The organism is Bacillus cereus group sp. MYBK101-2, assembly GCF_051918845.1.
Classification (GTDB): domain Bacteria; phylum Bacillota; class Bacilli; order Bacillales; family Bacillaceae_G; genus Bacillus_A; species Bacillus_A paranthracis.
Genome location: NZ_JBQAIE010000009.1, coordinates 113,780 through 171,450, shown reverse-complemented (window position 1 = coordinate 171,450; position 57,671 = coordinate 113,780). Strand labels below are relative to the sequence as shown.

Sequence of the window (57,671 nt, the reverse complement as noted above, 5' to 3'; positions counted from 1 at the left end):
TGAAAATTATGATTGTTAACAATGAAAAACTATCTCCTCAAGAAGAACTTGTTCAGGATTTAATATCTATCATTCATATATTTAGCTGTAGAATATATCGGCTGAGAAAATACAAAAAGAAAATGTCGGGGGATGAAGATTTATGAAAAGAGCATATTTAATAGAAATCAAACCGACAACTGAACAAGTTAGTAAAATCCGTCAAACTATTGGGGTGTGTCGATATGTATATAACCTGTATATCTCTAAAAATAAAGAGGCATATGAGTCGGATGGGAAATTTCTTAGTGGCTATGACTTTTCTAAATGGTTAAACAACATTCATACAAAAGAGTGTGACCAGTGGATTAAAGAAGTGTCGAGCAAAGCGGTAAAACAAGCGATTATGAATGGAGATAAAACTTTTAAGCGATTTTTTAAAGGGTTATCCAAATTTCCACGATATAAGAAAAAGAAGAAGCAAGATGTGAAATGTTATTTTCCTAAAAACAATAAAACAGATTGGACAGTAGAAAGACATAGAGTAAAAATCCCCACAATTGGTTGGACAAGGTTAAAAGAATATGGATATATCCCTAAAAATGCAACTGTAAAAAGTGGCACAGTATATCAAAGAGCAGGAAGATACTATATTTCTATACTCTGTGAAGTGAAAGAGGTAAAACCAAATTCAATTCTCAATGCAGTAGGTATAGGAATTGATTTGGGAATTAAAGACTTCGCTGTACGTAGCGATGGAAAAACTCACAAAAATATAAATAAAACAGTACAAGTAAAAAAGATAGAAAAACGGTTAAAACGTGAACAACGCTCTTTATCACGCAAATTTGAAAATATAAGAAAGAGAGGTGAACAATCTGTTACTAATAAAAGAGCGAATATAGATAAAAATATTCTTAGGGTGCAACAACTACATGCTAGGCTAGCAAATATTCGATTAGCGTATGTAAAGTCTATTGTAAATGATGTGGTGAAAACCAAGCCAATGTTTATTACAGTAGAAGATTTGAATGTGAAAGGTATGATGAAGAACAAACATCTATCTAAAGCTGTAGCGCAACAATGTTTTTATGCTTTTAAAACATGGTTATCAACGAAATGTAGGGAATATGGAATTGAACTACGGCAAGTGGACAGATTCTATCCATCTTCTAAAATATGTTCATGTTGCGGTCAAAAAAAGTCGGATTTAAAGCTGTCTGACCGAGTATATACATGTGATTGTGGCAATGTAATGGATAGAGATTTGAATGCGTCAATCAACCTTTTACAAGCAAAAAATATACAATACTAACGTAAATAGATTGTATATATGTACGGTGGGCTACATCGGAATTTACGCCTGTGGAGTGTCACAGCAAACTGTAGTAGCAAGTGATTAGCGAGGCAGGGCACGTAGAAGCAGGAATACTCTAAGAATATACATTTGTCTATATTTTTAGTAGCAGCGGAGTTAACATGTTAATAAAACCAAAAAGATTACAGGCAGGAGATATTGTAGCAACAGTAAGTCCTTCATGGGGAGGCGCAGGTGATTCTGACATAAGATGGCGTTATGAACAAGGAATTAAAAGATTAGAAGAAGTTTTCGGTCTTACGGTTATCCCAATGCCAAATAGTTTAAAAGGTAGCGAATTCATTTATAACAACCCAAAGGCTCGTGCAGAAGACTTAATGACAGCATTTAAAGATTCCCGCGTGAAAGCAATTATTGCAAATATTGGCGGTGAAGATAGCATTCGCTTACTTCCTCATATAGACTTTAATGTAATACGTGAAAATCCGAAAATTTTTATGGGATACTCTGACGTTACCATTTCACATTTATTTTGTCATAAAGCAGGTCTTTCCTCTTTTTACGGTCCAGCAATTTTGACCGACTTTGCTGAAAATGTAGAGATGGATCCATATACGGTTGAAATGGTAAATCGAACTCTCTTTTCAAATGAAACAATTGGCGAGATTCAACCAGCTCATAAATGGACAAGTGAGCGTTTAGAATGGATTGAAATAAATAAGGATACAAGACGTACGATGCAGCAAAACAACGGATATGAGTTACTTCAAGGCTCTACTACTGTACAAGGGCGTTTAATTGGTGGGTGTATCGAAGTATTGGAATTTGCAAAAGAAACGGAACTTTGGCCTGAGAAAAAACATTGGAAGGATAGTATTCTCTTCTTTGAAACTTCTGAAGATCATCCAGAACCAAGTTATATAAAGTATTGGTTACGAAATTATGCAGCGCAAGGCATTCTGCAAAAAGCAAAAGGTATCATTTTCGGTAAACCGAAAGATGAACAATACTATGAAGAATATAAACATGAAATACTGAAAGTTATGAGAGAATATAACTTAGAAGATTTGCCGATTCTTTATAATTTAAATTTTGGCCATATCGAACCGAAGTTTATTTTACCTTACGGCGCAATGGCAGAAATTGATTGTGGAAATGGATCGTTCTCTATTTTAGAAAGTGGCGTGGAATGAATAAAATCACTCCTATGAGATATGAATGTGAATGGATACTTTTTAAAAGTATATAATTGGAGGGAGATTACGTGTATGGAAGTAACATTTACAGTAAGTAAATGGGATGAAAAACCAATTGATGATACTAAAAAAGATTTCCCTATTAATATTGCCCATGTTGAATATGATATTGATGGGGAATTAAAAGGAAAAGCTTTTGTTGAATACTTATTATATTATTTAGACTCAAATATAAATGATGGTCACTTAGCTACTGCTAAAATTTCTGGATTTTTACACTTTGAAGGGATTTATAAGGGACAACAAGGAACATTCACAGCTATAGAGCAAGGAATATTTGATAAAGGAAATTTAGATTCCCCAGGAACAATTATTAAAGCTACCGGTAACTTAGAAAGTCTAAGAGGATCCTATCATTATCAATTTACAGGTCAAACTAGTAAACTAATTTTAGAGTTTGAATGTTAGCAAAATACCTTATACTTTAGTGGAAAGGACATTTCTTGTAATACTAGGAATGTCCTTAAAATTCGTTCAAAGGTGATTTTTTCGCCTACCTATAATTTAATTTCATTGGTACCCCTCCTCAAAGCTCTTTTAAAATAAGAAAAACCGAAACTAAAATTATTTCGGTTTTTCAAAATAATGAAGTCTATCATTATTTTAAAGAATGTACAAATAACCCACTACGCAGTTTCGGTTCAAACCACGTTGATTTTGGCGGCATAACTTCTCCAGCGTCTGCGATTGCTAATAAAGATTCCATTGATGTCGGATATAGCGAGAACGCCGCTTTATATTCACCGCTATTTACAAGGCGTTCTAGTTCTTCTAATCCGCGGATTCCTCCGACAAAATCAATGCGTGAATCAGATCGCGGATCATGTATTTCAAGCACTTGGCTTAATAAATGATCTTGCAAAATAGATACATCTAAACCTTTCACAAGATCATTCGCATCAAACGTTTCCTCTTTTACTGTGAGCTTATACCACTTCTCGTTTACATACATACCAAATGTTTTTGGCTCATTTGGTTTATACGGAGAAACAGGTGCTTCTTCTACATAAAAGTATTGCGTGATTTGCTTTAAAAACTGTTCTTCTGATAAGCCGTTTAAATCTTTCACAACTCGGTTATAGTCCCAAATGGATAATTCATCATGAGGGAATAAAACTGATAGGAAGAAATTAAACTCTTCTTCTCCTGTATAATTCGGATATTGTTCTCTTCGCATGAGCCCAACTTTTGCTGCTGATGCGGAGCGGTGATGTCCATCTGCAATATAAAGATTAGGAATATCTTCAAATACGTTTACTAAATTTGCAATTACTTCTTCATCAGTTATTTTCCAAGCAACATGCCTAACGCCGTCTTCTGCTGTAAATGTATAGATTGGCGCATGTTCTTCTTTCCAGCTGGCAATGAAACGCTTTATCTCTTCTTTTGTACGATACGTTAAAAAGATAGGACCTGTATTTGCATCACACACATCTACGTGGCGAATACGATCTAATTCTTTTTCATGACGCGTTCTTTCATGTTTTTTAATTGTATCGTCTTCATACTCATCAATAGATGTACAAACGACAAGACCGGACTGCGTTCTTCCTTGCATCGTCAGTTCATAAATGTATAACGCTGGCTCTTCGTCTTGAATGAACACTTCTTCTCGTATCAATCGATTTAAATTTTCACCCGCTTTTTCATATACGCGATCATCGTACGGTGAAAGCGCTGGGTCTAAATCAATTTCTGCTTTATCAACGTGTAAGAAAGAATACGGATTCCCTTTTACAACCTCTCTTGCTTCTTCACTATTTAATACATCATACGGTAAAGCTGCCACTTCCGCTGCTTTTTCTTCTACTGGACGAATGGCCCGAAACGGTCGGATTTTTGCCAATTCCCTCTCTCCTTTACACAATCATTCGAACGGCTACAACACCTGTAATTTTGCTTATATTTTCCACAATGTTCTCTTTTATTATATCATCAATTCCGTTATCGATATCAATCATTGTGTACGCCCAAGAATGTTTACTTCGATTAATCATATCTGCAATATTAATATGATGCTCTGCTAAACACCCTGTAATTTGTCCTACCATGTTCGGTACGTTTTGATGCATGATTGTAATACGTTTCTTTCCGATATACGGCAGCTCAACATTTGGATAGTTGACTGAATTACGAATATTTCCTGTCTCTAAATATTCACGTAATTGGCGCGCTGCCATGACTGCACAATTTTCTTCTGATTCAGATGTAGATGCGCCAAGGTGAGGCGTCGCTGTTACATTTTTCATCTTTATCACATTTTCATTCGGGAAGTCCGTTACGTAATGTGCAATAATCTCTTCTTCTAACGCTTTTTGAAGAACCTTTTCATCTACAAGTTCTCCTCTAGAGAAATTGAATAGACGCATTCCTTTTTTCATTTTCTCTATAGCGTGTTCACCAATAATCCCCTTCGTTTGATTCGTAAGAGGAATATGAAGGGTAATATAATCACATGTTGCAAAAATTTCATCTAAACTAAATGCTCTTTGCACATGTGTAGAAAGGCGCCATGCTGTTTCAACTGAAATGTAAGGATCGTATCCGACAACGTCCATCCCTAACGCTAACGCATCGTTCGCAACTAAAGCACCAATTGCGCCAAGTCCGATAACTCCTAGACGTTTCCCTGCAATCTCTGATCCAACGAATTGTTTTTTTCCTGATTCAACAAGCTGCGGTACTCCTTCCCCTTCTAAATTTTTCGTCCAGCTTACTCCGTTAATAATGTTACGTGAAGACATAATAAGACTTGCGATAATGAGTTCCTTTACTGCATTGGCATTCGCTCCTGGCGTATTAAATACTACAATCCCTTTTTCTGTACATCGCTCGACAGGAATATTATTTACCCCTGCACCAGCTCTTGCAATCGCCTTTAAGTCTTTTGAAAACTCTTCTTGATGTAAAGAATAACTGCGAAGTAAAATACCGTCTGGGTGGTCCATTCTCTCCCCTACTTCATAACGCTCTCCGCCAAGTACTTGCAAACCTTTTTCTGCAATTTGATTTAACGTTTGAACACGAAACATATCCCCATCTCCCTATCTATTCTCAAGCTCAAATTCCTTCATATAATTTACTAATTGCTGTACGCCTTCTGCTGGCATCGCATTGTAAATACTTGCGCGCATACCACCGACCGATCGATGCCCTTTTAACGTAACAAGGCCTCGTTCTTTCGCTTTTTGTAAAAACTCATTGTTCAGCTCTTCTGACGGCGTTGTAAACGGAATGTTCATAAGTGATCGATACGTAGGATCAACTGGTGAAGTAAACATTTTTGATTCATCTAAGAAATTGTAAAGAAGTGAAGATTTCATTTTATTTTGTTCTTCAATCGCAGATACTCCGCCTTGCTCTTTCAGCCACTCTAGTACAAGTTTCGTTACGTAAATACTAAAGGACGGCGGTGTATTATATAAGGAGTTATTTTTACTGTAAGTTTCATAGTTTAACATCGTAGGACAAGAGCGATCTGCTCCTCCAATTAAATCCCTTTTTATAATCGTAATCGTTAAGCCCGCTGGCCCTAAATTCTTTTGCGCTCCCGCATATATAAGACCAAACTTCGAAACATCATATCGTTCTGATAAAATATTTGAGGACATATCCGCAACGAGCGGTACTTTATCTACATGTGGAATGTCCACATATTTCGTTCCCTCAATTGTATTGTTCGTTGTAATATGTACATAATCTAGTTTTTCATCGCCTAATAAACCATCCAGTTTAGGAATTGTCGTAAACTTCTCATTTTCAGAAGAAGCAATCACTTGCACTTCTCCTACTTTTTCAGCTTCTTGCATCGCCTTTTTAGACCATGAGCCAGTCAATATATATCCTGCTTTTTTATACGTATTCATTACATTCAGCGGTATCATAGAAAATTGTAATGACGCACCGCCTTGTAAAAACAATACTTCATACTCATCAGGAATGTTCATTAATTCACGAAGCAAGCTACTCGCTTCCTCTATAATACTTTGAAAATAAGAAGATCGATGACTCATTTCCATAATAGACATGCCTGTCCCGTTATAATTTACAAGCTCCTTTTGCACTTTCTCTAAAACTGGCAAAGGGAGTATTGATGGTCCTGCTGAAAAATTATACACTCTTTCCATCACCCAGATGACCTCCCTATTTCTCATTTTAATATTTTTAAACTTTCTGAATTATAACCCACAATACAAGACACGGTCAATTTCTTTTCTAGTATTACGGCGCAAGAAGCAATGGAATCGCTTGCAAGTGCCAATGTTTTTATAAACACACAAAAAAGTGTTAAGTACATAATCGTACTTAACACTCTAGTAATAAAGTATAATTGCTAATTGTCCGTGAAGAACCGATCAAAAATTTGATAAATTGCAGAAAGACCAATGAGCCAATAAATAGTGTCCACAAGCGCCGGCATAGAACCAAACCATTTCTCAACTACATTGTAATCTAACGCTACAAATAACCAATTCAAACCGCCAAGAATCACCAAAATTACTGTAAGGTAAGACAAAAATTTCATTATGATTGCCCCCTAGGTGATAAGATGGTGAAAGGCCTTTCACTAGAAATATATGTGGTAAACTTTAAAACTTACCTATTTTATAAAAATTATTTTCGGTACCAGCCATTAATAACTGCTGCCGTTTCTTGACTATGTATTTGATACGCATGCGTACTATTATGAGATCCAATAAACCAAATTGAAAAGCCTTTAAAATATGGCTTCGGTTCTAATACGTCACGGTAAGCGCGCCATCCGTTTAATTGTACGTCTTTTGAAAACACATTAGAAACATCTGGATTCCACGGATTTTGTAAGCCTAGTTCACGCGCTGGAACGTTAAATCCACCAAAGTAAACTGGCTTTCCTGTTGCTTTATGTAATTGTTCTAGTTGTTGAACGACATTTTGCCCACGGTTATATACTGTCGTCGCAAATAAACTTTGCTTCACTTCTTCATATGATGGATTTCTTTTTCCTGAAACTTCAAACCAACTATCGATACTAACAATGTCTACCTTCTTTAAATACGGACGATTTATTTTCTCAACAAACTTCGCTTCATATGAAGGATCCCAGCTTGCTGTTAACCACCAATTCATTTGATACAAAATATTTCCTTTATACTGCTGGCGAACAAAATCAATTGTATCGCTCCAATATCCTTCTGCATATTCCATATTCACGAAATTAGATGCAATCTTGAGTCCATACACATTATATTTACTTGTAATCGAGTTAAAGATGTCTTGCAAAATAACCGTTTTCCAATTCCAGAAGAAATCATTAATATTACTTGGATTCCATTCCGTTTCTCCAACATTTCCTTGCTGAATATATGGGAACGGTTCCACTATAACTTGAATATTACGCTTTAATAATTCTTGAATTAAAATAATAGCCTGTTGCTTTTGCGCTTGATTAATTACCATGTTCGTAGAAGTCACATTCGGAATATCTACCTGAATTGGTACATTTACTGTATTTAAATTTAAGCGCTCTACATCAGCTAACACTTTCGCTACATTTCCAACTTCCCATACCGTTACATTTCCTGATTTGATTTTTCCAGATTGAACAGTATTTACATCTGCCTGTACATTTCCTTGAAAACAAAAAGAAAACAGCATAATAAACACTCCTAAAAAACTTATTAAACTCTTATTTTTCTTCACAACTTTCCCCCTATAATTTTTGGCTTTCTTGATTATTTTATACAATGTTTCATATATATTCCACAAAAAATCCAATAAATTTTTATTGATAAAAATGCGATTCATCCTTTATTCACATCTTATTCATACTAAGCTCCTAAAAATAGTAAGATAAATAAAAAAGGAACGGATTTCCGCTCCTTTTTTATCTTTTTACGATTATCAATCCATTTCCCTTTTAGGCTCTACCAACATGATGTGGGATTCCTTTTCGGTGAAAGGTTTATGCTCAACGCCTCTCGGGACAATAAACATCTCGCCCTTAGAAATTTTCACCTGTCCATCACGGAAATCGATGAACATCTCCCCTTCAAGCACAATAAATAGCTTATCCGTATTAGGATGCTCATGCCATATAAAATCTCCATTAGCTTTAAAAAGCTGAATTTGATCGTCATTCATTTCACTAATCACTTGTGGATACCAATAATCGTTAATTTTAGATAACTCGTCATTTAGTTTAATAGGTTGGTAATGGATAATGATCCCTCCTCATTTTCAACTTCCACTATATTACAGTAATCTAAGTAAAAAAGTCGTTATTATGCTTAAAAAGAAAATGCTCAGGCCAGAACTTTTCATTCAGATAGTACAAAGGAGTGATTTCAATGAAAGTACTTTCAATCCAATGTTTCCTTTAACTCTCCATAAGTATAGAACAGTGATTTTCAAATAAGAATGGACCCCTGTTGACATTAGTATGGATTATTGATGAACTTCTCGCGATATTTAGTAGGCGAAATGCCAACTCGCTTCTTGAAAACTCTACTAAAATAAAAAGGGTCTGCGATTCCAACAGCCTGCGCAATTTGTTGTACAGGCACACCACTTGTACATAACATTTTTTGAGCCATCTTTATACGATAGTTCAATAAATATTCTGCTGGCCCCATACCTGCATGCTTTCTAAACACGTAAGAAAGACGATTTCGATTAACATTATTTTGTTCTGTAAGCGTATGTATTGTAATATCTTTATAATAGTATTTATGAACGTAACTAGATATTCGTTCGAATAAAGTATGCGATTCATAGTTGTTTTCTCTATTGACAACACTTAATAAAGCTTCATTCAACGCTTCACGAAATAGCATTTCCGTCTGAAACATCGAAATGCCTCCTCGCTGATTATACACATCCCAAAGACGCATAAGTAATTCGACAAGACGAGGAGATTGTCCTGTTAATAATTCAAAATGCTGATGAGTAAAGCCAGAATCTTCTCGTTCTGAATTGCTTATCCGATATAAAACAAGAATATATTCCCAGTTTATTTCACCAAGCATTTTATGGGCTAATGTCATTTTTGCACCCCCATGTATAACTTTTCCTGGGGAAAGGGTATACGGCGTACCATTAAATTGAAATTCCGTCTTCCCTGTAAGTGGAAATACAAATCCTGGGAAAGAATCTGTAGACTCAGCACAAGGCACACCTGGATTTTTAGCATAACGATATACTCCTTCTACTCGGAAAGGAGTATTGGCAAGATACTCTGCTAACTCATTCACGTCCAACTTCACAATGCAAGCCTCATTTCAATAATAGTTTTCTTGTAATTCGTGAGATTAATTGGTGTACATTCTAGGCAACGCTAAACTAAAAATAGTACATACGACTTAACAACATCTAGTTATTAACCTATAAATATATTGTTTTTCATTTATTGACAAAAGTATCCTCCCTATATTATTGATAATGATTTTCATTGTAGTTTGATAAAAAAACATTTGTCAAGTTGGATGGCCTAGAAAAATGATGAAACAAGGGGTACAGATAGACGGTTCTGTTGCAAATAATACCTGGCCTTTGTTAACTAAATCTCTCAAAACTGGAATGATCATGTTAATAGTTTTATTAGTTACAGCACTTGCAGCATGTAGAAATAATCGTAATCCTGAAGAGGTTGCTACAGCGTATTTCGAAGATGGAAACAGCCTACTATCAAATTAAATGATAGTAGGCTGGCTGTTAAAGTTATTTAAGAACTGGGTTATGTTCTAAATGATAAGCTTTCATTATCAAAAAGATTATTACTAGTCCTCTCCACAAACAAAAATACTCTATCACTTCGGCTCCAAGTTTAACACCTTCCCTTCTATCTCCTCCGTATTCAATGTAGTCGTATGATACGTGCCATTTACCCAATCATCTATTTGATCATGATACCAATCACTTCTAAAATGTCCTGATTGTCCTGGCCCTACAATATGATAACCGTTTGACATATCCTTCGTATCAATAACGAATCGCCAAGACGCTCCATGATTGACAATACCGTTATCGCCGGAACTCGCCGCTTGAACGGTAACTTGACTTCCGCCAATTGGAACTGGTTTCTCACGATTAAATGCAAGTAGTGCTAACACACTAGATGATTTTGAGATTGGATGTGTAAAAGCAAGTTGGTGATAATCGTCCCACTTCCACTCCGTAACATCTGGTCCATATTCCTTCTGTAATTTCTTCATTACATTTTCGTACGATGTATGCACAACTTTTGTGAATCCTCCGTACTTCGTAAACCAAGCGCTCTTTTCTCCTGCTACTTCTTTTCGAATCAATTCATCCACAACTTGTGACTTCCCTTCAAATAACTCCATCACATCTTTCGGAATTTCTTTTGAAAATAACGTATTTGAAATCTCCTTCATTAATAAATGGAATAGTAACGGTGCCGCGTCATCTTTACTATCGTAAAAATTCCACTTCGTTAATTGTTTTACGCCTTCTTTCTCCACTTCATCTAAAGGCGCTTTATTTAACTCTTTTAACAATATAGGAGTAAACTCTTTCCCGTATAAATTTTTTTGATCCATCTGTAACTCTTCTAAATCTTTCACTGTATATTTTTCCTTCTCTTGTAAAAACTCTTGAATACGCATTTGCCTATATGGCTGCGCCCACGTATTACTAATATGATACGGATAATTATCATCTACAATTTTATTATTCGCAGTTGAAATAAACCCTTGTTTTGGATTGATTACTTTTGGAAGCTGATCATACGGAATATACCCTTCCCATTCATATTCACCTGTCCATCCTGGAACAGGTAAACTACCATCACCTTTTTTACGCACTGGTATATTTCCATTTGCTTTATAAGCAATTGTGCCGTCATTTGATGCAAATACAAAGTTTTGAGTTGGTGTATGGAAATCTTGCAGTGCCGTTTCAAACTCATTCCAGTCTTTCGCCTTATTCATATTTAATACAGCCTTTAATTCAGCGGAAGGCTCCAAAGCAGTCCATTTCAAAGCAAATACTGTTTTCGTCTTCTCTTCCCCTTTATCCGCAAACTCTGAAATGACTGGACCGTGCCTCGTAACCGTAACATTATACGGTATTGTCTTTCCGCCTTTTACTTTAATAGATTCATCCACAACGGTCGCTTTTTCCCACTTATCGTTATATAGAAATTCGTTTTCATTATTAGGATTTCGCTTTTCAATATATAAATCTTGTACATCAGGGCCGGTATTCGTAACGCCCCATGCTATTTTGTCATTGTGACCTAATATAACACCTGGTACGCCAGCGAAAATAACGCCACTCACATTCAAATCTTTCATTTCAAGTGTTGATTGATACCAAATAGAAGGTGTCGCAAGAGATAAATGAGGATCATCCGCTAACATCGGCTTACCAGACGCACTCTTCTCACCACTTATAACCCAATTATTACTACCATTAAACTCTGGTGGAATGATTGTTTTTGCAAAACTTTGTGCTACGTCTACATTTGTATTTTTCAGTTCAGCTAGCAATCTAGGGGCATCTTTCGGATATGTAGGAAACAGCTCATTTGCTTGCTCTTTCGGTAGATTTTTTAGCGCCCAATACCGAAACGCCTGTCCGTGCCAATGTCCGCCTAAATCAAACGCCATATACTTTCCAATCGTTAACGTATCCACAATTGACCATTCAGCAGGTTCATAGCCTAATATAGTAAACTCAACTGGCAATTTCTTTTCCACTTTTGCCTCGCGTATAAAGGCATTCACCCCATCAGCAAATGACTGCAGAGCAAATTTCGCTTCTCCATCATATTGGCTAACAGACGCTTCGGCTGCTCGCCGTAAACCGAGCGTTCGAAACAACTTATCTCGATCAATAGCTGCTTCCCCTACAACTTCACTTAACATCCCAGAAGCTTGCCTTCTACTTAAATCCATTTGAAATAATCGATCTTGCGCTTGTACATACCCTTGCGAAAAATATAAATCATGTGCATTTTCCGCTTTAATATGCGGTACACCTTTACTATCCCGCTTTACCGTAACAGCACGTTGTAAATCCTCTAGCTTTATCGTTCCATCTATCTTTGGCATAGATCTAAGTGTATATATGTTCAAAAAAATCGCTGTACAAATTATTAACAAAAGAACGATACTACTAGACCAAATGAAAATTCTCTTACCCCTAGTTCGTTTCTTCTTTATAACAACTTCCATATAACCCCTCCTTTCTCAAACTATTCGCTTCTATTTTGAAAGAACCTTTTAGAAAAATTGAAAAACCCCTTCATTTTCCTACAAATGAAGGGGGAATTTTTATCGTTTGTTACGCCAGCTTTCATTATGACCAAGATTTGAATCGGTCGCTACTTGTACATCATATAATATTTCACTAAAGAAATACTTATCTACTTCTTTTGGCACAATGCGTCTTTCATCATCAATTTCATCGTATTCATATGAACCACGATTCACTGTACCTGCTTTATAAAATTCAATGTCATACACACATATATCTTCTTCGTCTTCATAGCCAATTGGTGCTCCGCTAAATGACAGTTGTGCCCCTAATCCAGTGCGAGTATCTTCTTTATAAAACGTATAATACACACCGCCATCTTGAACTGATCCGCGAATCCATCCAAGTTTCGTCATCTTACCGAATAACGAGCGACCATTTAGTAAAATACCGCCAAATCTCTCAACAGTAACCTTATCATCTTCCTCTACTACAAACACAGGACGTTCAATTTGTAGAAATGGCTGGACAATTTTCGAGTTTTCCAGTTGATCTTCCCACATTTCCTTTTCCGCTCTAGATAATTCTAACGGATGAATTAAACCGATTACAGTTCCAGATGAAACCTCATGTTTCTCTCCTATCATTGAGTAAAACGTACCATCTTCTGTATAACGGAACATTTTCAGTAACTTGCCTTCCGCATACTCACCCCAAATAAGTGAAGTGGAAAATTGCTTCATAATTGGATTTTCCAAAAATATCGATTTCCACGTATCATATGACCAATAGCGTTTTAATGATAGAGCAGCTTCCAGACGTTGTTTCTGCATGGAAAGAGCATTCCGAAGCTCTTTCTTTAAAGTGGCTAACTCTCTCTTAGCTAATTCAGCTTTTTCTATATCATCTTTTGTATTCGGCTTTGGAAGTGACTTCATACGTTTTCCTTCTTCTGTCTCTAATTCTATTTTTGAATCAGAAGTTAAAATAGCAGTAAAACATCTATTCCCAAAATCAATCTTCTTCTCCCCACGTATATTAAAGCCAAGATCTGGTACTAGTTGATCTTCCAGTTCTTCTTCCGTTATACCACGGGTTTTCGCAGCAAGACTTAATGCTTCTTTTGCCGCATTACGCACTTGTTTATGTTTATATTTAAATGCCATAGCATGAATAAACATAAGTGCAAGCTTAGATGAAGACAAACCTAGAGCACGAACAGCATCTGCTGCAATCTTTCCTCTCATATCTAGTACCCATTCATCGATTTGCTTTTTAAGTATACCGACCATTTTGTCATCACTATATATTCCATATAACGAAAGAATACCGCGTTTCTTCACATCTGCATCTTGAAAAATCCATATTTGATAGATTGCTTGCACATATTCTTTCAGGTCTTGTTCATTTAAAGTACTCCCAATTACTTCAGCTGCCTCTTTCTTTTCAATGACAGCATCTGAAATATACTGTTGTATATAAGCTAATGGAATTGTAGCATCCGCAATTTCATTTGAATGACGAAGACGGATTTGCGGTTCCTCCCCAATCAATTGCAGAAGTGAATTTCTTTTTTGTCCCGTTACGATACGGCTACAAAGTTCTTCTATATTTTCTGAGCTCCTCCCCACTTCAAGTAATGGAGCAAACTTCTCAGCTAAAGAGGCATTCTTCTTTTCTTTCAATGCTTCCTGTACGAGTTGTGTATATGTTTCAATCCTATACGCTAGTAGTATTTTCATCACATTTTCACGAACAATTTTCTTTTTATTATGAAGTTCAACTGCTACATCCTCTGCCGCTTCTATGTCTTTTGAAAGCAGTTCAACTATAGACTTACGTAATTTTTTAGATGAATCACCTAAGTTTTTAATTAAAACCGGACGTGTTTCAACCCTGTTATCTCTTGCTAATTCATTCAAAATATACGCTTTTGCCTCAGCAGAATACATATCAAATCGTTCCATTATGTATGCCTGTTCTTTTACAATGATCGTAACGAGCGCTTCCTTCGCTTTATTTCTCTCTTCTACATAATGTGAGACTTGCTCAACTGAATAATCAATCAGCTTTTCTTTACTTAGCCCGTAAGAAAGGAGATCTTCTATTATTTTTTCTGGTTCTATCCCTCTAGCCGAACATTCATACAGAAGTTCATATAAATAAACACTATATACATCTCCAAATTCCAGAGTGAGTGCCGCTTCTCTTTTTGCCACATCATCTATATCCCAAAGAAGTACAACTTCTAAAACTGGCATATCCCAATACATATTTCTATACTTCGGATTTTTAAGTATTTGCTTCATTTCATCAAATGACAATTTCCCGAGCAAATAATCACGATACGTATCCCGCACCGTAGACAACTTAAGTTGCAAAGCAGCGACAAAAAATTCCTCTCTCATTCTCCCTCTATTTAACTCATGTCCTTTTTCAGCTAACGTTCGGGCGATTATGAGGTAATTACTTTTACTTACATATTGTAAAGTACGTTGAACAAATTCAGGGTTTTCTTCCGCCACGGAGCATAACATTTCATATTCATACGTCTTACAGAATTCTTCATTATTTAAATCATGTTGCCTCAGACGGTGTGCAAAAAATCTTTCCTTAGAAATCCAAAACTGTTTACAAAAATTTTGAATTTCATCATATGTTTTTTTATTTACACTACCTGTTCGTTTATAGTTTTGAGGCTGATCGAGAGTTTGACACACGTAACGCGTAGCATGATTCATAAAACCCCAAACGTTTTTCTTCGCTACTATTTCAACATACCGCCTCGCAATATTTGAATACTGATGAATGCTAAATAATAGTCGCCAAATATATTCTGGTAAATTTCCACCTAAAAATAATTCCCTATCACTCTCACCTTTTATATATTTTTCAACTGCTTCAACCTTTACCTTTTCTCCATTCAAATTCAATATAAATTCAGCATGTTCTTCTAATCTCTCGTCCAATAAAGTGCTATATGTATAGAACCTCTCATAATCTACTTCAAACATTACGAGAAGTAACGATAATTGCTGCTGATTTGGTAAAGTGTGTAATTGTTCCTCTATATAGTTCGGTTTCTCTTTTGTTAACTCTTTAAGAAAACTATACGCCTCATTCACATAACTAGAGATATTAGTTAAATATTTACACGCAATTACTACCAGTTTATCCAATGGAAGTGCACTTTTCTCTAAATAAATCTTCATATTAGCAAAATCCACATACTTAAACCTTATTATAAGAACATTTAACAATTGCTCCCCTAACAAATAATAAAATAACCGAAAGAAAGCTGGATCTTGTTTATATACTTTCCTAAAATCATTTATAAACTGATTTGCAAAATCGCTTCTATTTTGATCTCTAATTGTCGTTAGTTGTATATGATTTAAAATCTCTTCATCTTTCGTTTTTAAATAACGCAATGATAATTGTTCCTGCTCTTCTGTCATATGGACATATTGAAACAACTGAGCTGTATTTGTAGTCAAACTTTGTTCCCCCGCATCTGTTTATGCTTTATAAAAATACCCTTATTTACTTGTAGTATAGCATAAAACCAACCGAAACGAACATATATTCTATATTAAATTAATGTAAATTAAAACACACTACTCAAAACACTTCTCCTTCTCTCTAAACTACCCATCACACACTTCTCTCCACCATACTTGCTACACCAATTCCTCAAAATCCCCTTCACATAAGCAAACGTTCGCTTATTATGTTCAAACGCAATTTTAAGTGCCTCTAATACTTTCTCTCCTGAAAGTCTTCGTATCCATCCCATCAATTCCTTCACGATATATGGAGATAAACTACTTATATTTTGTTCGTAAAATTTGTAAACTTCACTATGCTGAGTATCCTCTTCCCCTTCCTCATCTTCTATTTCTTCAACAACTTCTTGTAAACTACTATTCCCCTCTTCTTCGGGCATACCAAAATGCTGTAACAACAACGGAATCTTCCATTCTTCTTCCAGACATTTATGTAAAAACATATGTATGAATTCTTTATTTTTTACAGTTTTCAACTCACGTAACACACATTTTTCTACATTCGTATTTAAAATAGGGTTATAGTGTAGCCAATTTATGATGTATAACTCTTTCGTTTCCGCATCATATAAAATCTTGCCGTATTCCACAAATCTACTTAACAATTTCTCAACAGTTTCCATACTGTAACCTGTTTCCAGCTCTGCCACTCGCTTCGGTAATACGTAAATTCCACATTGCTTCGTTTTCGTACCAGTTAACAAATATATGTAAAAATAACGCTCCTCTGGCGTTAAATCTAATATGAATTCATCTTGCCAAAAATTCACTTGCACATTACGGTACACCGCCATATATTTACCTCCCCCTCGCACTTATAAAAAGGCAGATTTCAATCCTTCAATATACATATAGGAGTGAGGGCTTGGTTTTTGCAGTTGAATTCCAAATTTTTTTAACTACTACAACGACGGTTTTATTTTTTCGCGCTTTTTTGTTCTTGTAGTTGTCTTTGTTTTGTTTTTTCTTAGTGATTTATTACTTGGTAGGTGCTTATAAGGGGCTTGGAAGGGGCTTAATAAGGGCTTATATAAAAAGGAGCTGTTCCAAATTCTCATTTTGGATAGCTCCTTTATCATTCTTTCTATTTTTGACTTGCATCTAACATCTTCACTAAAAAGGCAGCTGCTTCACCACGAGTTGCTGTCCCTTTAGGATTAAACTCATTATTTCCAACACCAGTAACTACTTTTAAGCTATATAATCGTTGAACAGGCTGTTTATATGTGATCAAATGTTTATCCCTAAATGGCAATGCAACTAATTCACCTGTAACACCCTTATACTGTAATGCGTTGTCAATCATGATCGATGCTTCTTCACGTGTGATAGATGCGTTAGGATCAAAAATTCCGCCGCCACGACCGCTAATAATTCCTGCGCTTGCACTACGTTTAATACCACTATGAAGTGATGGATGCGCTTTATTAATGTCTACAAATGACTTATTTCCTTCCGGTAGCTTGAGAGCATTTGAGATTAATGTTGCAAACTCAGCTCTCGTAACATTACGATAAGGCGCAAATACACCATTTCCTTCACCGTTCATAATTCCTAGGCTGTTCAGCTTACGAATGTTCCCTTCAAACCATCCACCTGTAATATCATCTTTTGGTTTTTGCACTTCTTTATGTGGCATATTATAGTTTATTTTAATCCAACTTGGGTTATAGAAAATCCACTCATCGTTACCTACTTTATACCAACCATTTTTAACTGCTAACACTTTGTAACGATCTCCGTTTGAAGCTTTACGAACGATATGATGTTCAAGTCCCGAACCACTACGTACGTTTATACCATCACCATTCACTACAAGCTCCATATTAGGTTCAGCTGGATTATATTCATTGGAATCAAATAACTCATTTCTTTCTTGTAAAGGCGAATCAATTTGTGCGTTAACATTTGCATACCATTGAATCCCTTGTACGAAGCCAGTCCAATTCCCACGGGAAATTAAAATATCAGGACAGTTTTTCCCGCTCCATTGTTGATGCCTATAAATGTGGTCCGCACTAATACCTTCTTTGTTCATTAAATAACCTGCAAGTCTCTTTGCATTCTCTAGCGCTTTATTGTAATCTCCATCTTGGTTAACCGCAATCTCGATACCGATTGATTCTCTATTTCCGGAACCATCGCCATCACCTGCATGCCAACCGTTTTCATTTGTTGGTAAGTGTTGATAAATTTGTTTATCGTCTACAGTAAAATGCCATGAAGCTGTTCGGAACGTACCTTCCGTTGCTTGTTTATACAAATATTTAGCATGATTTTCAGCATTTGCACCACGGGCGGTGTTTGCAGTCTCGTGAATTGTAATGTAGCGTGCTTTCATCGGATTTGCAGGGCGAATATCAGGATTTCCTGCTGGAACAATCCACTCTACAAACGGTGCACCTGCAAGTGTTCCATATTTCTTTGTAGTCATCGATGTACTATACTGAATAGCTCTTCGCTTTTCAACCGGCTTCATTTCACGAGTAGAGCCATCATTTCGACCGTCTACATGTTCAAATGCCTTTTCAATATTTGAAATAGCTTCATCTTCTGCTACTTCACCTTTTTTCGCTTCTTTCATTTTATGTAACTCTTCTGTTTCATCATGTTTATGTTTATATTCTTCTAGAAGAATTTCCTCGTTCTCTGATACTTCTGCTTCATTAATTTGCATGTAATCTGGAGTTTCTAGATTGAAATTAGAATAACGTAATCCGTTCGTTCCACGCTCCCCTTGTGCAATACTAATCTGGTCAGTATGAGATTTATTTATCTCTTCTGCTGATATTGATAAAGGTGCACTCCCTAACATTACTAGACTTGTTGATAGTCCGATTACTCGTTTTTTTATATTCATTGCTGTAATCGATACCTACACTATCCGTGTAAATATCTCAACCTCCCTTTATTTTCTCATTCGTGAAAGACTATGAATCTACTATGTATGAAAATATGTTTATTCCACCTTTTCATTTTATCCCCAGAAGGCGAATTATATTTTCTAGAAAATCCCTTAACAGACATTATTTTATAACCAATTGCTATTGCCGTCAAAAGAACTTGTCCCCTTTTGCACACTACTACTTCTCAAAAAATAGATTAGGATACCTTTTACTGTTTTGCTTCAACAAGAAGGATGTTTATAATTTTTCATAACTATCAAGTCTCTATTAAATAAATGCTGTTTCCTTATACTTTTCTCTTTGAAAATATTAATATTTTTACATTCTTGCGATAATATAGATGTAACCTTTTACATTGAAATGATTTTTATTTGGAAAAGATTTCTCATATTGATACCTGAAATGAAGAAGACCAAAAAATGATAAAAAAAACGAGAGTACATACGATATTCAGCAGATGGGATATATTTTGAAGGGCTTGAAAACATAGTTAAACTATTAAAACAAAAAGTACAAGTTTAATAGATAATACGTTAGTTAAAGGGGATGAACTGATTGTTAGATACGATTGTTTACGATAAAGCGAAGTACCATTATCAAGGTGATTTTCCTGAGGACTTACCAATTGATCAAGCTTTTGTACATACTGGTATGTTTTTAGGATGGATACTTGAACATAATTTATTTAGTGAAGAATTTGAAGAAGAGTCCCTAGACGAAATTAAACAGTTTAAACTTAGACAAATGACTGGCACAGAAATTTATATGAACTGGGATGGCGTTTTGGCAGACGACATGTTAAATGACGAAGGTAATCAATTCGCGATGTATTACTTTAATGATGAGGAATGGAAGTATATAAGTGATTACTCAGACGTTTTTATAGACGAAGAAACTCTCTACCACGTGAAAGATACTTGGGAAAACTATTTCAAATTAAAAGAAGTTATTGATAATAGCTATAATTTTTGGAAAGACAACTTACAAAAAAGATAATTAATAAAGTCGATTTCTTATCTCCATAAGGAATCGACTTTATTAATAGTAAATTTAAATATTTTTTCATTTTAGCTTCTATTACAAATTCCCTTTAACGTTTTCGACAATCTCGTTTATCGTATTTCGATCAAACTTATCACTAATTTCGTATGGCTCACGATCTCCTACTAATTGTACGCCTACGATATCATTACGGTCCTTACCATATTGTACTTCAATAATCGATCCACGCTCTATTTGTTTCCAAACGAGACCCGCTTCATCTTTATTATCTAAAATAATACAGTCCTCAATATTTTCATCAATCCCAATTAACTTATTATCATCCATATATCCAACCTCGTATTGTTGACGTTCTTTCGCTTTTCCGCTTACTACTATACCTTTGCTTCCATACGAATAATCCGTATAGTCCTTTTTCTCTGATTGTATCGCTTTCGGTTCTTTTGCTTCAGTTTTTTCAGTATTTCCACACCCCACAATCATACTAATTGGCATAACTACAGTTAATACTACTCTAGTAAATTTCTTTATCATTTATAACCAACCTCACATGTTTCACTTTACATTTATCCTCTTACCAAATAATAACATAATAATACCGAGAAAGAGCCAAAGATACAGGGAAACTTTAATCAGTAGTTTTTCATCCTAAAAATCTAGACTTTCAAAATCACTATCTGCACTATCGACAAATTATAGAAAGTAGACATCCTACTCACATAAGATTTAAAATTAGAAAGTATGGAAACATGATAAAAAATATAGGCTAGTTGTTCGCAATTAAAATGGTTTTTACATGAAGAAAGGAAGTGCACAGCTTTGGATTTTAAAACAGTTATGCAAGAGCTTGAAGCTCTAGGCAAGGAACGAACGAAAAAAATATACATATCTAACGGTGCGCAGGAACCAGTTTTCGGCGTAGCTACAGGTGCTATGAAACCAATCGCAAAAAAAATAAAAATAAACCAAGAGTTAGCAGAAGAACTTTATGCCACAGGCAACTACGATGCTATGTATTTTGCAGGCATTATTGCGGACCCGAAAGCTATGAGGGAGTCTGATTTTGATCGATGGATAGACGGAGCGTATTTTTATATGTTGTCTGATTATGTGGTGGCAGTCACTTTATCCGAATCAAATATCGCTCAAGAAGTTGCTGATAAATGGATTACAAGTGGTAAAGAGCTTAAAATGTCTGCAGGCTGGAGTTGCTACTGCTGGCTTTTAGGAAATCGCAAAGACGATGAGTTTTCTGAAAGCAAACTTTCCGATATGCTTGAAATGGTGAAAAAGACAATCCATGATTCGCCAGAACGAACTAAATCCGCTATGAATAATTTTCTAAACACTGTAGCAATTTCCTATGTACCACTACACGAAAAAGCAGTCGAGATTGCAAAAGAAGTTGGTATAGTTGAAATAAAACGTGATAATAAAAAAAGTAGTTTGCTAAATGCTGCAGAGAGTATTCAGAAAGAACTTGATAGAGGAAGACTTGGTTTCAAGCGTAAACATGTAAGGTGTTAGATGATTAAAAGGGTGTGAATCTAAGTAAGATTGACACCCTTTTTTAATGAGAAAAATGAATGAATTCCCCCTGCACACCTTATCCGTTAAACATTTCTTCATTCAATTTATAAACCCTATCTCTTTTCTCATCACTTTTGACAAAAATAAGCTTTCCTTCTTTAACAAATCCTTCTAATAGTAAGCATACTTCTCCATATGCTTTCGGCTTATTCGTTGTGAATCTTTCATCTGATATTTTTCCAGCTCGTATTAATTGTTCACACAGCTCAAGTGCACTTATTTCTTCAGAATCCATTAATTCCAATATATCTCTTTGCAATGGTGATAAAGGTACTGGTATTTCAGCTACCTCCACCTTTTCTTTCGCGTTTTCTTCTTCAAATAAATCTTCAAATGAAATTTGATTCATTACTTCTTTTCCTTTCTAACGACTGATTTGTATAAAGCGTAGTTATTGTTATGTAGTACGTACCTTAATACATACATGTCAAACTCATGTACATCGTTTCATATAGTATATTTCGATTATACCAAATATACGTTCTGTTTTCTATCGTAGAATGGAAAACAGAACATTTTACTGTATGTATCATCATTAAATAACGCTGAATATCAATTATCCACATTTTTGGTTATATTATCAAAATTCCATCCACATTACGGAAATAAATGACAAATAATTATAACTTACATGTTACAATTACGATGCATGCATTTAGTTGTATTAAATGTATGCATCGTAATGAGTATATTTAATAAAGTTAAATGAAACTGGGGAGGCTTGCGCAAATGGGGAAGAAAACAAGCAAAGCTAAAAATTTTTTCGGATTCGTAATCACCGCAGCACTAGTAACTACAACGATGGTAGGTACAGCTAATGCACAAACAACTACGAATAGCTATAAGATAGCTAGCAATACGAACACTGTATTTACAGATGTACCAAAGGACCACTGGTCAAAAGATGCTATTGATTACTTAGCGGCAGCAGGGATTTATAAGGGGTATGGAAATGGGAAATTTGGTTTTGGCGACAATGTTACTAGAGGACAGGTAGCTTCTTTAGTCAATCGACATTTAGGTTTAAAAGTAGACGATAAACAAGGAAATATGTTTAGTGATATTAAAAATCATATGTTTGAAAAAGATATTAAAGCCATTGCGCAAGCTGGAATTATGACAGGTGATGGAACAGGTACATTTCGTCCAGATGATGTATTAACTCGATATGAGATGGCAGTAATATTACAAAAAGCATTTCATTTAGAATCAAAAGAACAAGGAAAATTTAAAGACGTACCAAAAGGTCATTGGGCTTATGAAGCTGTAAATACACTGCGTAGTAACCGTATAGCACAAGGTGACGAGTCAGGTAATTTTAACGGAAACACATTTGTGAAGCGTGAGCAGTATGCACAATTTTTCTATAATGCAATAGCAAAAAACAGAAATTATAATTTCAACATCAATTCAAAAGAAGAACTGAAACAAATGTTAACAACCGCTTTACAGAATGGAACGTTTGGTCCATTTACATTAAATTCATTGCGTAAAGATATATCTGAAGTAAAAAAAGAATATGGAGTGCCTGATGTTTTGAAAAAAGCACCATGTACAGAATGTGATGCACCTAATATAGCGGTATACGGCGATTATAATATTGACATGTACCCTTGGGACGCTAGATATATATGGGTTAAAACGGATATTTCTATCAATGAATTAAAAGAGTGGTTTGGTGAGCCCGATTTAATCGGAGAGGATATGACTAGTGAAGGATTTATATATAATCGAGGAAGCTATTCTCTTTATTTCAGCTTCTCTGATGGTTATATTCAACGGGCTGAAATATCTAAACGTGAAGATCGTTAATACGTTACAAACAATAAAAAAATCCTTCAAGAACATGCCTTTTCTTGAAGGATTTTTTTTGTCTCTATCTATTTAACATAATACAAAGCTATAAAACCCCTACTGATTAAAGTTTCACTTTATTCTTCTTGGTGCTCCGCTTCCCATTCAATTAAATACGTTGCATATTCTAATTCATCTGGATCATCATATAACATAGAAATAAACTCTAATTTATTTCCATCACAATCTAGAAAATATACGCTTGCAGCTGGCATCCATCTTTGAACAATTGGTTCTTCATTCCCTTTCCCCTGACTCCCTACTACCTCTATCCCACGATTCTCTAACCATAATTTAGAAATCTTTAAAAACTCTACATCTACACGAAAAGCGAAGTGTTTCATCTCAAAATCTTCATTACTATGTACTTCCCATAATCCAAGCATTTGTTTTTTATTTTTTCCTATCCAAAAGAAAGCAACCCGCCTTTTTGATAGTTTTTTTGCTAATATTAAACCTAACTTATTTTGATAGAAATCTATCGCCTTTTCTAAATTTCTTACATGTAAATGAGTTTCATATATGCTTTGTATCATTATGATTCCCCCTCCCCTACATTCCAATTTTTTAAAAACATTTTGTTTTTATCATACAAATAAATACATTTGAAATCATCCTACTTTTATATAATTCCCCCTTACTACAAAGGTATATATCTAGCATTATCATTTATATCCCAACACCAAAATTCAATCAAAAACACATTTACATTCTAGTAAATACATTCTTAAATTTTTATAATGTAATAAGAGTAACATCTTAACAATAGAGGAGGAACCGTTCTGGATAAAACTAAAGTTATGGCTTATTTTAGTATAACGGGTGATATATTCCCTGTTGAAGCAATTACCGACGCCCTAAATATCGAACCTACAAGAACTTATAAAAAAGGTGATATTGTCGCAAGACGTGATAATCCGAATCTTGTATCCACAAAAAAACTATATAGAAAAGAGACGGATTGGAATTTAAGCACTGGCTATCAAGAATCATACGATATAAATAATCAGTTGTATGTTATTCTAAAATCACTTGAAGAGAAAACAGAACCATTAAAACAGCTTAAGAAAAAATATGATTTAGAATTTCTATTTATGGTAGTCATTCAAATTGAGAATAACGAATCACCCGCAATGTATTTACAAAAAGATATACTTGATTTCGCTAGTTCGATTCAAGCAGAAATTCATTTTGATCTATATATTTACTAAAAATAAAAACGCTATTAATATTGAAATCAACAGCGTTTTCTTATATGACTAGATGTGTGAATTATTTTGTGAGAACAAAACAGATTCATTTTTCATTTCATTCTCAAAAACTGCATAGAGAATTCGCTCATTTTGATTTGCTTCCATTTTTGAACTCCACCTCGTTTGCACACTGAATTTTGAATTAACAAAAATCCAAAGCTAGTGTAACAGCTCTTCCAGGAAGATTTAACGTTACAATTACGCATTTTCTATACAAAAAAATATAACTATTTATAGTATGCTTTATGATATTATTATTTTCTTCCAAATGACAAAATTGATGACGTACGGATTAACCAGCACTCGGCGTATTTACCTATTTCCCTTTGCAAAATTTTAGCTTCTTATAGTTTTAGCTCTATAATCCATACCCGAACAACTAACTTCATCCTCGCTAGAAAATATCCATTCATTCTATTCAATTCCTAATCTACCTATTCCTTCATTACTCAGCAACAAAACAAGCCACCCAATTCAAATGAATTGGGTGGCTCTATACTATAAAGAGAATTTGCTATTTGTATTACTTCAATTTCCCCTCAAAAACAATCTTCCTACCGCACGGTTCCACTACTGTTTTGCCGTCTTTCTTCACTTCATGAAAGATTGGCTCTTCCATGCGGCGAGACGGTGCGTAACCTTCTTGTTCCATACGTGCTAAGCAGTCTGTAATTGTTTCGTTTTCGAGTACTTCAAATTTCTTTTTATTAGGTTGTTTTGTCATGCCCTAACCTACTTTCTATTTTTCTTGATGCGAATTGATTCTTCATGTAAATCATATATAACATTGCGAGAATTCCCATTATAATCATAACCGCAATAAAAAAGCTTGTATACTGTATTTTTTCTATAAATACGCCTCCTAATACAGGCCCCAGTATACTTCCTAAACTAAAGGCGATTCCAGATAATATATTACCTGCTGGCAATAAGTGTCTCGGTAATAAATCTGTCATAAATCCAAGTCCTAACGAGAAGCACGATCCAATGACCATACCCGCTAACAACATGCAGGCAAAGACGATCCAATAATATTGATCAAATACGGCTGCAAGCAAGAAAATGCCCGTACTTATGCAAAACGTCCACGTTAAAATACGATCCCTTCCGTATTTGTCACTTAATATACCGAGCGGAATTTGTGTAATAATGCCCCCAACTGCAAATGCTGGTAATAAGAAGGATACTTCTGAAACAGACCATCCTTTGCGAAGCGCGTATACTGGTAAGTTACTATTTAACATTGCTTCCAGTACGCCATATGCAAGTGGTCCCAGCAGTGCAATCCATCCTAATCCAACAACTTGTTTATAACGAGAAAATGATGATTCACGCTTCACTTCTCTTTCATCTTGCGCTGGGAATGCATTTTTTGTTGGTAATAATAACAGCCAACCTATTAAACAAAGTATAGTAGATATAATAAATGGCGTTGCAAGACCGTACTGAACAGTGCTTGCTAAATACGGACCGACGGCAAAACCAATTCCGAAGAATACACCGTATATCGACACTTGTCTCCCTATTTTACTCGGGTCTGCTGTTGTCGTAATCCATGTTTGTGTTCCGACATGAAGCATATGATCTCCGACTCCAACTAGAAATCTAAGGATAAACCATACCCAGAATGAAAAAGTTTGTGTAAAAAAGAATAATGAAATGATAACGAGAAACCCACCAATCACAATAATTGGCTTCATTCCAAACTTTTGCATCGGTTTTTCAAGAAACGGTGAGATCACTAATATCCCAATGTATAGTGCTGTCGCATGAATACCGTTAATACTTGAACTAACCCCTTCTTGTTCAAAAATCATTGCAATGGCCGGTAAAAGCATTCCTTGTGACAAACCCGAGATTGCTACAATCCCAACCATAATCCAAAAAGTAAAACGCATTGACATTCCCTTTCCCTCTCCTTCTCACGCTTTCCACTTTTCATTATAAACTGTTTCTGCAAATGCGTGTACGAATATTCGCAATAAAAAAGAAGCTAAAAGAATGAATCTTTTAGCTTCTTATCCTTCCCAAACTTGTGCTTTCACATTGTTATGGAATTGCTTGAAATACGGATGTTTATAAAAAGCAGTTTCATACACGTATTGCTGTGTACTAGTGATTGGTGGCTGCGGGTATTGCAGTTGTAAAGGAACTACAGCTGGTGAAACTTGCATATACAACGGAGCTATCATCATTTTTGTATACACATGATGATTATATGGAGAATGCGCAATTAAGAACGGATGGTGCATGGATAATCTCCCCTTTTACTTACAATGTTATAGTATATGCAATACCTTTCATTTCGGGGATTATTTCTGTTCTAACCAATCCTCTACATGCTTTATAAATACATCTAAACAATCAATAAACGGCGAATGACCGCAATCTTCTAATACCTTCAACTCTGCATTTGGCAAATGTTTTGCTAACTCCTCACCGACTACTTGGGGTACGACATAATCTCTGTCACCTTGTATGACGAGTGTTGGCGCTTTAATATGATGAATTTGCTTACTTCCCTCTACAACCCCATTATGTTCATCTGAAATATTAAATGTAATGAGCGCATAATTCACATCTACGAAATTACGTTGCGTTAACATATCGTCTAAATACTTTTCATAACGGTCTGGTTCAGGTTGATTATGTGTATATATTAATAAATTCCATACTGTACGGTAATATAATTTATTCATATTTTTTATCGCATCTAACACTGGTGCAATCTGTACGGGATCTTGTGCAATTTCTTCTTTCGTCTTTACTAAGCTTGATACGATTGGTTGCCCGTTTATATCCTTTTTAAAAATTGGATATCCCTTCATACCCACCGATTCTACTAAAATTAACTTTTCGACAAACGTTGGATGATTCGCTGTAAATTGCATCGCAACACCACCGCCCATTGACCAGCCCATTAATGAAAATTTCTCTAGTTTTAATTGATCAATAAATAGTTTTACATCTTCTGCAAAATCTTGTATTGAATCTATCGCTTTATTATATGTTGATTGACCAAATCCTCTTAAATCGAGAGCGTAAATATGGTATTGATCTTGCAGCTTTTCAATAACTAAATCAAAGTGTTGTGACGATGTCATGTTTCCGTGAATGAGTACAAGAATTTCTGCATTTTGCCTTCCAACTTCCTGATACGCAATCGTTTCTCCGTTCGATAGTGAAACAAACTCCATTGTTGCAGGCTTAATCATCACAAGTTCCCCCATTCTTTTTAATAGAAAGAAAATTCTTTACTTAATTAAAGAATAACATGCAGAATGTATGTTCTCAACAAAAAACCGATACGAAATTTTTACATAAATCAACATGTCTATTACTAGACAATTATAATAAAAAAGTATATAGTTAGCTAGGTAACTAATTTGAAAGGATCAAAATACATGGACGAAAAACAACATTTTTTTCACATTGTCAGCCAGACTTCTCGCAAGTTTACGAAGAAATTTAATGAACGCGTATCTCCTACTGGGTTATTTAGTGCGCAATGGGCTGTAATTTTCCGTATTAATCAAACTGGTTCTTGTACGCAAACAGAATTATGTCAGTATTTAAATGTTGAATCACCAACGATGACTCGTACGTTAACACGTATGGAGACGATGGGATGGATTATTCGTACTGAAGGAAAAGATCGCCGTGAGAAGCTCATTTCTTTATCAGAAACAGCGATAAAAATGATTCCGGTATGGCAAGAAGAAGTTGATACTTTTGAAGAAAAGACGCTAGAAGGTATTAACGAAGATGATTTACATCAAGCATTTCAAGTGTTACAACAAATTATTAAAAACTTAGATTAAATTGGAGGGATGACGATGCAAAGTGAAAAACTTTGGACGAAGGATTTCCTCGGAACTTGTTTTAGTAGTCTATTTCTCTTTTTAACATTTTATATGCTTATGACTACTTTGCCTGTCTATGTAATAGACGGTCTAAAAGGAAAACCTGAGGAAATTGGTTTAGTTGCAACTGTTTTTCTTATTTCATCTGTTTTATGTCGACCATTCACAGGAAAATGGCTCGATGATTTAGGAAGAAAGAAAATATTATTTATTTCACTTTCACTATTTTTAGCCGCTACCGTTATGTATTTCGGTGCACAAAGTTTATTTTTATTACTAGCCCTTCGCTTCTTACATGGTATTGGGTTCGGTATGGCAACAACTGCAACTGGTACGATTGTCACAGATGTTGCGCCAGCTCATAGACGAGGCGAAGCACTTGCCTATTTCGGCGTATTTATGAGTCTGCCGATGGTAATTGGTCCTTTTTTAGGTTTAACAATTATTTCTCATTTTTCGTTTACTGTATTATTTATCGTTTGTTCCGTATTTTCATTACTTGCATTTTTATTAGGACTACTTGTCAATATTCCGCATGAAGCACCTGTAAGCAAACAAAAACGAGAAAAAATGAAATGGAAAGACTTACTTGAACCATCTTCTATTCCAATCGCTCTTACAGGATTTGTTTTAGCCTTTTCTTATAGTGGTATTTTATCCTTTATTCCTATTTATGCAAAAGAGCTCGGTTTAGCTGATATTGCAAGTTACTTCTTTATTTTATACGCACTTGTTGTTGTCATTTCTCGTCCATTTACAGGTAAGATTTTTGATCGCTTCGGTGAAAACGTACTTGTTTATCCAGCTATTATTATTTTCACAATTGGGATGTTCATTTTAAGCCAAGCACAAACTTCATTTTGGTTCCTTGGTGCAGGTATGCTAATCGGTTTAGGTTACGGAACATTAATTCCTAGCTTCCAAACGATTGCGATTTCTGCCGCTCCAAACCATCGACGTGGTTCTGCGACAGCTACGTACTTCTCATTCTTTGATAGTGGTATTGGCTTTGGTTCTTTCATTTTAGGTATCGTCGCAGCGAAATCAAGTTACCATAATATGTATTTTATCGCGGCTATTATCGTTGCGTTCACTTTACTTTTATACTATGGATTACACGGACGAAAACAAAAATTCAAGAAACAGCGTACAGACGGACAAATATCCGCTTAACGTAAATAAGGAAAGTAAACTTATCCGTTTACTTTCCTTATTTTGTATTTCTTTCAATTGGAGCGTATACTTATAATAGAAATAAAAAGGAGGGACCGATATGAAACTTAAAAAATCTCCCCTACTCTTACTCATAATCACATTCATATTTGTAATTACAGGGCTCGGTTTTACATACTTCAAACATAATAAAACAATTCCGTCGAAAAATAATGTGACGAAAAAAAATTGGTTAGATGATCCGTACTTACGTTGGTCGTATACACATATGAAAGAATTCACTTTAATTAACGAGGTAAATCATAACCCAGATCAAGTTTCCCATTTCTCTACCACTTTGCAAAACTTAGATGATTTTGCTGTAGAGCGTAGATTGGGAAATACAACTCCTCTAAAAAAACTTTTAGACGATAACAAAACAGATGCGTTTGTCGTTGTACACAATGGAAAACTTGTTTATGAACGATATTTTAATGGATATAACGAGAGTGAACCGCATGGCATGGCATCATTAGCAAAGGTATTTACCGGAGCAATAATACAATCTCTCGCTGAAGAAAACCGTATTGATTTAGAAAAAACAGCTGACACATATATAAAAGAATTAAAAAATACACCATTTGGAAAAGCAACACTACAGCAATTAATGGACATGCAAGTTTCTGTGGAATACCCCACTCACGGCTATGAACACCCAGCGTTAGAAAATCAAGATGCACAACTATATTTAGCGAGCAATATTTTACCTCGAGGTAAAAATTACGATGGCCCGATGAAAATTTATGATATGTTACGAGAAGCAGAAGAAACTGCACCGCCTGGTTCCGATTTTTCTTACGATAACGGATCAGCAGAAACACTCGCTTGGGTGATTCGAACGATCACAGGTAAATCATTAGCTGAAAATGTTAGCGAGCGCATATGGTCTCAAATTGGTATGGAAGAAAACGCGTATTACGTAACAGATGAAACAAAAGTTGAACAAGCTAGTGCTGGTTTAAATGCAACTGCTAGAGATATGGCTAGATTCGGGCAATTACTATTAAACAATGGGGAATATAACGGAAAACAAATTCTCCCTTCTTCTATTACTGAAGATATAAAAAATGTCCAAGAAGGTGAACTTGCAGTTGGCCCTGGCGCTTCCATTTCTTATCATAATCAATGGTGGATTCCGCACAATGAACAAGGTGCTTTCGAAGTGTTAGGTAGTTACGGACAAACACTTTACATCGATCCGAAAGCAAATATGGTAATTGTCCACTTCTCTTCTAACGCTACGCCAAGTAATGACATACATTCAACATACTCAAACATGTATGTTGATATTGCACATCATTTAGAAAAGGTTCCACATTAGTAGCAGCAGGAGTTTAAACCTTACATGTATGACTATTTGATTGAACACGCAATCTCTTGTGCTGAAACATCAATATATCTAACAAGGAGCTCTCTTCATAAAGAGAGCTCCTTTTCCTATTTCTTCTTTTCTGTCGGTTGACTTTGTTTAGCGAAATTAGATGAATCATCGAAATTTGGTTGCTTTTTACCAGCATTATTACTTCTACCTTTTCCCATATGTAATGCACCTCCCCTCCTCCTTACTATTCCCAATAAAAATATCCAAATGCTGATGCGCAATAAATTAATAATGAAAACTGATAACATTTAAAAATATGGTGACAAGATTTGCGAATTGATTATGATATATTTAAGAAACGCCGATCTACTTTCACTTAAGTAAAAAAATTGCCCTATAAACAGGGCAATTTGCTCCAACCTAATGATTAACATTAGCCGTTGGGTATAATGTTGTTCCTCCAATTGAAACCTTTATTTCATTTGTTAATGGAACATTTTGTTCATTAATAATGGTTCTCCACCATTCCCATGCAAGACCTGTACATTCTCTTGCTACGATTTTTATATTTTTTGAATTTGGTGGAAGAGGCATAACTGTAGAGTAATGGGCTGTTTTGTCTTTGCCACTACCTTCCCATGTTTTATGTGTTAGTACTTCTTTCCCATTTTGATCAAATGTGAATTCATCCCAAGATACATCAAATTGAGCAACGTAAGCACCGTAATGATCGAGTGTCATTTTAGCACTTGAATATTCTGTAGTTGTCGTCTCGATATAATCTGTATTGTTATGAACAGCAGCAGTTGCATTATCTTTTAAGAACGTGCTTGTATATGAAATTGGGTATGCTGGATTTTTAAAACTTAATTCAGCATTATCTTTAATGATATTTCGGATTTCATTGAAATCTTTTGTAACAACCTTGTTATGCTCTTTCGCATCTCCACCTAATACGACAGCAGTAAAGGTACTTTCTTCAAAAATATCTTTGTACTGCCCACTCGTTTCAACGCTGTTATTCTTAAGTAAAGCTTTAAAAGCAGCTTGTACATCTTTACTCTTAGATGTTGTTTCTAATTTTACATAAACCGTTCTACCATAAGCTACATTTGAAACCATAACAGGTGGAGCCGAATTACTTACTCCTTTACGAGTTAGCTCATCAAAAGTAACACTATTATCAAAGAGATCAGATGGATTATTAGGTAGTTCAGCACTTACAGTATAAAATATTTGTTTATATGCCGCCACCATCACTTTCTTTTCTCCATTTGCAACTGCATTAAAGTCAATATTTAGACTGTTATCAAGATATTTAGCATTAACATTAAGAGCACTTGCGATTTGTGATTTACTATAAACCATAGATTCTGTATACTGCATTCTTGCAGGTAACGTATGTGTTGCGGAATACTTTTCATTCCAAGTAGATACTAAATCATCTACTGCTCCAGCTACATTACCATATGTCGGATTTTGGACAGTGATTGTATTTTCTTTTCTCATACCAGGTAAGTCTATACTAATATTCAAAGGCTTTCTCTTAGCCACTAATAAACTCGGTTGATTGTCTGCAAAAGCTTTATTGGCAAGTTGTACAGCTCCTGGATACGTACGATTCGCTACAGAATCAATAATCGAAATATCGACTGGTGACGTTGTAAGTGATTTTTTCTCACGTTCCACTACTACAAATTTACCATTTGAATTGATACTTTCTTTCGGAACAAAACTCTCTACTTTATCACCATTTACAGCTAAAACCTCTTGATTATTATATGTAAGATTCCCTATACCAGTATCAATGCTACTAGCATTTTTAGTAATATCAGTTGCATGACCGGCTTGTGTTTCTGCGAAAGAAATAGATGAATAATTAAGAGTGCATAGACTAACTAATACACATGTAAGGAACTTTCTTCTCTTGGTATTTTTCTTAATGTTCAGAAAAATCACCCCATTCTTTTTTTAGTAAGATATAATAATGATGGATACATGATAGCTAACGAATAAACTTACATAAACGCTTTTAAAAGTTCTTGAACTAAAGGAATTACTCCACCTAAAAATTTTAATACTGCCATTGCGATTTCCATATTACTTCCTCCTCTTTGCTGTATTAAGATGTGTTGTATATTTATGCTTTCATTATAATAAGCTTTTGCATTTGCATCAATTCATTTTCATATGCAATATTTCATATTTGAGAAAAGCAACTTTTTCTATCAGGGTGATGATGCTACCACTTTTCTTAAACATATTTCAATCCCTCCTAAAATATCAGAATTTTCTATTTTTAAAAGGTTATGAACGAAACAACCTCGAATAATTGTAATACATATACATAAGGAGGTTGATCTATTTTGTTTCGTTCTTTTACAAATGGTTGCGTCGCCTTAGTGCAACGCTTCTTGCCAGAACCGTTTATTTTATCATGTTTATTAACTGTTTTCGTTATCTTCTTTGGTATGTTTGCAACGCATCAAACACCTGTGGAAATGATTAATCATTGGGGTAATGGCATTTGGGGACTTCTCGCCTTTTCTATGCAAATGGCACTTGTACTCGTGACAGGATCTGCTTTAGCAAATGCTCCACTTATTAAAAAAGGATTAACGAAAGCGGCACGGCTACCGAAGACGAATGCACAAGGTATTATTGCCATTTCCATCGTAAGTTTACTAGGGGCATACATAAACTGGGGATTTGGTATTGTTGTATCTGTTTTATACGCAAAAGAAGTAGCAAGACAACTTGAAGGATTGGATTATAGACTAGCAATCGCTTCTTCTTACTCTGGATTTCTCATTTGGCATGCAGGGCTTTCTGCTTCTATCCCTCTTACGTTAGCAACAGGCGGAGAAACGTTAATGAAAACGACAGCTGGAAGTATTAAAGAAGCGATTCCAATCACTGAAACGTTATTCTCACCATACGCCCTAGTTCCAGTTATTATCTTTTTAGTTACGATGCCTCTCATTAATAAGGCGATGCATCCAGATGAAAAACATACGATTACAGTAGACCCTAGCGTGTTCCATGAAGAAGCTGCCGCTCAAGAGGTAGGGAAAAATACGTTCGCTGAGAAAATGGAAAATAGTATCATTATTACACTTTGCGTTGGATTGTTAGGTCTCATTTATATTTTCAACTACTTTTATACGAAAGGCTTTAACCTTACGCTAGACATCGTTATTTTTATGTTATTAATTGCTGGACTCGTTTTCCACCGTACTCCGATTCAATATATTCGCGCTTTTTCAGACTCTACGAAAAGCGCTTCTGGCATTCTACTTCAATTTCCGTTTTACGCAGGAATTATGGGGATGATGATTGGAGCAAATAGTGAAGGCCTTTCACTTGGAGGAGCTATTTCAAATTTCTTTATTAGCATTTCAAACGAAACAACTTTCCCCCTCTTTACTTTTTTAAGTGCTGGCATCGTTAATATTTTCGTTCCATCTGGTGGTGGTCAATGGGCTGTGCAAGCACCCATTATGATTCCAGCTGGCGCTGAACTTGGTGTACCTGCTGCAAAAACAGCAATGGCCATTGCGTGGGGCGATGCTTGGACAAATTTAATTCAACCTTTCTGGGCATTACCAGCATTAGCGATAGCTGGTTTAGGTGCTCGTGATATTATGGGATTTTGCGTTGTGAACTTACTATATGCAGGATTTATCATTAGTCTATGTTTCTTATTTATTTAAACGAAAAGCTAGTTTTATACTAGCTTTTTTACATAATAAATTATTTATTTCCCATGCAATTTATTATGACCTCCCACTCTTTCTCCGTAAGATGTAATGCCTCAAATGCAAAAAAGTCTTCACATACTTTTTCAATTAAATTTGGATTGTTTTTAAGAAAATTCCACTGTAGCGCTTTAGGAAGAAAATATGTTTCATATTCTTTACTTCCCTTTACTACTTCATCCACTTCTCTTTCACAAATTCCTCTTATTAAGTAATCATTTCTTAATTGTATTTGAATTTGCTGAAATGTTTCGCTACATTTCTTCAATTGAAGTAAACATGTAATATACGTTCGAAAAAGTTCATTATCATACCCACAACAGTTTATAATTCGATCGATTTCATTCATAATGTACGAGCCTTTTCTTCTATTTGTAATAACCACTTTTCCCGCTTCTCTCGTTTACTCGTTTTCACAGATTGAAAAACAGATCGTTTTATATCTCGAATGCCGCAAAAACGTAACACACCTCTCTTCATTATAATCCAATCTGCTGATCGATATAGTAATGCGACGTACCATAACGGTGAGTCTAACGTATTAATTACCCATGCCTTCTTACCTTTCAATAAGCCTTTCGGCAGGGCCCCTTCATATTTATAAGCAAATCCAGCTACGAAAATGCGATCAATAAACCCTTTTAAAATAGCTGGCATCCCCCACCACCATACTGGATATATAAAGAGAAGCGTATCTGCTTCTTCCACTAACGTTCTGTACCTGGCTGTTTCTTCTTCATTTACTAAATCACGTCTTTTCTTCTCTTCATTAAATACAAGGACTGGATCAAATTGCTCCTTATATAAATCAAGTACCGTAACTGAATGATTTGTTTCCTGTAGTCCTTTTTGCACATGATTTAAAATTGCCGCGTTAAAACTTGAAGGACTAGGATGAGCGTATACAATTAGTACATTCACTACAAAACAACTCCCTCTATAAGTTAAAGTTTCCCCTTCTTTAACATCTTCTCTACAATTTGTACGTTTTTTGAACTTTGCAATAAACGATTTAATACTGTGAGTAACTCTTCTTTTTCTAAATCTTTCAGTTTCTCCTTCACCGTACTCTCACCAGTGCCTTGAATATCATAAACAACTGCGGCCATATGTTTACAATAGTTTTCATATGGGCATTCGCAGCTACTTTCCGAAAAATCTTCCAGTTCAATCACTACTTCATAATTCCCTGCATTACCAGTCACAAACGCAAATACTCTATTATTATGTATTTCAACATCTTTTACATGTCCTTCTTCATAATATTCATAACCTCTATCAATAATGTGTTTCGGAATATACCTATATAACTCTTTTAATAAATAAGCGTACATAACAACACCTCTTCCTTTAATTCCCTTTTGACTTCTAGAGCCACTGCATGTTATTCTAATAACTGTCAAATAGCAAGTCTATATGACAAAACGACTGACACCTATTCGGCGAAGGTGTCTCTTTTCATTTGCAGCCGATATGAAGTGCCTCTTTCAGGCACATTCAATCTTTGACACTACACACTCAACACCATTCCCTGTATCAGGCTGCTTAAGCAGTCTTTTACTCTACATACTTCAAAAAAAGAGAGCTTAGCTCCCTTTTCTCGCCTTATAAAATACCCCTTTTTCCGTATAGAGATATTCATCAGCTAATGTAATTTTCCCATCCAGTTTCAGTTCATCTAATAGTCTTGATAAATAAAATTGATGTAACATCTTTTTCGTGAATTTTCCTTCATGATGCGAAACGATATGTTCTTGAATATCTAACAATGATATTGGCTTATCTTGCTCTATCATATATTCATAAACTGTACTACGCAGTTTTACGTATTTTTCGAGTGTCACAGTAATGCGCAACCCCTTTCTTCTTAATGTAAATTTTCGTAATCGGTTTTTTTGCAATAAAAAAACCTCTCCGATAAGAAGAAGTTACGTATATAGCTTCGTCTTATCTCCCAGAACAAATTTGTTCTGCTGGAATTAGCACCTGCATCGCGGTTGCTGGGTTTCATCGGGCCAGTCCCTCCACCTCTCTGGATAAGAAAATATTCACTTAATTCTTACTATACGTAATTTCATTTCAATTGTCAAACAAATATAACAAATTATATTTTCTTCTTTACTGTTCATACTATACATATATGAATATGCAAGGAGGATTATGAAATGCACGAAAATGCCCGCGGATATGTCCAAGACTCTTTTCAATCATTACAAGAAGCAAAACAATGTTTAGAAGCAGCACTACAGACTGTTGAAAAAGATTTTAATCGCGCTCGTATTGAACAATCTCTTTATGCAATCGAACAAGCTATTCAACGCTGTGACTACACCGTTCACATTTTAGAACAAGATTGAAAAAACTTCCCATCATAAGGTGGGAAGCTTTTTCAAATGGCATACTTCATAATTATTGCCGTTATGATTAAAAAATATACAGAAAAATGCTCCTTACAATATGTAAGAAGCATGAAAGAGGCAAACGAATATGTAAGTCGCGACCCTACCTTATATGAGTATGCTTTTCTATACCATGTTATGCTTATCCAATATGCCATATTTCTTTTTAAATCTTGTAAGAATCGTAATCCAAGACGTACTAAATAATAGTAAGAAAACAACATTCGAAATTGCATGGCTCAAATCGAAATAAAAACTTGCGATATAATACGAAATGACTGTTTCCCACGTTGCCTCTCGTATAAAACCGAGAAGCCCCCAGAAATTCATGATCCAGCCAAATAAAAATCCAACAAACAATCCGTATAGTAGTCTTCCCCATAGCTTTTTCATTAAAAATGTATTACGTAATAATCCAGCTATAAAACCAATCATACCCCATGAAAACATTTGCCACGGCGTCCATGGACCTTGTCCTAAAAAGATGTTAGATACGATAGCTGCTGTTGCACCGATCATAAAACCAGTTTCACTTCCAAATACAATTGCAGAAACGATAATGACAAAAGAAGTCGGCTGTACACTTGGTAAAAGAGAAAATGGTACGCGGCTAACTGCTGCAATTGCCGCTAACACAGCAACGAGAACAATTTCACGTGAAACAAATGCCTTTCTTTCAAAGCGGATATAGAAAGGTAACATAATAACGACTAATAAAAACAAACTACTTAACATGTAATACCCATCCATGATAAGTGTAGTAAAGAGTAATGTGCCTATTATTACTGCAAAAATGCATATTATGAATGCAACATATCGTTTGGACACGCTTCGTACACATCCTCCCACGTTAATGCATATGGCAATTGTTTTCGAATGAATCGATTGATAGATGTTGTATAAAAAAAGTTGCCACTAAAAAATTCTTTCGGTGCATCATTCATAATAACTGCTCCGTCGAATAACATCATACATTGATCAACGTATTTCGCCGCAAACTCAATATCATGTGTCGCCATTACAATTGTTGTACCTTCTTTTTGCAGTTTTCTAAATAGCTCTCCTACTCTTTCTTTCTTCCACGGATCTAGTCCCTTTGTCGGTTCATCTAGTAATAATAACGCCGGCTTTGATAATAACGTTGTACATAATGCAAGTAGTTGTTGCTCTCCCCCGCTACAATCATGTGGATGACGTTCTTTAAGTGCATATATCCAAAACTTTTTAAGCTGATGTTCTGCTATTTCTTTTCCTTGTTCTCCATATAATTCACGCGCTCGTTCATACACTTCGTCCCACACTGTATCAAATGTAAAATGATAATATGGATGCTGCGATACATACCCAATACTTTTAAATCGTTCTTTCGAATCAACTTTATGTATCGCTTTCCCATTCCACTTTACTTTCCCTCTTCTCGCTTTTTGCAATCCAGCTAAAAGCGTTAACAGTGTAGACTTCCCTGTCCCATTCTTTCCAACGAGAGCTACCCATTTTCCTTTTTCAATCGATACTGTTAAATCTCGTAAAATGAGCGGACTATTTTTTTCATATTGGAACGAAATATGCTCGGCACTTAAAATGACTTCTTGCTTTTCACTTTGTGCTATTGGCTCACTTACATATGACATCGCTGAAAAATCATTCATTTTCATTTGCGCTTCTCGCACTGTAAACGGAATATCTTTCGTATTCCACTCTAAAAACAACCTTGGAATTTGCGGAATAAATGGACGGAACTTTTCTACTTCCCACATATTTGCTACAACCGTTTTCGGACTACCGTCATACACGATTTGGCCGTTACTCATACAAATAACGCGCGTTGCAAGTGGTATTACTTCATCTAAACGATGTTCACTTAACACGATCGTAATTCCAAGTTCTTCGTTAATACGTTTTAACAATCCTAAAAACTCTTTCGCAGCAATTGGATCTAATTGTGCTGTCGGTTCATCTAATAATAATAATTTCGGCTGCATAACTAATACCGCAGCTAAATTAACAAGTTGCTTCTGTCCGCCAGATAACGTATGAACAGATTGGTGCAATAAATCTTGAAATCCTAAGAAGCTAATAAGCTCTGCTATTCGTTTTTGAATAATATGTGATGGTAACCCGATATTTTCTAAAGAAAATGCTAATTCTTGAATGACCGTATCCATTACGAGCTGATTTTCTGGATTTTGAAATACCATTCCAATTTCTTGGGCAGATAACAAATCCGGTACATTTTCTAATAAAGTACCATCATAATATGTATCCCCAGTACGCTTACCAATTGGAAGTAATTCCTTTTTAAAATGTTTTAATAAAGTCGTCTTCCCGGACCCTGATCCGCCGGCAAATACAATAAACTCTCCTTTTTGAACAGAAAGAGAAATATGCTGTAACGCATATTCATTTTCATCAGCATATACAAATGATAAATTGTTTATTTCTGCATGCGCCACCATGTCCATTCCCGTCCTTCCATTATAATTGGTAAACTAATAAACATCGTAAATACGACAAACATCATCCCATCGAACTGCTGAAATAAAATCGATTCGACTTTCGGATAAATAATTAATTTTCCTCCGCCATAATTACTACATATAATAGCAGCTATAAGTAGAATACTTAAATAACTGAGCGTGTACCAATCACGCCTTTCCATTCTATACCGAATATATGTCGTACGTTTCGTTACACCAAATCCGCGAGCTTGCATAGAATCTGCCGTTTGCAGTGCATCTTCTAATGAACAAATTAATAATACTTGCAATAGTTGCATACCATTTTTCACCCGTTTCACAATGGAACCTGCGTCTACTTGTACACCTTTTGTTTTTTGGACGAGTATTATTTTCTGTAATCGCCTCATAAACAAAGGAACAAACCTCACTGTAATCATCGTTAACAATGCTACTTTCGGTGAAATTCTAGAAAACAAATATAAAAATTTATGACTCGAAATAATATCATTATACGAAGCAAACGTAAACATAATCGCAACTAGTAATAATCCCATTACTACTCCAAACATAATCGCCTCAAGCTTAATGCGGCTATCACCTAACCAAAATAACGTAGTTCGACCTCTATGCGTTAATAGCGAATTAAATAAAATGACCATAAAAAAGAAAACAATTGTGCTTGGTAACATCTTTCTTACCTTTTCGCTATTTCCTTGTATTATATTTATTATAACGATCAATAGTATTGCTCCAATTAAAAAAAGAGGATGAAGACACATCATACATAGTATCATCACCCCGATATAATAGAAAAAATTCACAAAAGGATGTAAAGAAGAAAAACTTATTTTCATAGTCCTTTACCGAATGCCTTTCTTAATTTAGTATACATACACCCATTCGATTGTATCTCCTGGCTTCACTGTAACTACACCCGCACTACGGTTTGGAAACGATCCGTTTACACGATATTTCCATCCGCTATTATCATTTACATCCATTTCATATAAATCATTAATACCTTTTACGTAAATATCACCTTTAGATCCACTCGCATCTACATCTAAACCTGTACGTTGCAATACTTTATATACTGTATCGCCTTCTTGTACATCAACCTTTTTCGCACCTAATAAGTATCCTTCATTACCTTTTACTGAGATAGTGACTTGTTTTGCTTTAGGTTCTGGTGGTACTGGTGGTACTGGCTTTGGTGGTGGTACCGGTGTTGGCGGAGTTGGTACACTATTGTTCTCTTCTGGATTTTTCTTTTGCTCCTGCTTCGGTGTTTCTTTCGGCTGATTCACAACCTTAGCTTCTTCTTTTACTTCTGGTGCTTTCGGTTGTTGCTGCTGTTGTGGTTTTTCTTCTTGTGCTTTTTGTTGTTCTGGTTGTTTATTAACAGCAGGCTGTTCCTCAGGTTTCTCTTCTTTCTTTACTTCCGGTTGTGCCTGTGGCTTTTCTTCTTTCGGCTTCTCTTCTACTTTTTGTTCTTGTTTCTCTTTTTGCTCTTCTTGCTTATTTTGCTCTTGTTCAGCTTGTTTTTCTTCCGGTTTTTCTTCCGGTTTCGCTTCATCTTTTTTCTCTTCTTGTTTTGCTACCTCTTCTTGCTTTGGTTCTACTTTCTTCTCAGGCTTTACAGCTGCCTCTTCACATCCGGCAAGTAGCCCAAGTGAAAGCAGTAAAGAAATAAACCATTTCACCTTACTCATGTTGTCTCTCACCTTTCATATTAAAAATTAGGAGCAAATGATTGCTCCTAATTTTTGTTAAGCTGCTTTACGTCTCCATAATACATATGCAGAAGCAATACATAATACACCCATACCTACTTCTGTCGCTGCACTATGAGAAGATGCTCCTGTTTTTGGTAACGTGCTACCGTTTCCTGACTTTTTGCTTTTAACCGGTTCGTTATCAACAACAACTTTTAAAGTGTCATCTTTCGTTTCTTGTTGTACTTGTTTTTGTTCTTTTTGCTCTTGTGGTTGTTCAGTAACTTCTTTTTCTACTACAACATTTTCTGAATCCACATTTGGTTTCGTATCGATTTCAGGAACAGATACATTTGACCAGTCATAAATCGATTTCCCAAGATCTTTAAACTGAAGTAAAGCTAATAATGCTTGCTCTGTAGCCATTCCGCTACCGTTTTGATCGCCTGGTAACCATTTAAATTCACCATTTGGAAGTTGATATGATAATAGGTTTTGCATTGCCTTATGAAGACGATTTTGATCTACATCTTTAACAAGCGATAATCCAATAATTGCTTGCGCAGTACTATTTGAATTTTCTTGTCCATCCGCTGAAAAACCACCATTTTGCAGCTGTTCATTATATAAATACGCAACAGCTTTTTGTATAGCTGGTTTCACATCTTCACGGTCTTGATAAGGAGCTAATGCTGATAAAACCATACCTGTTACATCAACGCTACTCGCACTGTCTTTACTGCTTGCACTATCATAAGTCCAGCCGCCATCTGTATGTTGTGCGTTTAAAAGTGCATCTACTAAAGCAACTCGATTCCATTTTGAATTCACTGGCACTTCATATTTCTTCGTATCAAATGCAAGTAAAGCAAATGTATAACCTGTAACAGAATTCACTTTATCTGATTCGTACAATTTTTGAACTAAATTATGTTCGCCTACCTTTGTTGGGTCTGCATTCATGGCATTCATCATAATAATCGTTCTAGCTAAATCTGTCGCTGAAAAACGATTAACGCGCTTTTCTACCTTTTCAGTTACAGCCTTAACATAATTTAATTTCGCTTCGATTGGTATATCCTTTCCAGAACGAGAAAGACCTAACGCTACCCAATCACTTTCAATTCCATCTTGTAACATCTTTTCAGATGTCTTAGAGATCGCGTCATTTACTTGTGCTGCTGGAACTTGAATGTTTTCTTGCTTTGGTTGTTCTGGTTTTTCTTGTTTTGGATCATCCGTTTTTGGTTCTTCTGGCTTTTCTTGTTTTGGATCATCCGTTTTTGGTTCTTCTGGTTTTTCTTGTTTTGGATCATCCGTCTTTGGTTCTTCTGGTTTTTCTTGTTTTGGATCATCTGTTTTTGGTTCTTCTACAGTTTTACAAGTACCAAATTTATCTAATGTTTGTTGTAATGTTTCTTGACTCATATTGTTCCAATCTGAAACAAATCGGAAAACAACAACATCTCCAGATTTTAATTTATAACTATCCGCTCCAACTTCTGCAGATTGATCATTTACATCATATAGCCAGCCGCTTGTAGCCCCAGCCATTAAGCCGTCAATGCCTTTTACATACGTTCCAAACGACATCGTTTCAGCTTCTACTTTGTCCCCCATGACTTTTTGCAGCAAGCTTAAAGCTGTTTCCCCATCTTTAATTTGCTCTTCTTTCGGACATAACATAATGCCCTTTTGTGATTCACCAATAATTGCAAGTTTTGCTGTATTTCCTTCAGCAAACGTAATATGTACTGTATTCGCAAAAGAAACAAATACAAGTGTAACTGCCATTAACGACGTAAGCAGCCATTTTTTTACCATTGCCATCCCAAAATTTCCTCCCTTACTACTATTCACACAAAAAAAGGCCCTTCAAGGGCGTGCAATTGACACTCTTTTTTTGTAAGTGTCGAACAAACTGTGCAACACCTCCTACCCGCATCATTCGCGGCTATATTTGTATAGGAAAAATAATTTTGTTCATGAACGTATCATTGTGATAACATTCACTTTTCTAGGCACAACTTACTTCCATTTAAGTTATCGTAAAACGATAAACCTATACATTCTGTTAATTTTAAATTTCTGTATTATTTTACTATTGACAAAGAATTTTGTCCATGCTTTATCGGATTTATTTTCTAAGAATAGTAACTTACTAACCTTTAACGATGCAAACTCTTTTCACTAATAATGACGCCATCTTCATCCGCATATACATATTCATTCGGCTTCCATTCTACTTGTCCAAATTGCAATGAAATATTTCGTTCGCCTTTCCCTTCTTTTACACTTCTATTTGGCATCGTTCCTAACGCTAAAATACCAATATTAATATTCTTTAGTTCACTAGAATCACGAACATATCCATTTACAATAATCCCTGCCAGCTTTCTTTTCTCCGCAATAGCTGCCAAATTATCACCAAGTAACGCACAATTCGTAGACGCACCGCCATCAACAACTAATACCGTTCCTTCTGGTAGTGTTTGCAATCCTTCTTTCACTAGTACATTATCATCCTTTACTTTCACCGTTGCAATTTTCCCGTGAAATTGTTCTTTCTTCCCAAAAGATCGAAAAGACTGGCGACATATTTGTAATTCCTTTTCAAACTCATCACATAGATCCGTAGTTTTCCACATCTTTTTCCCCTCTTTTCCTTATTCTTTCTATATAACATATTCTTGGATTCTTTTCGTTTCCCTGTCTCATGTTGCAAGAATTTGTATTGCGGGAAAAGGATAGAAAAACTATTGCCTTAGGAAGCTACCTTTATTATAATCTATTTCACAGATAAGTTTCAGAATATTAAAAATTAACTAAGTGAAAAAGGAGGTTTTTTATGCAATTACATACCGAGGTAAAAAAGCAGCCGAGTAAACGAAAGTTTAAAATGCCTGATGCGTATGTACTACTATTTTTTATTGCTTTACTATGTGCAATAGCTACTTATTTCGTTCCTGCTGGAGAATTTAAAAGAGTTACAAACGGGACTGTCACAACGACAATACCAGGAAGTTATCATTCTGTTCCACAATCGCCAGTAGGATTTGTTTCTTTTTTTACCGCTATTGAAAAAGGAATGACACTTGCTGCTCCGATCATCTTCTTAATTTTATTTACGGGTGGCGCTATTGCTATTCTTGAAAAAACAGGTGCTCTTGACGGTTTAATCTATCATGTTATTAACAAATTTCGTAATCAGCAATTACTTTTCATATGTATTGTCGCCGCACTCTTTTCCATTCTCGGAACGACTGGCATTATCGTTAACTCAGTTATCGGCTTTATCCCTATCGGCATCATCGTTGCCCGCACATTAAAATGGGACGCTATCGTCGGCGTAGCCATTATTTATTTAGGTACTTATGCTGGTTTTAATGCTACTATATTATCTCCTTCACCTTTAGGCATTTCACAAAAAATCGCGGAACTCCCAATGTTTTCAGGAATTGGTTTACGCACAGCAATTTATATCTCTTTTTTACTTGCTACCATTCTATATATTAATTGGTACGTAAAACGCTTAAAAAATTCGAATAAAGGAAGCATACTGGGAGATAACTGGTTTCCAAGTAATGCTCTTTCAAGTGAGAAAGAAATAGAGAAAACAGCAGTTCCTTGGACGATACGTCATAAACTGATTTTACTCGTTTCAGCTTTATCATTAATTGTATTTTTAATCGGCGCTTTTCGTCTACATTGGACAGACGCGGAAATGACAGCTACTTTTATTTTCATCGCAATTACAGCAGGAATAATAGGTGGAATGAAAGCAAACGATATCGCTTCTACTTTTCTAGCAGGCTGTCAAAATCTCATATATGGTGCTTTGATTGTTGGAATGGCTCGTTGTATTTCAGTCATTTTAGAACAAGGCAAATTACTTGATACAATTGTGAATCAGCTCGCACAATCTCTCGAAGGACAAAGCCCGGTATTTGGCGTTATCGGTATGTATGTAAGTAGTGCCGCATTACATTTCCTTATTTCATCCGGTACAGGTGAATCCGTTATTTTCATTCCGATATTAGCTCCATTAGCTGACTTCATGCACATTACACGCCAAGTTACAGTACAAGCTGTTATGCTCGGCGAAGGTGTAGTGAACTGCCTCAATCCAACTTCCGGTGTTTTAATGGGAGTACTCGCGGCGAGCGGCATTTCTTATGGAAAATGGATTCGATTTATGGCTCCACTTGCATTCATTTGGTTTATTATTGGACTTATTTTTCTTATTGTTGGCGTGAATATTGAGTGGGGACCGTATTAAAACTATGAAACTTTCTCCCTATTATTTCACCGTTATCTTATAATAATGAAAAAAAGGATTGATTATAGTAATCAATCCTTTTCACTTGCATCTCTCAAAGCTAAATCTCTGCAGCTAATAAATTGTACTCATTGTCAAAAGAAGCATGGATTCTATGGCCACCAAATACATCTCCATCATTGTATTCACAATATATATCATTTTCTCTCATTACAATGTCCATAAGAGTAATAGATTGCTCAAATGTTTCTTTCGTCATATCATATTCTCCTGCATCTACAGCATCCCAATCTAAATGTTCATCATTCTCATCATATTCAGGCCAAAAATCATTTTTATACTCTATTAATTCTTCCGCTATAGCAAGCTTAGCTTTTTTATCAAATTCCTCTAAACATACATAAAGCTTTTCTGCTCTTTTCAGCATTTCATGTACTTGTACACGCTCATTTCTAACATCCAATTCCCAATGTACTTTTCCTTCGTTTTGTTCATATGTATGTAAAGTTTCATTAAAGATAAACATTCCAATCAATTCACTATTTATTGATTTTTCCATGATTTCATTTCCTTTCTATCCCTGAAAAAGAAACTTTAATTAGTTTGATAGACATGGGACTGAACTCCTAATGCTTTATTTTTATGCTGACTTTTTTCATGAAATAAAACTCAGTTATCAGTCTAAACCATTTTTTAGATTTAACAATAATATGTGTGCATTTGTAAAATTCCAATTAAGTTTGTTAAAAATGAAAAATTCTGAAGTTAGTATTTTATTAAATTTTATTTCAATTCAATAGCATTTTTATCCTTCAAATAGCCCCTTTCATTCTAATTTCTGCATTCCTTTCAGCCGTTCTATATCCTTTTCTGAAGCCTTTTCTATTTTATACAATTCATAGCTACCCTTTATCTCATTTATCACTACAAATTCGATTTCATTCCGAACATAGCTTTTCGTTTTTCCTTTTTTATAACCAATAACATTATCTAATATAGTTTCCCCACTATCTTTTTTATATAAATTATAGCTAACAGGTGGACGACCAATTACATACTTATTATCAGAAAATCCGACTATATCATCCCTTCCTAATCCTGTCGAAGCACTCCAGACAAACATAATCTGAAATATAGAATAAACAACAATACCGCATAAGAAAAAAAATAGGATTGATTTAAAAAATAACTTTACAGGCATGCTTCTCAAAAGACATTCCCTCCAATTTCACCTCAGGATAGCAAGAACAATACGTGAATTTTGTATGCTAAGGCACCAAAGTTTTTATAATGTTCCACAGCTAGTTTAAATAGTGCATCCTTACCTCAAAAACTATCGTAGAGAGTAGCTCGGCTTATGACCTTTCTCCCAAAATAAATACATAGCTTTATTTAAAGCTTGCTCTTTATTAAAACTAATCTTTCTACCCATTAACCACACCCCCGTATTATATATTTTAGTATAAATATTTTGGAACGATAAGCCCGCAAAATATTTTGAAATTAATTCTTCCGTTAGAGGGCGCTTTAAAGGTTTATATAACTGTATTAATAATAATCAAAAACACTTGAAGTTGACGTTGGGTCATTTTATATACTGTTAAGTAGCTACTATTTCGCAATTTCATAAAAGAAATTAGAAAAATAGGAGGTTTTCATATGAAACAGGGCGATATTATTATTTATGGATGTGTCATTATAGGTGCAGGTATTGGACTGCTACTGGATCATGGATTTCCTGGTGCACTAATTGGATTAGGAGCAGGCTACTTACTTAAAAATTTTCTTAGTAAAGAAGGTTAGAAGCGAAATAAGAAAATAATCGTTAAAGATAAAATCTTAACGTACAGAAAGGTAGGTTTATCAGTTGATACACATTAATAAAGTTGCAGAACTGACAGGCGTTACAGTAAGAACACTGCGTTATTACGATAAAATCGGATTATTAAAACCAGCATCCAAAACAGAGGGTGGCCATCGTTTATATACAAATGAAGAAATAAAAAAACTTCAGCAAGTTCAATTTTTAAAAAAGGTTGGATTTCCGTTACAAGAGATTAAACATATGCTCGACTTCAATGAGTGGGATTGGTCGGATAGTTTAAAGAGCCAATTATCTTATGTAATAAATGAGCAGGAACATTTAAAGAAAATAGAATTATCCTTACGAGAAATGATAAATGGAATTGCGTTAGAGGGAGAAGAAAGCTGGATCGCGATTCAAAAAATCATGCAATTATCCAGCAAAGATAAAGAAATACAACAGTATTATCGCGAATCTGTATTTAAAGAAAAAGAAATAAAACTATTGGAAAAGGTTCCTAAAATGGCAAGTGACTGTTCTGATTCACTCGAATGGATTGCTCTCATCGGCCAGTTAAAGCGTTATATGAAGGATGGCCCAAAAGCAACGAAAGTTCAAAATATCATAAGACGAATGGAGGAAAAACGCTTAGAAGAATTTGAAGGTGAGGATGAATTTCTAAATAAGCTTTGGGAGATAAGGATGGCTCCCGAACAATCAGAGAAACTTAGTTTATATCCAATCGATCAAGATGTGCTTCAGTTTATGAACGAGGCATATGCCATTTTTATGACTAAAAAAAATAATCCTGAGCCGGAATAAGTGGGAAAGCACAATGGGTACAGAGCAACTTCTCCTAATAGGCGGATTAGCTATATTAGACACGCTAAGCCCTACTACAATAGGAGTAACAATATATCTACTTTTAACAGATAAAGAGCGTCTCACGAAACGTTTATTCGTTTATTTATTGACGGTAGCAGGATTTTATTTTGCTGTTGGCGTTTCACTCATGTTAGGATTAGATTTTTTGTTTAAGTTTATTTCTAGCTTATTTCAAAACCGAATCGTAAGCTGGTCGTTCTTCATTATTGGTGTCATATTATTCATTGCAAGCTTCTATATTCCACCTAAGAAAAATTCAGAGATCCCTTCACCAAAAACAAAAAGTATTTTTTCAATGATTGCACTAGGATTCACTACTACATTAATTGAAGCGGGTACTGCATTTCCTTATTTTGCGGCAATTGGTATACTGACTACGTCTAATCTATCATGGGTAGAATGGTCTTCTATTTTAGCTGGATACAACTTGATCATGGTATTGCCCTCTCTCTTGCTGTTTCTCTTCTATCTCCTGTTTGGTCGATGGATGCAAAAACCTCTCGAGAGAATTCGAGTGAAAATCGCTAATAGTACAGGATCAGCTCTGTCATGGATTATGTGTATAGTTGGCTTCCTCCTAATATTAAATAGCCTGGATTATTTATAGGGTATTTATAGAACCTACAATCAGGGGAATATGTTTGAAACTACAGAAGTTACTTACACCTACCATTCCCCCACACCAGTCCGTCTTTTATAGGCAGTTACTCTCCCTTCCATCTTCCTCATATTCACCTAATTTTGATGTAAGATTCCTACTACCTGGGATAAAATATGATGCCATCCAATTTATAATTATTTCTTCCAGCTCTGGATGAAGTGGCTTTCTTGCTCCTTCTTCATAATTCTTTTTAAAATCTAATGCTTTAAACTCACCTTCAAAAACTTTCAAACTATGATCCATATTTTTTATTACATATACTTCAGAATCACCTTTCACATAATCACTGATCCGCTTAGCTCTTTCAGGGTCAGCCTGAATATCTTTATCACCAGCGATAGCTAGCACTGGACATGTTACTTGTTGTAAGTCTTTATAAATGTCATGCTGAAAATGCTCTCTAAACCATTTTGCATTCATCGGTTTAAAACCAACTTTAATCGTATCTTTTTCTGTATTCATCATTTTCTCTTTTATTTTTTCCATCTGCTTTTCTCCACGTTTCTCCACATTGAGAAGGCGCATTAGTTTTCCCTTTATTCCTTTTTGTTCTTTTAATTCTTTATAAGCAATCTCTCTTTGTCTTTTCGTAGCTTCTTCTAACGATTCCGCAGCTCCTGTAAGAAGGATGAGTCCATTAACTGGTGTTCTTGCATTTACTACAGTTGCTAACATACAGCCTTCACTATGACCAGCTAAAATGATATTTTCCGGATTAACAAATGGTTGTTCTTTTAAATACGTAATCGTAGACTCTATATCACTAACTAAATCCCACATTCCAGTCTTCAGAAATTCTCCGTCACTCTTTCCTACTCCGCGTTTATCAAAGCGGAGCGTCACTACCCCAAGTCTCGCCATTACATGCGCTAAATCTTTATATATGTTCGCCTCAAGCTTTAGTGGTACGATCGTTCCATCACGATCAATCTCTCCAGATCCCGCGATAATGACAATAGCCGCATACTTCCCGTCAGCTTTCGGTTTAGTGAGTGTACCTTGCAAAGTAAACTCACTATTGATCGCTACTTCATATTCATCAAAAGTCATCATTTTGTCCCCCTATTCTTTTATATCCAATTTAAATTTCAAACTCGTTATTATATTTTTATACTCTCTTACATCTTTCATTGGAGCAAAAACTGGATTCTCTGCAATACTTTGTAACATACTTCGCTTTATAATCTCTTCATTTCTAACTGTTTTAGCGCCGAGTGGAAACTCTGCAAACCATCCATCAATCGCATCAAAATAGGAATCACCGTGTAAATGCAGACTATTTACTGTGAAGCTTGCCGCACAAACCGTTACATATTTACGTAACATTTCTAACGCCTTTTCAAAATTCCCTTGCATACAATATACTTGCGCAGCAGCATAGTATACTTTTAAAGTCATATTAGGATGTAATGTTTCTATTTCATATATATCTATTAACATAAAAGCTCTATTCAAAATCACCTCTACTTTTTCAACGCTTGAGGCATTTACTACTACATAATTCGGTATTGTCGCAACGAGTTGTATTAAATGTTGATACATGCTAATTTGCATTATTTCATTCGCCTTTTTAGTATTTCCAAGCATTTGATACGCCTGTGCGATTAAATCTTCCTCTGGAACGTTAGGACGTATCGTTTCACCAAGCAATTGCAATGCTTCATTCGGTTTATTGAGTATAAGATAGCAAGTTGCTTGAAACGATACCGCCTCTTTTACAAGAGAAACATCATCACTTTCTTCCTGAACCCTGCTAAAGAGATACATTGCTTCTTCTAACATTTCAATTCTTTTATCCGTGTCCTCCGTTAACATGTGATGATTAATAAAAAGTATTCCTATTTGAATTAATAATGGAAAACAAGAATAATATTTTTTTATGATTTTCCTGCACTCCATCATTACTTAATCAAATGGTTTTTCACTAAAAGCTTCCGCTAGTCTATGATATAAATTTTTAATATCTTCCTGTTCCATTTGCGGTTTATAACTCATTAGTTCATCTATACTTAGGTTAAAGTACGATGCTAGCAGTGGTAAAAATGTAATATCCGGATAACTCTGCCCCGTCTCCCATTTGGAAACAGACGCCTTCGTAATACCGATATACGCCGCTAACTCTTCCTGTGTAATTCCCTTTTCTTTTCTCTTATCCACAATTACTTTATGAATGTTTATCTCCTTCACATCATCACCTCATACTTTTATTATATGCTTTTATTTCACACAAAATATGGATTTAAAGTCGACTTTCGTTAACAAAATCAACTGTTAGGAAACATGTCTCTAAAATCAAAGGCAGGGACATATTTGATATGTCCCTGCCTTTTTATTGTGGGGTACCGATACATGGCCATCTAGCTAAGATTTTGAAGTACTTCAAAATCAAACATTGCATCTCACCATAGTTTTCTATGAGATTCCAGTGAACAGCTTATTTATATAGTTTTCGAAAGCGGAAGTTATTTTAAAATTCTATGTTTCGATTTTTTCTTTACCCTTACGGATAAACCACCATATCAAAGCCACAAATAGCACGAAAAACGGTATTATTTGAATAAAGAAAAATCCTTTCCAAAAATAAAGTGGATTATTATATATAAATTCTGTTGACGCCTCATGTGTATAAGAAACAAACGAACCTACCAAATAAGCCATTGGAATTGTAATTAGATTTATCCCTAGAAAGATCATTATTAATGATAAGTTTTTATCTTTAATTTTTGGTGAACCAGACTTGATAAATAAAAATGTTGCAGTGCCAAATATAAGAAAAAGTGGTATTACATAAAAAATTCCCATAACATCCCTCCGTGATTTTAATTGTACCATCAGGAAAGACAACTTTGTGCAAATTTGTATGAATAGGGTATTCATGCGGGGTTAACATAACGCATCATTATCAGGATTCAATATATCTGGAATCCTATAAAACTCCCCTCCAGTAAAGCAATCTGGAGGGGTTCATATTCACATAATCAGTGAAAACGGAAGTTATGAGGTAATTTAACTGTGCTAGTATTTACTTTATGTTTGGTGGTTTTTTATGGAACAATAGACTTTTAAAAATTTCTTTATGTTGAGGAACTAACTTTTTTGGTAGATTTTTGAGTGAAAAAAAGTGATTATTTAGGGATTCGCTACTCGATTCTAATAGTTCTCCTTCAAATTCATAACAAGTGAACAAAACTTTGAACACGGAAACTTGATCGCCATTTGAAAGTGTTCTTTCGTATTTAGGTCCAGAGTGGATATCGAAAAATTCCAGTTTCCCTAATTCAAGTCCTGTTTCCTCAAATACTTCTCTTCTTGCTGTATCTTGTATGGTTTCTCCTAACTCCATAAAACCACCTGGGTGACCCCAATATCCGTTATCTGTTCGTTTTTGTAGTAATATGCGATTTTCTCTATCGAATACAATTACTCCCGCGGAGACCATAATCACTTTTTCATGACCCACCATATTTCTTAAATAGTTAATGTAATCCATATATGTCCCTCCCTTATTTTTTTCTTTCATTTCTTTTTCCGGCAACATCTATGTATTATTTTACTATTTAAAACAAGTAATTTATTGTTTGATTTTGGTTGTATATTCTATACATATCAGGTTAACATAACGTCTCATTATCAGTAGCATGGAAAAAGGAGAACCTTCTTTTTTAGTTCTATGAATCTATACATATTCTATACATTCCTATTCTGGTATTGTTTTATGGTTCTTGTTTGTTACTGGATTAGCTAAAAAACTGTATAAAATCTTGCATACTCTTATGCGTGGTTTTTTTTAAAAATACTAGCATCCCCAATATATGCTTTCTTATGGGTATTTTTTGAAACCTCATTAAAACACTCTCCAGACCTTTGGCTATCTTTAAGGGTAACTCTTGTTTATTTAAATTCCTTGTAAGGAGGCATTGTCCTCCTCCCAAAGCCAAACAAATGATTCATATTATAGTCTATTTCAAACTGAATATTCGATCTTTATTCATTTTAATATAGGTATGTAAATAAAAGGGATAATCAGCCCCATAATGGACTAACTATCCTATAACTTCTTATCTAAACTTAATAAAACTAAAACTTCTTTCCCTATGTATCATTACTTCGTTACCTCGCCAAACTGCGCTCTCGTCACTTTCGCCAAGTCATCTACTTTAAGCTCAATTTGCACGCCAATTTTCCCTCCACTTACAATCATCGTTTCAAGTGATTGGGCACTTTCATCAATACATGTAGAAAATAGCTTTTTCATTCCAACTGGTGAACAACCGCCTCGAATATATCCTGACACTTTCGTAATATCTTTTACAGGAATCATTTCAATTTTCTTTTCACTTACTGCTTTTGCGGCAGCTTTTAAATTTAGTTCCTCATCTACCGGGATGATAAACACATGATAATTTTTACTATTTCCTTGAGCGATTAACGTTTTATATACTTCTCTCACTTCTCGTCCAATTTTCTCGGCTACTGATACGCCATCAATTTTCCCATCATCTGGATTATATGACATCATCGAATATTCAATTTTCTCTTTATCTAATATTCGCATCGCATTTGTTTTATCTTTTTTCATAACGTTCTCCTTAAAAGGTTATTTCATATTATTAAGTTTTATTATACACCCTTTTCCATTTCTCCTACATACCTTCACATATTTTTCAAAACTAAAAATATTGATAATTCAAAAATCATCTGATATAATTTGGAAAAACTTATGTTAAGGAGAGATTTGTAATGCAAAATTTTAATACTTCTTTCCAACTTCATCATCATACGTAACGCCGTGTATCCGAAGAAAAATTTTTCTTCGTGGGTACAGGGCTTTTCCTGTTGACCCACGAAGCGTTTATAAAGCTATGTGGGTATTTTTATACCTGCATAGCTTTTTTTAATTTAAAAAGGAGTGATTACAATGGAAATGAGAAATGTAAAAGGAACGAAAGACTATTTACCAGAGGAACAAGTGTTGCGAAATAAAATTAAAAGAGCTTGTGAAGATACATTTGAACGATACGGATGTAAACCGTTAGAAACGCCGACATTAAATATGTATGAGCTTATGTCATACAAGTACGGCGGTGGTGATGAAATATTAAAAGAAATATATACACTTCAGGATCAAGGAAAACGCGACCTTTCCTTACGATACGATTTGACAATTCCATTCGCAAAAGTCGTGGCAATGAACCCGAACATCCGCCTTCCTTTTAAACGGTATGAAATTGGGAAAGTGTTTCGAGATGGCCCTATTAAACAAGGGAGATTTCGTGAGTTTATACAATGTGACGTTGATATAGTCGGTGTTGAGTCTGTCATGGCAGAAGCTGAACTTATGAGCATGGCGTTTGAGCTGTTCCAAACGTTAAACTTAGAAGTAACAATCCAATATAATAACCGAAAATTGTTGAACGGTATTCTCCAGTCTATTAACATCCCTACTGAACGAACGAGTGACGTCATTTTATCATTAGACAAAATCGAAAAGATTGGGATTGATGGTGTACGGAAAGATGTACTTGAGCGCGGAATTTCTGAAGAAATGGCTGATACGATATGTAATACCGTATTATCTTGTCTACAGCTTTCAATTGCTGACTTTAAAGAAGCTTTCAATAATCCACTCGTTGCAGATGGGGTAAACGAATTACAACAATTACAGCAATATTTAATCGCTCTTGGAATAAATGAGAATACGATATTTAATCCATTTTTAGCACGAGGACTGACAATGTACACAGGTACTGTATATGAAATCTTTTTAAAAGATGGCTCGATTACATCTAGCATCGGTAGCGGTGGTCGTTACGATAATATTATTGGAGCATTCCGTGGCGATAACATGAACTATCCAACAGTCGGTATTTCATTCGGTTTAGACGTTATTTATACAGCACTAGCGCAGAAAGAAACGATATCATCTACAGCGGATGTATTTATCATCCCGCTCGGGACAGAATTACAATGCTTACAACTTGCCCAGCAATTACGTTCTACCACTTCCTTAAAAATCGAACTCGAACTAGCAGGACGCAAATTAAAACGTGCCCTGAATTATGCCAATAAAGAAAATATCCCTTATGTGCTTATTATTGGAGAAGAAGAACTTAGTACAGAAACCGCTATGCTGCGGAATATGAAGGAAGGTAGTGAGGTGAAGGTTCCGCTTTCTTCTTTGAAAGATAATACATTGAATAAGTATTTTACAATGCCTACTACGTTATGACTGTGAAGTATTCTCAAAATGTAAATCCGGTCAACAAAAAAAGGGCTGTCCGCGCATAGCAGCCCTTTTCCCTTAATAAACAACACCTTCATAAGTGAAATTATATTAACGATTTTTTGAATATATCTATCATAATTTACACTATATCAACGATACATAGATTTTTTCATTTTATAGATAATCGGGTGGTTAATTTACATAAAATAATTATAATCAATTTAATCCTACAAAGCTTTAACATCCAATTCCCTATTTTGATAATATATGGTTTTCTAACTCTACTACCAATTCAAGAAAAATTCATATCCGTCTCTACTATATCACTTTCATCTATTAACTTTTATTTTGTGCATTCCTACTCTCCAAAACTTTCTCCATATTATGAGTCGCCCATTCCATCATTAATAGAATGATTGGACGTAGTGATTCACCAAGCTCTGTTAATGAATATTCTACTTTCGGAGGCACTTCACGATATACTTCACGATGTATAATGCCATCCGCTTCAAGTTCTCTTAGCTGCAGTGTTAACATTCTTTGTGTGATATTAGGTTTTAATCTTTTTAATTCATTAAACCTCTTTGTACCATCTAATAAATGATACAAAATAACTCCTTTCCATTTTCCGCCAATAACCTCAACCATAGCTTCCACTGGACAAGAATATTTATTTAAAAACGGGTAATTTATATTATTTTCGTTTGAACAATCCATCATAAATCCCTTCCTCACCAATAGTATCTTTTTTGATACTATAACACATAAATGTGCGTACTTGTATCTATGTTACTTTAAAAATATAATTTACTTACAAAATAAATTAATGAAAAGAGGAACTTTTATGACAAATACAAAAGAAATTACAAAAGAGAAAATTATGGAGGCCTTTCATTTCAGACACGCATGTAAAGAGTTCAATCCCATGCACAAAATTTCAGAAGAAGATTTTCATTTCATTTTAGAAACAGGCAGATTATCTCCCTCTTCTTTTGGATATGAACCTTGGAAATTTATTGTCGTACAAAATAAAGAATTAAGAGAAAAACTACAACCGTATTCATGGGGCGCTGGTGGGCAACTTGCAACAGCTAGTCACTTTGTCATTGTTCTTTCAAGAAACATTAAAGATATGCATTATGATGCAGAGTATATTAAACATATGATGAATGATATTATTGAATTACCTGAAGACACTCAAAAAATTAGATATGAATTTTTCAAAAAGTTCCAGGAGACAGATTTTAACTTATTACAATCCGATCGTGCTGTATTTGATTGGGCATCTAAGCAAACTTATATTGCTTTAGGTAATATGATGACGAGCGCAGCTCAAATCGGTATTGATTCTTGTCCAATAGAAGGATTTGATAAAGAGAAAGTAGATTCTTTACTTCGTCAAGAAGGCATTATAAAAGACGATAATGTTGAAGTATCAGTTATGGTTGCTTTTGGTTACCGTAAAGAAGAGCCAAAGCGTGATAAAACAAGACAGACTATGGATGCAATTGTTGAATGGATTTAATAAGATAACATGCGCTCCTTATAGCTGCATACCCATACGAAAGAAGTAGAATTTAATTTTTCCTATGTATGAAATTGGTTTTTCATGGAAAACTATATTAGTATGTATGCAGTTTAAACACTCTATTTATTAGAGTTGGACAGGAGGAGAATGAATATGTCTGATATTGAAGTTGGCGAAGTGTTTACGCTTAGTGATGAGAATAACGAAGAGCAAGAAGTAGAAGTGCTCGGAGCGATGGATGTCGAAGGCGCAGAATATATTGCCGTTGCCTTTGTTGAAGATATCCAAACAGAAACCGAGGAAGACATTGATATTTTCTTTTTAAAAGTAGAAGAAGATAGTGAATTCTCATACATTGAAAATGACGAGGAATTTGAGAAAGTATCTGCTGCGTTTGAAAAGATTTTGGATGAGCAAGAGCAAGAATAGAATGAAACACACGAGGACGGATACATATCCGCCCTCTTTTTATTTTTCACTCACCCAAAGATTTATGCAGCAATTCCAGTACATCTTTCATCACAAAAGGACCGTCTTGTTTCACATGCTCAGCAAATTCAGAAACGAGACGTAGTGTACTCACACTTTCAACTGGATGCTCTCCTGAAGCACTTTCAGCAGAAAGCATAACAGCATT

At 35.1% G+C, this 57,671-nt stretch carries 56 protein-coding genes, 4 pseudogenes and 1 riboswitch (2 of these 61 running past the window's edge); of the genes and pseudogenes, 21 read left to right on the top strand and 39 right to left on the bottom strand.

The genetic code is table 11. The features are described from left to right. The 4 genes and pseudogenes from ACTFSI_RS18400 to ACTFSI_RS18385 all read left to right on the top strand — a co-directional run. Window positions 1-146 (top strand): annotated as a pseudogene (locus tag ACTFSI_RS18400) (IS607 family transposase) (its annotated part extends 277 nt beyond the left edge of the window); the annotation flags it as partial. Continuing rightward, a pseudogene (locus ACTFSI_RS18395) lies at window positions 143-1,299 on the top strand (RNA-guided endonuclease InsQ/TnpB family protein). The pseudogenes ACTFSI_RS18400 and ACTFSI_RS18395, both read left to right, overlap by 4 nt. A 159-nt stretch (window positions 1,300-1,458) precedes the next feature. Next, on the top strand, window positions 1,459-2,490 hold the full coding sequence (locus ACTFSI_RS18390; RefSeq protein WP_138321598.1) for a S66 family peptidase: 1,032 nt from the start codon (window positions 1,459-1,461) through the stop codon (window positions 2,488-2,490). Between the two features lie 75 nt (window positions 2,491-2,565). After that, entirely contained in the window at window positions 2,566-2,961 is a 396-nt protein-coding gene (locus ACTFSI_RS18385; protein ID WP_000454100.1) for a DUF3224 domain-containing protein, read from the top strand. 190 nt (window positions 2,962-3,151) lie between these two features. On the opposite strand, the gene ACTFSI_RS18380 is transcribed toward ACTFSI_RS18385, so the two are convergent. The 7 genes from ACTFSI_RS18380 to ACTFSI_RS18350 all read right to left on the bottom strand — a co-directional run bounded on the left by ACTFSI_RS18380 (window position 3,152) and on the right by ACTFSI_RS18350 (window position 9,797). Continuing rightward, window positions 3,152-4,399 carry a DUF1015 domain-containing protein gene (locus ACTFSI_RS18380; protein ID WP_044793132.1) on the bottom strand — a complete coding sequence of 416 codons (1,248 nt, stop codon included), beginning with the start codon at window positions 4,397-4,399 and terminating at the stop codon, window positions 3,152-3,154. 13 nt (window positions 4,400-4,412) lie between these two features. After that, window positions 4,413-5,585, bottom strand: a complete 1,173-nt coding sequence (locus ACTFSI_RS18375; RefSeq protein ID WP_044793134.1) for a 3-phosphoglycerate dehydrogenase family protein — start codon at window positions 5,583-5,585, stop codon at window positions 4,413-4,415. 12 nt (window positions 5,586-5,597) lie between these two features. Next, window positions 5,598-6,680 (bottom strand): 3-phosphoserine/phosphohydroxythreonine transaminase, encoded by a 1,083-nt coding sequence (serC, locus tag ACTFSI_RS18370; RefSeq protein WP_044793246.1) that lies wholly within the window; start codon window positions 6,678-6,680, stop codon window positions 5,598-5,600. 206 nt (window positions 6,681-6,886) lie between these two features. Further along, a complete protein-coding gene (locus ACTFSI_RS18365) occupies window positions 6,887-7,078 on the bottom strand; it encodes a DUF378 domain-containing protein (RefSeq protein WP_000670803.1) in 192 nt (63 codons plus the stop codon). An 89-nt stretch (window positions 7,079-7,167) separates the two neighbouring features. Then, window positions 7,168-8,235, bottom strand: a complete 1,068-nt coding sequence (locus tag ACTFSI_RS18360) for a glycoside hydrolase family 113 (protein WP_138321596.1) — start codon at window positions 8,233-8,235, stop codon at window positions 7,168-7,170. Between the two features lie 201 nt (window positions 8,236-8,436). After that, window positions 8,437-8,676 carry a cupin domain-containing protein gene (locus tag ACTFSI_RS18355; protein ID WP_000997182.1) on the bottom strand — a complete coding sequence of 80 codons (240 nt, stop codon included), beginning with the start codon at window positions 8,674-8,676 and terminating at the stop codon, window positions 8,437-8,439. Window positions 8,677-8,969: 293 nt separating this feature from the next. Further along, on the bottom strand, window positions 8,970-9,797 hold the full coding sequence (locus tag ACTFSI_RS18350; protein WP_000762802.1) for a helix-turn-helix transcriptional regulator: 828 nt from the start codon (window positions 9,795-9,797) through the stop codon (window positions 8,970-8,972). Between the two features lie 232 nt (window positions 9,798-10,029). On the opposite strand from ACTFSI_RS18350, the gene ACTFSI_RS18345 reads away from it, so the two are divergent. Further along, on the top strand, window positions 10,030-10,227 hold the full coding sequence (locus ACTFSI_RS18345) for a hypothetical protein (RefSeq protein WP_138321592.1): 198 nt from the start codon (window positions 10,030-10,032) through the stop codon (window positions 10,225-10,227). Between the two features lie 113 nt (window positions 10,228-10,340). On the opposite strand, the gene ACTFSI_RS18340 is transcribed toward ACTFSI_RS18345, so the two are convergent. The 4 genes from ACTFSI_RS18340 to ACTFSI_RS18325 form a co-directional block, all read right to left on the bottom strand. Then, entirely contained in the window at window positions 10,341-12,731 is a 2,391-nt protein-coding gene (locus tag ACTFSI_RS18340; protein WP_138321590.1) for a penicillin acylase family protein, read from the bottom strand. A gap of 99 nt (window positions 12,732-12,830) precedes the next feature. Further along, a complete protein-coding gene (locus ACTFSI_RS18335) occupies window positions 12,831-16,250 on the bottom strand; it encodes a DUF4132 domain-containing protein (RefSeq protein WP_138321587.1) in 3,420 nt (1,139 codons plus the stop codon). Window positions 16,251-16,360: 110 nt separating this feature from the next. Further along, window positions 16,361-17,113 (bottom strand): DnaD domain-containing protein, encoded by a 753-nt coding sequence (locus tag ACTFSI_RS18330; protein WP_044793143.1) that lies wholly within the window; start codon window positions 17,111-17,113, stop codon window positions 16,361-16,363. Window positions 17,114-17,403: 290 nt separating this feature from the next. Then, window positions 17,404-19,179 (bottom strand): S-layer homology domain-containing protein, encoded by a 1,776-nt coding sequence (locus tag ACTFSI_RS18325; protein ID WP_440045550.1) that lies wholly within the window; start codon window positions 19,177-19,179, stop codon window positions 17,404-17,406. A 601-nt stretch (window positions 19,180-19,780) separates the two neighbouring features. Between ACTFSI_RS18325 and ACTFSI_RS18320 the strand changes: the two genes are divergently transcribed. Beyond that, the gene (locus ACTFSI_RS18320) at window positions 19,781-20,221 is read left to right on the top strand and encodes a DUF7832 domain-containing protein (protein WP_070806516.1); all 441 of its coding nucleotides are present in this window, start codon (window positions 19,781-19,783) and stop codon (window positions 20,219-20,221) included. 81 nt (window positions 20,222-20,302) lie between these two features. Here ACTFSI_RS18320 and ACTFSI_RS18315 read toward each other — a convergent pair whose 3' ends face one another. Beyond that, on the bottom strand, window positions 20,303-20,761 hold the full coding sequence (locus ACTFSI_RS18315; RefSeq protein WP_138321578.1) for a hypothetical protein: 459 nt from the start codon (window positions 20,759-20,761) through the stop codon (window positions 20,303-20,305). A 285-nt stretch (window positions 20,762-21,046) separates the two neighbouring features. On the opposite strand from ACTFSI_RS18315, the gene ACTFSI_RS18310 reads away from it, so the two are divergent. Continuing rightward, window positions 21,047-21,754, top strand: coding sequence for a DNA alkylation repair protein (locus tag ACTFSI_RS18310; protein ID WP_000346344.1), 708 nt, complete (start codon window positions 21,047-21,049; stop codon window positions 21,752-21,754). A 79-nt stretch (window positions 21,755-21,833) separates the two neighbouring features. Here the strand turns inward: ACTFSI_RS18310 and ACTFSI_RS18305 are convergent, their stop codons facing one another. Next, window positions 21,834-22,166 (bottom strand): DUF3895 domain-containing protein, encoded by a 333-nt coding sequence (locus tag ACTFSI_RS18305; protein ID WP_001071912.1) that lies wholly within the window; start codon window positions 22,164-22,166, stop codon window positions 21,834-21,836. 380 nt (window positions 22,167-22,546) lie between these two features. Between ACTFSI_RS18305 and ACTFSI_RS18300 the strand changes: the two genes are divergently transcribed. Continuing rightward, entirely contained in the window at window positions 22,547-23,629 is a 1,083-nt protein-coding gene (locus ACTFSI_RS18300) for an S-layer homology domain-containing protein (RefSeq protein WP_044793146.1), read from the top strand. Between the two features lie 119 nt (window positions 23,630-23,748). Here ACTFSI_RS18300 and ACTFSI_RS18295 read toward each other — a convergent pair whose 3' ends face one another. Continuing rightward, window positions 23,749-24,207: a VOC family protein gene (locus ACTFSI_RS18295; protein WP_138321574.1), complete on the bottom strand. Its 459-nt coding sequence runs from the start codon at window positions 24,205-24,207 to the stop codon at window positions 23,749-23,751. 264 nt (window positions 24,208-24,471) lie between these two features. On the opposite strand from ACTFSI_RS18295, the gene ACTFSI_RS18290 reads away from it, so the two are divergent. Continuing rightward, window positions 24,472-24,882, top strand: coding sequence for a DUF4279 domain-containing protein (locus tag ACTFSI_RS18290; protein ID WP_044793149.1), 411 nt, complete (start codon window positions 24,472-24,474; stop codon window positions 24,880-24,882). 565 nt (window positions 24,883-25,447) lie between these two features. On the opposite strand, the gene ACTFSI_RS18285 is transcribed toward ACTFSI_RS18290, so the two are convergent. The 4 genes from ACTFSI_RS18285 to phaZ form a co-directional block, all read right to left on the bottom strand. Continuing rightward, window positions 25,448-25,648, bottom strand: coding sequence for an NETI motif-containing protein (locus ACTFSI_RS18285; protein WP_000166303.1), 201 nt, complete (start codon window positions 25,646-25,648; stop codon window positions 25,448-25,450). After that, window positions 25,632-26,828 (bottom strand): MFS transporter, encoded by a 1,197-nt coding sequence (locus ACTFSI_RS18280; protein ID WP_440045549.1) that lies wholly within the window; start codon window positions 26,826-26,828, stop codon window positions 25,632-25,634. Before ACTFSI_RS18280 ends, ACTFSI_RS18285 begins: the two co-directional genes overlap by 17 nt. Before the next feature lie 114 nt (window positions 26,829-26,942). Then, window positions 26,943-27,176, bottom strand: coding sequence for a hypothetical protein (locus ACTFSI_RS18275; protein ID WP_044793152.1), 234 nt, complete (start codon window positions 27,174-27,176; stop codon window positions 26,943-26,945). Window positions 27,177-27,236: 60 nt separating this feature from the next. Then, window positions 27,237-28,154, bottom strand: coding sequence for an intracellular short-chain-length polyhydroxyalkanoate depolymerase (gene phaZ / locus ACTFSI_RS18270; RefSeq protein ID WP_130983719.1), 918 nt, complete (start codon window positions 28,152-28,154; stop codon window positions 27,237-27,239). A gap of 174 nt (window positions 28,155-28,328) precedes the next feature. On the opposite strand from phaZ, the gene ACTFSI_RS18265 reads away from it, so the two are divergent. The 3 genes from ACTFSI_RS18265 (at window position 28,329) to ACTFSI_RS18255 (ending at window position 31,320) form a co-directional block, all read left to right on the top strand. Further along, window positions 28,329-28,745, top strand: coding sequence for a MarR family winged helix-turn-helix transcriptional regulator (locus tag ACTFSI_RS18265; protein WP_000343680.1), 417 nt, complete (start codon window positions 28,329-28,331; stop codon window positions 28,743-28,745). A gap of 15 nt (window positions 28,746-28,760) precedes the next feature. Beyond that, window positions 28,761-29,960 (top strand): MFS transporter, encoded by a 1,200-nt coding sequence (locus ACTFSI_RS18260; protein ID WP_001190334.1) that lies wholly within the window; start codon window positions 28,761-28,763, stop codon window positions 29,958-29,960. A gap of 100 nt (window positions 29,961-30,060) precedes the next feature. After that, complete coding sequence (locus tag ACTFSI_RS18255; protein WP_000768706.1) at window positions 30,061-31,320, top strand: serine hydrolase domain-containing protein; 1,260 nt, start codon at window positions 30,061-30,063, stop codon at window positions 31,318-31,320. A 420-nt stretch (window positions 31,321-31,740) separates the two neighbouring features. On the opposite strand, the gene alo is transcribed toward ACTFSI_RS18255, so the two are convergent. Further along, window positions 31,741-33,279: an anthrolysin O/cereolysin O family cholesterol-dependent cytolysin Alo gene (gene alo, locus ACTFSI_RS18250; protein WP_440045548.1), complete on the bottom strand. Its 1,539-nt coding sequence runs from the start codon at window positions 33,277-33,279 to the stop codon at window positions 31,741-31,743. A 407-nt stretch (window positions 33,280-33,686) separates the two neighbouring features. Here alo and ACTFSI_RS18245 point away from each other — a divergent pair, with 407 nt between their 5' ends. After that, on the top strand, window positions 33,687-35,033 hold the full coding sequence (locus tag ACTFSI_RS18245; protein ID WP_265153298.1) for a short-chain fatty acid transporter: 1,347 nt from the start codon (window positions 33,687-33,689) through the stop codon (window positions 35,031-35,033). A gap of 40 nt (window positions 35,034-35,073) precedes the next feature. On the opposite strand, the gene ACTFSI_RS18240 is transcribed toward ACTFSI_RS18245, so the two are convergent. From ACTFSI_RS18240 to ACTFSI_RS18225, 4 genes are all read right to left on the bottom strand, one after another. Continuing rightward, window positions 35,074-35,427 carry a group-specific protein gene (locus ACTFSI_RS18240; protein ID WP_440045547.1) on the bottom strand — a complete coding sequence of 118 codons (354 nt, stop codon included), beginning with the start codon at window positions 35,425-35,427 and terminating at the stop codon, window positions 35,074-35,076. Next, complete coding sequence (locus ACTFSI_RS18235) at window positions 35,424-35,999, bottom strand: NAD(P)H-dependent oxidoreductase (protein ID WP_001101678.1); 576 nt, start codon at window positions 35,997-35,999, stop codon at window positions 35,424-35,426. Before ACTFSI_RS18235 ends, ACTFSI_RS18240 begins: the two co-directional genes overlap by 4 nt. Window positions 36,000-36,022: 23 nt before the next feature. Then, window positions 36,023-36,412: an SWIM zinc finger family protein gene (locus ACTFSI_RS18230; protein WP_000271537.1), complete on the bottom strand. Its 390-nt coding sequence runs from the start codon at window positions 36,410-36,412 to the stop codon at window positions 36,023-36,025. Between the two features lie 252 nt (window positions 36,413-36,664). After that, window positions 36,665-36,922: a hypothetical protein gene (locus tag ACTFSI_RS18225; protein WP_000171478.1), complete on the bottom strand. Its 258-nt coding sequence runs from the start codon at window positions 36,920-36,922 to the stop codon at window positions 36,665-36,667. Window positions 36,923-37,022: 100 nt separating this feature from the next. Then, window positions 37,023-37,121: riboswitch (SAM riboswitch) on the bottom strand. Window positions 37,122-37,243: 122 nt separating this feature from the next. Between ACTFSI_RS18225 and ACTFSI_RS18220 the strand changes: the two genes are divergently transcribed. Next, window positions 37,244-37,435 carry a hypothetical protein gene (locus ACTFSI_RS18220; RefSeq protein ID WP_000545001.1) on the top strand — a complete coding sequence of 64 codons (192 nt, stop codon included), beginning with the start codon at window positions 37,244-37,246 and terminating at the stop codon, window positions 37,433-37,435. A 168-nt stretch (window positions 37,436-37,603) separates the two neighbouring features. Here ACTFSI_RS18220 and ACTFSI_RS18215 read toward each other — a convergent pair whose 3' ends face one another. The 6 genes from ACTFSI_RS18215 to rraA all read right to left on the bottom strand — a co-directional run bounded on the left by ACTFSI_RS18215 (window position 37,604) and on the right by rraA (window position 44,299). Beyond that, the gene (locus ACTFSI_RS18215; RefSeq protein WP_041184123.1) at window positions 37,604-38,305 is read right to left on the bottom strand and encodes an ECF transporter S component; all 702 of its coding nucleotides are present in this window, start codon (window positions 38,303-38,305) and stop codon (window positions 37,604-37,606) included. Continuing rightward, window positions 38,278-39,939 carry an ABC transporter ATP-binding protein gene (locus ACTFSI_RS18210; RefSeq protein WP_440045546.1) on the bottom strand — a complete coding sequence of 554 codons (1,662 nt, stop codon included), beginning with the start codon at window positions 39,937-39,939 and terminating at the stop codon, window positions 38,278-38,280. The genes ACTFSI_RS18215 and ACTFSI_RS18210 overlap by 28 nt, the downstream gene beginning before the upstream one ends. Beyond that, window positions 39,912-40,790, bottom strand: a complete 879-nt coding sequence (locus ACTFSI_RS18205) for an energy-coupling factor transporter transmembrane component T (protein WP_440045545.1) — start codon at window positions 40,788-40,790, stop codon at window positions 39,912-39,914. Before ACTFSI_RS18205 ends, ACTFSI_RS18210 begins: the two co-directional genes overlap by 28 nt. A 27-nt stretch (window positions 40,791-40,817) precedes the next feature. Continuing rightward, entirely contained in the window at window positions 40,818-41,648 is an 831-nt protein-coding gene (locus ACTFSI_RS18200; RefSeq protein WP_139895181.1) for a DUF4430 domain-containing protein, read from the bottom strand. A 57-nt stretch (window positions 41,649-41,705) separates the two neighbouring features. Next, window positions 41,706-43,481, bottom strand: coding sequence for a DUF4430 domain-containing protein (locus ACTFSI_RS18195; protein ID WP_440045544.1), 1,776 nt, complete (start codon window positions 43,479-43,481; stop codon window positions 41,706-41,708). Window positions 43,482-43,819: 338 nt separating this feature from the next. After that, on the bottom strand, window positions 43,820-44,299 hold the full coding sequence (gene rraA / locus ACTFSI_RS18190; protein WP_440045543.1) for a ribonuclease E activity regulator RraA: 480 nt from the start codon (window positions 44,297-44,299) through the stop codon (window positions 43,820-43,822). Window positions 44,300-44,499: 200 nt separating this feature from the next. Between rraA and ACTFSI_RS18185 the strand changes: the two genes are divergently transcribed. Beyond that, window positions 44,500-45,930 (top strand): YfcC family protein, encoded by a 1,431-nt coding sequence (locus ACTFSI_RS18185; protein WP_440045542.1) that lies wholly within the window; start codon window positions 44,500-44,502, stop codon window positions 45,928-45,930. 100 nt (window positions 45,931-46,030) lie between these two features. On the opposite strand, the gene ACTFSI_RS18180 is transcribed toward ACTFSI_RS18185, so the two are convergent. The 3 genes and pseudogenes from ACTFSI_RS18180 to ACTFSI_RS18170 form a co-directional block, all read right to left on the bottom strand. Continuing rightward, window positions 46,031-46,489, bottom strand: coding sequence for a DUF2262 domain-containing protein (locus ACTFSI_RS18180; protein WP_000415699.1), 459 nt, complete (start codon window positions 46,487-46,489; stop codon window positions 46,031-46,033). Window positions 46,490-46,756: 267 nt separating this feature from the next. Continuing rightward, entirely contained in the window at window positions 46,757-47,131 is a 375-nt protein-coding gene (locus tag ACTFSI_RS18175; protein ID WP_440045553.1) for a hypothetical protein, read from the bottom strand. 128 nt (window positions 47,132-47,259) lie between these two features. After that, window positions 47,260-47,362 (bottom strand): annotated as a pseudogene (locus ACTFSI_RS18170) (TetR/AcrR family transcriptional regulator); the annotation flags it as partial. Between the two features lie 227 nt (window positions 47,363-47,589). Between ACTFSI_RS18170 and ACTFSI_RS18165 the strand changes: the two are divergent. The 3 genes from ACTFSI_RS18165 (at window position 47,590) to ACTFSI_RS18155 (ending at window position 49,226) form a co-directional block, all read left to right on the top strand. Next, on the top strand, window positions 47,590-47,733 hold the full coding sequence (locus tag ACTFSI_RS18165; RefSeq protein WP_440045541.1) for a hypothetical protein: 144 nt from the start codon (window positions 47,590-47,592) through the stop codon (window positions 47,731-47,733). Between the two features lie 64 nt (window positions 47,734-47,797). Beyond that, the gene (locus ACTFSI_RS18160) at window positions 47,798-48,556 is read left to right on the top strand and encodes a MerR family transcriptional regulator (RefSeq protein ID WP_000581353.1); all 759 of its coding nucleotides are present in this window, start codon (window positions 47,798-47,800) and stop codon (window positions 48,554-48,556) included. 13 nt (window positions 48,557-48,569) lie between these two features. Further along, window positions 48,570-49,226: a GAP family protein gene (locus ACTFSI_RS18155; RefSeq protein WP_000536414.1), complete on the top strand. Its 657-nt coding sequence runs from the start codon at window positions 48,570-48,572 to the stop codon at window positions 49,224-49,226. Window positions 49,227-49,313: 87 nt separating this feature from the next. On the opposite strand, the gene ACTFSI_RS18150 is transcribed toward ACTFSI_RS18155, so the two are convergent. From ACTFSI_RS18150 to ybaK, 5 genes and pseudogenes are all read right to left on the bottom strand, one after another. Further along, a complete protein-coding gene (locus ACTFSI_RS18150; protein ID WP_440045540.1) occupies window positions 49,314-50,330 on the bottom strand; it encodes an alpha/beta hydrolase family protein in 1,017 nt (338 codons plus the stop codon). Window positions 50,331-50,342: 12 nt separating this feature from the next. Next, window positions 50,343-51,467, bottom strand: a pseudogene (locus ACTFSI_RS18145) (helix-turn-helix domain-containing protein). 288 nt (window positions 51,468-51,755) lie between these two features. Beyond that, complete coding sequence (locus tag ACTFSI_RS18140) at window positions 51,756-52,082, bottom strand: hypothetical protein (RefSeq protein WP_440045539.1); 327 nt, start codon at window positions 52,080-52,082, stop codon at window positions 51,756-51,758. A 220-nt stretch (window positions 52,083-52,302) separates the two neighbouring features. Next, window positions 52,303-52,770: an NUDIX hydrolase gene (locus tag ACTFSI_RS18135; protein ID WP_440045538.1), complete on the bottom strand. Its 468-nt coding sequence runs from the start codon at window positions 52,768-52,770 to the stop codon at window positions 52,303-52,305. Between the two features lie 612 nt (window positions 52,771-53,382). Beyond that, entirely contained in the window at window positions 53,383-53,859 is a 477-nt protein-coding gene (gene ybaK / locus ACTFSI_RS18130) for a Cys-tRNA(Pro) deacylase (RefSeq protein WP_440045537.1), read from the bottom strand. Between the two features lie 339 nt (window positions 53,860-54,198). On the opposite strand from ybaK, the gene ACTFSI_RS18125 reads away from it, so the two are divergent. After that, entirely contained in the window at window positions 54,199-55,509 is a 1,311-nt protein-coding gene (locus tag ACTFSI_RS18125; RefSeq protein WP_440045536.1) for a histidine--tRNA ligase, read from the top strand. 333 nt (window positions 55,510-55,842) lie between these two features. Here ACTFSI_RS18125 and ACTFSI_RS18120 read toward each other — a convergent pair whose 3' ends face one another. Continuing rightward, complete coding sequence (locus ACTFSI_RS18120; protein WP_440045535.1) at window positions 55,843-56,223, bottom strand: winged helix-turn-helix transcriptional regulator; 381 nt, start codon at window positions 56,221-56,223, stop codon at window positions 55,843-55,845. Between the two features lie 109 nt (window positions 56,224-56,332). On the opposite strand from ACTFSI_RS18120, the gene ACTFSI_RS18115 reads away from it, so the two are divergent. Continuing rightward, window positions 56,333-57,031 (top strand): NAD(P)H-dependent oxidoreductase, encoded by a 699-nt coding sequence (locus tag ACTFSI_RS18115; RefSeq protein WP_138321556.1) that lies wholly within the window; start codon window positions 56,333-56,335, stop codon window positions 57,029-57,031. A 150-nt stretch (window positions 57,032-57,181) separates the two neighbouring features. Continuing rightward, complete coding sequence (locus ACTFSI_RS18110) at window positions 57,182-57,463, top strand: DUF1292 domain-containing protein (protein ID WP_001997837.1); 282 nt, start codon at window positions 57,182-57,184, stop codon at window positions 57,461-57,463. 46 nt (window positions 57,464-57,509) lie between these two features. Here the strand turns inward: ACTFSI_RS18110 and ACTFSI_RS18105 are convergent, their stop codons facing one another. Beyond that, window positions 57,510-57,671, bottom strand: partial view of a pyruvate kinase gene (locus tag ACTFSI_RS18105; RefSeq protein ID WP_080776538.1) — the final stretch only. Its footprint extends 909 nt past the window's final position; 162 of the gene's 1,071 nt are visible here — the last part of the coding sequence; its start codon lies beyond the right edge, outside the window; its stop codon occupies window positions 57,510-57,512.

Bases quoted from the DNA above. Each gene is read 5' to 3' on its own strand.
- ACTFSI_RS18390 (WP_138321598.1), top strand. From the start codon at position 1,459: ATGTTAATAAAACCAAAAAGATTACAGGCAGGAGATATTGTAGCAACA.
- ACTFSI_RS18385 (WP_000454100.1), top strand. From the start codon at position 2,566: ATGGAAGTAACATTTACAGTAAGTAAATGGGATGAAAAACCAATTGAT.
- ACTFSI_RS18375 (WP_044793134.1), bottom strand. From the start codon at position 5,585: ATGTTTCGTGTTCAAACGTTAAATCAAATTGCAGAAAAAGGTTTGCAA.
- serC (WP_044793246.1), bottom strand. From the start codon at position 6,680: ATGGAAAGAGTGTATAATTTTTCAGCAGGACCATCAATACTCCCTTTG.
- ACTFSI_RS18365 (WP_000670803.1), bottom strand. From the start codon at position 7,078: ATGAAATTTTTGTCTTACCTTACAGTAATTTTGGTGATTCTTGGCGGT.
- ACTFSI_RS18355 (WP_000997182.1), bottom strand. From the start codon at position 8,676: ATGAATGACGATCAAATTCAGCTTTTTAAAGCTAATGGAGATTTTATA.
- ACTFSI_RS18345 (WP_138321592.1), top strand. From the start codon at position 10,030: ATGATGAAACAAGGGGTACAGATAGACGGTTCTGTTGCAAATAATACC.
- ACTFSI_RS18340 (WP_138321590.1), bottom strand. From the start codon at position 12,731: ATGGAAGTTGTTATAAAGAAGAAACGAACTAGGGGTAAGAGAATTTTC.
- ACTFSI_RS18330 (WP_044793143.1), bottom strand. From the start codon at position 17,113: ATGGCGGTGTACCGTAATGTGCAAGTGAATTTTTGGCAAGATGAATTC.
- ACTFSI_RS18325 (WP_440045550.1), bottom strand. From the start codon at position 19,179: ATGAATATAAAAAAACGAGTAATCGGACTATCAACAAGTCTAGTAATG.
- ACTFSI_RS18315 (WP_138321578.1), bottom strand. From the start codon at position 20,761: ATGATAAAGAAATTTACTAGAGTAGTATTAACTGTAGTTATGCCAATT.
- ACTFSI_RS18305 (WP_001071912.1), bottom strand. From the start codon at position 22,166: ATGAATCAAATTTCATTTGAAGATTTATTTGAAGAAGAAAACGCGAAA.
- ACTFSI_RS18300 (WP_044793146.1), top strand. From the start codon at position 22,547: ATGGGGAAGAAAACAAGCAAAGCTAAAAATTTTTTCGGATTCGTAATC.
- ACTFSI_RS18295 (WP_138321574.1), bottom strand. From the start codon at position 24,207: ATGATACAAAGCATATATGAAACTCATTTACATGTAAGAAATTTAGAA.
- ACTFSI_RS18290 (WP_044793149.1), top strand. From the start codon at position 24,472: ATGGCTTATTTTAGTATAACGGGTGATATATTCCCTGTTGAAGCAATT.
- ACTFSI_RS18285 (WP_000166303.1), bottom strand. From the start codon at position 25,648: ATGACAAAACAACCTAATAAAAAGAAATTTGAAGTACTCGAAAACGAA.
- ACTFSI_RS18280 (WP_440045549.1), bottom strand. From the start codon at position 26,828: ATGTCAATGCGTTTTACTTTTTGGATTATGGTTGGGATTGTAGCAATC.
- ACTFSI_RS18275 (WP_044793152.1), bottom strand. From the start codon at position 27,176: ATGCACCATCCGTTCTTAATTGCGCATTCTCCATATAATCATCATGTG.
- phaZ (WP_130983719.1), bottom strand. From the start codon at position 28,154: ATGGGGGAACTTGTGATGATTAAGCCTGCAACAATGGAGTTTGTTTCA.
- ACTFSI_RS18265 (WP_000343680.1), top strand. From the start codon at position 28,329: ATGGACGAAAAACAACATTTTTTTCACATTGTCAGCCAGACTTCTCGC.
- ACTFSI_RS18260 (WP_001190334.1), top strand. From the start codon at position 28,761: ATGCAAAGTGAAAAACTTTGGACGAAGGATTTCCTCGGAACTTGTTTT.
- ACTFSI_RS18255 (WP_000768706.1), top strand. From the start codon at position 30,061: ATGAAACTTAAAAAATCTCCCCTACTCTTACTCATAATCACATTCATA.
- ACTFSI_RS18240 (WP_440045547.1), bottom strand. From the start codon at position 35,427: ATGAATGAAATCGATCGAATTATAAACTGTTGTGGGTATGATAATGAA.
- ACTFSI_RS18230 (WP_000271537.1), bottom strand. From the start codon at position 36,412: ATGTACGCTTATTTATTAAAAGAGTTATATAGGTATATTCCGAAACAC.
- ACTFSI_RS18220 (WP_000545001.1), top strand. From the start codon at position 37,244: ATGCACGAAAATGCCCGCGGATATGTCCAAGACTCTTTTCAATCATTA.
- ACTFSI_RS18210 (WP_440045546.1), bottom strand. From the start codon at position 39,939: ATGGACATGGTGGCGCATGCAGAAATAAACAATTTATCATTTGTATAT.
- ACTFSI_RS18205 (WP_440045545.1), bottom strand. From the start codon at position 40,790: ATGAAAATAAGTTTTTCTTCTTTACATCCTTTTGTGAATTTTTTCTAT.
- ACTFSI_RS18200 (WP_139895181.1), bottom strand. From the start codon at position 41,648: ATGAGTAAGGTGAAATGGTTTATTTCTTTACTGCTTTCACTTGGGCTA.
- ACTFSI_RS18195 (WP_440045544.1), bottom strand. From the start codon at position 43,481: ATGGCAATGGTAAAAAAATGGCTGCTTACGTCGTTAATGGCAGTTACA.
- rraA (WP_440045543.1), bottom strand. From the start codon at position 44,299: ATGTGGAAAACTACGGATCTATGTGATGAGTTTGAAAAGGAATTACAA.
- ACTFSI_RS18185 (WP_440045542.1), top strand. From the start codon at position 44,500: ATGCAATTACATACCGAGGTAAAAAAGCAGCCGAGTAAACGAAAGTTT.
- ACTFSI_RS18180 (WP_000415699.1), bottom strand. From the start codon at position 46,489: ATGGAAAAATCAATAAATAGTGAATTGATTGGAATGTTTATCTTTAAT.
- ACTFSI_RS18175 (WP_440045553.1), bottom strand. From the start codon at position 47,131: ATGCCTGTAAAGTTATTTTTTAAATCAATCCTATTTTTTTTCTTATGC.
- ACTFSI_RS18165 (WP_440045541.1), top strand. From the start codon at position 47,590: ATGAAACAGGGCGATATTATTATTTATGGATGTGTCATTATAGGTGCA.
- ACTFSI_RS18155 (WP_000536414.1), top strand. From the start codon at position 48,570: ATGGGTACAGAGCAACTTCTCCTAATAGGCGGATTAGCTATATTAGAC.
- ACTFSI_RS18150 (WP_440045540.1), bottom strand. From the start codon at position 50,330: ATGACTTTTGATGAATATGAAGTAGCGATCAATAGTGAGTTTACTTTG.
- ACTFSI_RS18140 (WP_440045539.1), bottom strand. From the start codon at position 52,082: ATGGGAATTTTTTATGTAATACCACTTTTTCTTATATTTGGCACTGCA.
- ACTFSI_RS18135 (WP_440045538.1), bottom strand. From the start codon at position 52,770: ATGGATTACATTAACTATTTAAGAAATATGGTGGGTCATGAAAAAGTG.
- ybaK (WP_440045537.1), bottom strand. From the start codon at position 53,859: ATGAAAAAAGATAAAACAAATGCGATGCGAATATTAGATAAAGAGAAA.
- ACTFSI_RS18125 (WP_440045536.1), top strand. From the start codon at position 54,199: ATGGAAATGAGAAATGTAAAAGGAACGAAAGACTATTTACCAGAGGAA.
- ACTFSI_RS18120 (WP_440045535.1), bottom strand. From the start codon at position 56,223: ATGGATTGTTCAAACGAAAATAATATAAATTACCCGTTTTTAAATAAA.
- ACTFSI_RS18115 (WP_138321556.1), top strand. From the start codon at position 56,333: ATGAAAAGAGGAACTTTTATGACAAATACAAAAGAAATTACAAAAGAG.
- ACTFSI_RS18110 (WP_001997837.1), top strand. From the start codon at position 57,182: ATGAATATGTCTGATATTGAAGTTGGCGAAGTGTTTACGCTTAGTGAT.